We start from the raw sequence: 57,671 nt of genomic DNA, 5'->3' as shown, positions 1-57,671 counted from the left end.
TTTGTTGCGTATCGCTCTCCATTGACGCCCTCGAAGTCAGCTCATAGTCGAACATACGTGGTGTATACGAACCATGGGGCCGGAATTACGAAAACGCTCGAATCAGCGGCAATTGGAAACTCGCCTCTTGCCAGTCAAAAGCTTTTCCTGGCAGGATGGTCGGCAACTCGGAAGTTGAATTGCCAGACTAACGGTAAGTTCTGGTTAGCCCGTGATCCGTAAGCAAGAAAACGCCTCGTTGACCTACCCTTTCGGAAGAACTTATTGTCTTTTGCCTGTCATTGCGGTCCCGCTCAGATGAAGAACCAACGTCGAAACGTGGTCGGTCACAGTCGGTAGGAATTCGATTTGTGCGTCCATGGCACGCGTAAAGAACTGTGGGTGACCGTTGATCTCTCCTTCATAAGAGAATCGCAACGGCGGCTGTCCCGTTGCAAGTACGACCAAGCCCCCGTCTGATGCTGTTATGTTGAGCGATAACTGCGTCGAGATTTGGTAGTCTCCAACAAACTTTGGGAGTTCACCTTTCGCGATCGGCACCGCAACTCTCTGCTTGGCAAGTGTGACTGTTTTTCCCAGCGTCACGTCGAGTAGTTTGGCAGCCATTTTATCCGGCGCATCGCCGCTTACATTGGACAGGGCAATGACAGCGATATTGCGGGCCGGGACGTAAATCATGTAGCTGTTGAAACCTTCAATGCTGCCGCCGTGTTCAACTACCTTCATGTCGTCTTTACGACTCACAAAGACGCCGCAGCCATAGTTCCCTTTAGTGGCCGTAGTCATCTGCTTCAGTGATGAAGCAGACAGAACCTTTCCGCCAAAGAGGCCCCGTTCCCACCGCAGCAGATCCCCAGTTGTCGAGTACATGGAGCCAGTGGACCAGCCAACAGACATTGATTGGGAACGCACGGGAACGATGCCTTTCGAACCAGGCTGGTAACCCTCAGCTCTTTTGGGCAAGATCAGGTCGTCGTCGTCGAGCCCTGAATCCTTCATCCCAAGGGGTACAAGAATGCGCTCTTGTAAGAGATCCACAAAGCGTTGCCCGGTCACTTTTTCCAAGATGATACCGAGCAACGCATAGTTGGAATTGCTGTACTCCCACTGTGTTCCAGGTAAGAAGTTCAGAGGCTTGTCTTTGAAAAGCTCCATCTCCTCGGCTGGTGTGTGAGAAACCATCCTCCATTCAAAGAATCGTTTGTCGAAGATGAAGTTGGGAACACCCGAGGTGTGATGCAGCAGATCGGCAACTGTTATCTTGTCCCATGTGGCCGGAGAGTCAGGCAGGTATTTGCGGATAGGGTCGTCCACCGAAAGCTTGCCGTCTTCTTGCTCCAGGAGAACCAGCGCCGCGGTGAATTGTTTTGTCATCGAGCCGATCCTGAACTTCACGTTAGGAGAATCAGGAATATTCCACTCCATGACTGCTTTTCCGTAACCCTTATCGAGAAGTATGTCGGAGCCCTTTGCCACTACGACCGCACCCATGAATGCATCGTCCTTGGTGAACGAACCTGCTACCTCATCCAAACGCTGCTTGGTCGAGTTCGGCTCGACAGCATCGGCTTGGAACGGCGTAAAGACTCGGAGGCCACTTGAGGTCTCTTTGTGAATTTTGGATGCGGTTATGGCGCTGGTTTGAGCCAATGTTGTTGCATAGCACACAGCACAAATCGCTGCTAATAAGTAAGTACCCGGGCGCTTGAGACAAGCGCGGCCCTTTGAACTATTCATTCAGGTCCTTTCGCTGTACGTTTGTCCGCAACGCGGCCGCTGCGCACAATGACGATGCCCTTTAGATCGTGATGTGGCTCCCGGCCACCTCCGAGTACAGAGACTCTAGCGCAGCACCGTCGATGCCGGATTCGGCTGTTTTCTCCTGCGACCACTCAATTCACTCGGAGGCCTTTCTGATACGCCGCACTCACCGTCGCTTGGACAGACAAGGCAGGTAAACAGAAACAATCATCACAAGCTGCCCGAAACAAGCGGATGAGCATATCAACCACTATACGGCGAAGCAACAGGCTCGACTCGCCACGAGCCCATGGTATGGATTGTCAGTTAACCGGAACCAATTCACCAGCCATCGCGATTAGCGCAAAATCGCCAAGGTACGGATTACGGCGAGCAATCCTGGAAACGCGCTTTCGCCTGTTCTAACAGTTGAAAAACTAATTCCGATTGGCCCGCCACTCGCTCAGCATCATCCACGAGGCTACAAGTCGGACAACTCTTCCGCAGCGTGACTGTGAAATCGTGTAAAATAACGAAAGTCCCTCAAGCTTAAAGATTGCTTTCAGATCTGTCTGATCAATATTGATCATTTACTTGACCCTATTTGCGGCTTGAAACTCCCAACTGTCCTGGCACAACTATTCGGCATGAATGCACCTGATAACACACTGAGGTTAATTTATGCACGGATTTAAAGTAGTTGCGTTAGCTGCTGTTGCCGGCTTTTGCTTCGCAGCGAATACTCACAAATCACAAGCCCAGGTCGCCGTCGAAATTGGCGTGGCTCCGGAATGTCCTTACGGTTACTATGATGCCGCTCCCTACGGCTGCGCTCCCTACGGATACTATGGCCCTGAGTGGTTTACAGGAGGCGTCTTCGTTGGAGCAGGACCGTGGTTTCCACGGCCCTGCCAACTTCCAAGGCCATGTAGATAACCACTTCCATCCAGAGCATGGCTATACGGGAACAATGCCAGAGCGCGGCGAGAAAGCTACGCCTGAGCATGCAACCCCTCCCAAAAACTTCAAAGGCAACGAAGTGCGTGATGGGCACGGCCATGTAAGTGAAGGCAGAACTAAATAGCAGCGGATACGAAAAGTAGAAGGGCAGGTATTCATCAACGTGGTTACCTGCCTTTTTCCTGAGAGTCGTACTTTCGGCTACCTCATTAAATTTTCGGCCACATCGACGGAACCCCACATAGAATGTGATGCAGGCGATAGAGGCGCGCTCGACATGAAAGAGACAACAGACGCTGCATTCGATCCAGTTGTCTTCTTGACGAACGCGGGGTTGGGCCGAAGGATTGTCCGGTTGAAGGCGAAGGAGGATTTCTTTTCGCAGGCGGATGAGGCGAACTGTATTTTTTATCTTCAAACCGGGAGAGTCAAACTCACGGTCGTCTCGGAGAAAGGCAAAGAAGCCACCATCACGCTCCTGTCCGCGGGGGACTTTATTGGAGAGGAATCCATCGCTGCAGTTGCGGGATTGCGCATGGCGACAGCAACTGCCGTGATTGCGTGTACGGCCCTCAGAATAGAAAGAGCTGAGATGATCCGCGTCATGCACGAGGAACACACCTTCTCTGATCTCTTTCTATCATTTCTGTTAGCACGCAGTATGCGAATCCAGGCGGACCTTGTCGATCAGCTCTTCAACTCCAGTGAAAAACGTCTGGCAAGAATTCTTTTGCTGATGGCCGAATTCGGCAAACCGGGTGAACCGGAGATGCTGATCCCGCAGATTACACAGGAAACTCTTGCCGAGATGATTGGTACGACGCGATCCCGCGTAAGTTTTTTCATGAACCGCTTCCGAAAACTCGGTTTTATTGAATACAACGGACGCATACGAGTTCATAAGTCGCTACTAAATGTGGTGCTGCACGATCAGCTACCAGAGCATAACGCTGTAAGTGCATCTATCATGGTCAACAAGAAAGATCATTCCACGCAAATAAGAAAAAAGGCAGTGATTGTGAGCAAGATTGCTCACAATCAATAATTGGAAGACGCAAAAAGGAACGCTACAAATTATGCAGGGGACTTAGCGTCCGGAGAGAAAGGCATCTGTTTTGATGATTACTATGGATCCTTGTGTAGATAACGAACGACCACCAAACCAGAATGATGGCGTAGATTGGCCGCTTGGCCAAGGACGACAACTCCAAACACCCCCAATCACAAACAAAAACGACGACAGCGGCTCAGCTCAGCATGGCCCGGATGACTACAGCGTGTAAGTAGAGCAGACAAGGCTCGCATGCTGTACACCGTACATCTCTTTTCTAAAGTTCACACTTTCAATCTGAACAAGCATCGCACGTCCTGCAATTGGGACATCGAGAACATCGCCTACTTTAGGGGTGCGCTCGTCTCCCAGGACAAGGGTGCCTGAGTGCTCACTACTAAGGTGGCTGACAACGTACTCAGCGATATATCTCATGCGGACTTCCTTCTATCTTCGTGAGCGAGGTCAAATAGTCGCTGAGACAGAATGGAGGCATCGCAGACGTGATGCCTCTCGCTCTTTGCCAACTCGGTTTCGCTTCTCGTTGTAGCTATCGTGAGCAGGCATTTCAGGCAAATGGAATCGAAAGAACCATCTCTATTTCGTCTGTGAGGAAAAACGGTTGGAAGCGTGAAGACCATCGAGCGGCCTCTTTTCCGGGGAGAATTCCAACATACAAGGGTATTACGCGGATAGATGGTCAATTCAGCACACATTTTAGTCTAATAATTTTCACGACTTCGTCGCTGCAGAAGAATGCAGGAAGGTACTTCGGTGTAGCGACCATCGAATAGCTTTGTCCATAACGCAGGCCAACCGGAACCAGCACTCGAATGGCGATAACAGGCCGAGTCACTCATTGAAGGGTCGAACCCATGTGAGTTGTTCGGTCCGCAACTGAAAGCATAGCCGACTATACAGACAAGTGGGCTCCCTTCCCTGGTCGATGAGTGCATTGGCGATTTCTCACCAATTGAGATTCGCAACTTCCGGATTGCCGACCATCCGAGTTAAGTAATGAGAAGGGCGTTTATCGTTCCTGATCTGCGCAAACATTGGTCGTAACCGATGCGTGCGTTTATTCTTTTTGGCGGAACGTAGGGGTCAGGTGTACCCATCTTAATCGGCGGTATTTCTCCAGGCTTGACTCCCACTCAGCGAGGATCTTCGTCATTGGGACGGTTAAGAAGCCGGCCTTTACGCCTGCGTCACGCTCTTCCTTCAGATCGGTAAGAAGGTTGACGATGCGTGGAAGGGGTAGCGTGACGGGCGGGTCGTACATGTTGACCTGCCAGATAAGGTGCATCTTCCAGTTGTGCCATTTGACGGCCTAAAGGCGGTCGGCGACATATGCGGGGAAGCCTTCACGGTTGGAGTTCTCCTGCTTACCGAGAAAGAAGCCGAGCTGGTCGATGCCGTCAACCGGGCGATCGGTAGGCAGTTTCGCGCCGGCAACACGAGCGAGTGTCGGGTACATGTCGACGATGTGCACGATCTCGTTGGAGACGCGACCAGCAGGAATTTTCCCAGGCCAGCGAATGATGAAGGGGGCGCGGAGAGACGCCTCCATCGCCGTGAAGTAGGTTCCGCGCCATGGACCGGAGTCGCCTAGCCATGGATCGGTACCTTCGGGCCCGTTGTCGCTGCAGAAGACGACGATCGTGTTGTCATCGATACCGGCGTCGTGGATGGCGTCGAGAATTTGGCCGGTGCGATAGTCCATCTCGGCGAGCACGTCGGCCCAGTCACCGTTGCCGGTTTTACCGGCGAAGTCCGGATGAGGAAGCACGGGCATATGAACCATAGAGTAAGAGACGTAAGCGCAGAAGGGCTCCCAAGATCTCAAAGAAAGTAATGTAGAGTAGCGCTATCTCGATAGACTTGCCGAGCTTGACGCAGGCTTCGCTGGACGGGGAGGTGCACATAAAAGTCCGCGTCCGCAAATCGTCTCACTGGCAAAATCCCAAGGTCCAGGGCATTCGAGTAACCGTTTCCGACAACGGAGCGGGCATTGCTGCAGCCAACCTTTGTCGCATCTTTGAGCCATTCTTTACTACCAAGGGAGAGAATGGGACCGGGCTGGGACTCTGGGTGGCGAGCGGAATTGTGGATCGTTCCGGTGGTTCGATTCTGACTCGAAGCAACGTGGATCCAGGCAAGCACGGGACTTGCTTTTCGATCTTTCTGCCCGCTGAATCTTAGCTAGACCTGTTGCGAAAATCGCAAACCTCAACGTTTATTGGACGCGAATGGTCGGCATCCGGAAGTAAACTTTGCCCAATACCATACCCCTATCGTCGAACGTCCTGCAAAAGGGAGTTTTTGGATTTTGAAGGCGGTGAAAATGAGTATTCCCATCCCGACAGCTTCGTCGCCTGCGAGTCCAGATCTGTGCTCTTTGCGCCATTCAATGCGAGACCGGCTGGGAGAGCAGGCTTCGCCGCCATCTACCGACTCTCTAACCTTTTGGGGGTCAGCTGCCAATACGCAAATCCATTTGGCCGTTAAACTGCGCGAGGGGTTGCCAAGTATGGCAGCCGAAATGCCACTAAAGGCAGGATAAAGACCTTCCATTCGTCTTTGGTTCAAGGATACCGCAACCCGGTCTTGCCTCCTTCGCATCAACAGATAGATGAACATTGTGAAAGTTGCGGCATGCCTTTTCGTCATTTTCTCTACAGCCGCTATTCGAGCGGACGACAAAGCACGCTTCGACCTCGCTGGTCCTACGATCGACATTCGCGTTACGCGAGGAACTTCGACGCTCCCCATCGCCCAGGTTCCCAACCTTCAGCCGGGCGACAGGATATGGATCAAGGCTGACCTGCCGTCGAGCCAGTCCAACCACCTGATGCTAATCGTCGCGTTTCTTCGTGGCACGACAAATGAGCCTCCCGACAGTTGGTTCACCGAGATCGATACCTGGAACAAGAAAACAGCTGAAGGGACAACTGTTACCGTTCCCAATGAGGCTGAGGAAGCCCTTCTGTTTGTGGCACCTGAAACGGGCGGCGATTTCAGAACGCTTCGCTCCGCAGTCAAGGGCAAGCCCGGGTTGTTCATTCGCGCTGATGCCGATCTAAACGAAGCATCCTTCGAGCAGCAGCGCATCGAGCGCTATCTCTCCGCTATGAAGACCTTGTCGCAGGACGATCAGAAGGCCATTGAGGAACACTCCGCGAAGTTAGCTGCCACGCTCGCGCTTAAACCGAACGCTGACTGCTTCAAGCAGCCCGTCGATCAACAGGTTATTTGCCTCACCCAGTCCAGTGCCCCTGTGCTCCTAGATGATGGGCATGGGCAAAGCATCGCCGAAGCGATCTCCACTGGACCTTCCTCTGACTTTATCAATGCTGCTTCCTATACACAGCCAGTCGGGGCGGGCCTTTACTCGGCGTACGTCGGCGCAGTTGTTGATCTTGTTCACCTCGTCGGCATGCTGCGCACGGCGCAATACCAATACATCCCCGGTCTGACCTTTCCGCAGGGATCCGCGCTCAGTCTGAGGCTCAACGCGCCTCCTTCCTTTCACAAACCCGAATCGGTCATCGTCATCGGTTTGCCCGCCATTCAAAAGGCCAAGCTGCCACCGCTTCATCCGCATGATCCCAACCAGGTCGCTTGTTTACTGCAACCAAAGATGACTATCCCTCTGGAAGGCGCGCCACTGGTTTTCTCGAGCAGCTTCGCGCACGGTCTGGTTCTGCACCTCAACCGGACCGGTGCGCCTACGGATCTGCCATTGGCACCTGACGCGTTCGAAGGCGGACTCGTTATAACAAAAGAGGAGAAAAGTGATCCGCTGCACGACGCAAATCTTGGAGGCGATAAGGCGTTATCCACGAAGCCTGACACAAAGATCGGCGAGGCGACCGATTTGACCATTACCGGAACGATCCGCGGCTATTGGGGATTCGATTCCTTTGAAGGACCCACGATTACGATTCAGCAGACTAAAGGCAAGGATTGGAAGATAGTTGACAACGCCCAGTTGCTCGCCGGACAGGACAATCACCTAACGATTAAAGCTGACGGCAGCGCGTGCGTTGAGCACATCGCTTTGGCAAGCGATAAGGGTAAAGATGTAGAAGTCTCCTTCAAGCCTTCCGCAGGCAAGGATGCCAAAGACACGCTGGCGCTTGAGGTCTCGCTCAAAACCGTTCAACCCGGCGGTTACTCCCTTGCTATTCAACAGTACGGTGACTCGGATAGAGATACCGTTCCGCTCACGGCCTACACCGCCGGTATTCACCTCAATACCCTCCAAGTCCACAGTGGCGACAAGACAGCGGTACTCACTGGTGACGGTCTTAAGGACGTGGTCTCCGTCGAGATCGATAAACAGGTGTTCACTCCGGGCGGCGAAGGTAACGACGACAACACAATGCATCTTCAGGCGGACGCTGGTGTCTCGCCCGGCGACGGTTCCGACGCTAAAGCGAAGCTGAAAGACGGCCGTACGATGTCGGTCAAGATATCAACCGCAGCCGCGCGTCCGGAGCTGAAGCTGCTTTCATTCAAGGCCGCATCTGCTCCAAAGGATGGCACGTTGCCAATCATTTTTGGCAGTAAGGATGACATCCTGCTCGAGGGTACGCTCACCTTCGTGGTGCAAACCAATAGCACCTTTCCACGCACACAGACCATCGAAGTCGCTACCGTCGATGGCTCGGTTCACACTACGCTCTCCCTTGCAACGAACAATCTCATGCTCCAGGACGACCATACGGCCATTGCTACGCTAGAGCCCTTGAAAGCGTTCGGCCAATCAGCATTTGGCAAATTACAGATGCGTCCGGTCGCGCAAGACGGCACACCTGGGAACTGGACCCCTCTTGGCGTTCTCGTCCGCGTGCCGCACATCACAGCAATCCACTGCACCACGGATGCCCCAACCTGTACAGTTGACGGGAGTAACTTGTTCCTTGTGCAGTCCTTTGACGCGACAAAAGATTTTGCCAAGCCCACCGACGTACCCACTGGCTTCGCGGAAAGTAATCTCGCAGTTCCGACTCCGGCTGACGGAGCAACGCTTTACCTCAAACTGCGCGATGATCCAAACCCGGTCGCTAATGTCACGCTCCCCACACCCGTGCAGAAACCAACCTCTTCTATCACATCCCCTTCTCAGGCTGCGGTACCAGCATCTGAAGCACCCGCGGCTCAGGACGAAGCAACGAGACCTTCATCCGAACCTGCACCCGCGCCCAAACCTAATCCCTCGAGAACTCCTGAGCCAACAACTGGTCCGCCTCAAGATCACAATTGACACAACCATTATGCGAAACACTTCTGCCCTTGCTGACCTCAATGCAAGCTATACACCATTCATCGTTGGCATCACGACATCCGTCAGCAAGTTAGTCTGGTGCCTTCTGCTTGGCAGCCTGGAGCGTCAGTAGCGGGGTCTGAATATGGGATAGCGTTGAATAGGTTCATCTGTAATACGACCGCGAACATCTTGGCGATCTCCTCTTCGTCATCAACTACGAAGGCACAGGGCTGTTCTTCGAACGGATTTTCATGGACCCTACCAATAACCAATCAACAAAGACCTGTCGTCCCGGCGGGCGACGCTTCAACGGCTTCATATCAACACTCTTTCCCGCAGTCAAAAAGCAGATGTTCTTGAAGTCTCGTCTAAGCATTCTCTTAGATCACTCTGACCTTCCCCGCACAGCCTCTAACTGCGAGGGCGAGCGGCCATTTGGAACATCGTCCTGTATCGAATTAGGAATCTACTCCCGTCTGCATCAGTCGAATCGTCCAAGTTTCTTAGGTGTCTCAAGAACGGCGGACGTCGATGTTTCCCTTAACGAAGGCTCCATCCGCGATCGATATCCTCGATACGATTGCATCGCCGCTCATCGACCCCTCACTGCGGATGTCGAGGTGATCGCTTGCCTGACAATTTCCGCGAACCTGTCCAAGTACCACAATTTTACTTGATATCAGCATTGCTGCCGTTTGGCCGCTTCTCCCCACAGTAATCGTCTGACCAGGTAGTGCAACGGAACCTTCGACTCTGCCATCGATATGCATAGCCTCCAAGCCTGTGACCTCTCCCCTAATTACTAGAGACTTGCCTATCAAAGTCCGACTTACATTCGCTTCCATCATCACTATTGCCCCTCTGAGTTAGAATCCAGTTCCGGCGTCTGCACCGCTGGTGACCTTCACAGTATCCGGACTATCCTCAGCTAGACATAACACTTTCGTGCTCAGATGCGAGCCTCGTTCAATCATCCATGCGGCGACAAATCATCATCCTTGCCCAGTCATCATTACCCGCCCGGGTGAAGGACTTTGTGCTGACTGACATCGTCACCATCTCCGGTCTTCAAGCTGCGAAACACGATCGTCGAAGCAATCGTCAATATTCCAAGAGAGATGAGTGCTTTATGAATGCCCTCGATCATCTCTGTTTTGTTGCTGTGCGTGCTGGGGATAAAGAATGCAGTCGCCAACCCTGCGATAGCAACCCCGAAGCTGATTGACATCTGTTGCATAGTGCTCGCTATAGAGCTGGCGCTGCTGGTGTCCTGGTCTGCGATATCCGCGTAGACCAGGGTATTCATGCTCGTGTACTGCAACGATGTAAAGGCCCCATAGAGGAAGGCCTGCAGGATGATCACCCACACGGGCGTTCGGGGGCCTATCGTGGCAAACGCAATAAGAAGAAATCCGAGAATTAGAGTATTGGAGATCAGTACACCGCGATATCCTACCCGTCTCAAGAGTCGCGGCATAACGGTCTTCATACTCATAGCGGCGATTGCTTGTGGCATGACGAGGAGCCCGGATTCAATTGGAGTGAACCCCAGCCCGACTTGATAAAGCAGAGGCAGAAGGAACGGTACTCCACCAATTCCCAGCCGGGTAAAAAAGCTGCCGCTCACCGCGGCTCTAAATGTACGGATAGTGAATAGCTTAAGCTGTAACAGAGGAAATGTGAGTTTTTTGGCGTGAACTCCGTAACCGGCAAGCAGGAGTGCAGATAGCACCAGCAAGCCTGACATCTCTCGAGCGCTCAGCGTGTGCTCTCCAAAGATCTCCAGTATGTAGGAGAGCAGCGCGATTCCGGATCCAAAAAGAATAAGACCGACCACGTCGAGCCGATGAGAAATCTCTTCCCGATAGTCTGGCAAATGGATGTAAACGAGGATAAGTCCTACGACTCCAATCGGGATATTCAGGAAGAAGATGAATCTCCAGTGGAGATAACCAACGATTAGGCCTCCCGCAATAGGTCCCAGCATCGGAGCAACCAGGGCTGGGATGGAAACGAAACTCATCGTGCGCAAGAGGTCGGCCTTGGCAAAAGTTCGCACGAGTGTAAGCCTGCCCACAGGCACCATCATTGCGCCGCCGCAACCCTGCAGGATACGACAAGCAACGAGCAGATGAATGCTGCCGGATATGCCACAGAGGAAAGAGCCCACGGTAAAAAGACCGATTGCTGATGCAAACACGCGTCGAGTTCCGAACCGATCAGCCATCCACCCACTGATTGGGATAAATACGGCGAGACTAAGGGTATAGCTTGCCAGCACGGCTTTCATGCTGAGCGGGGCGACACCGAGGGCTGCGGAGATCGCCGGGACCGCAGTGTTTAGGATGGTGGTATCTAAGGACTCCATGAAAAATGCTACCGCCACGAGCCAGGGCAAGAGACGCTTAGACGATGCGGAGAGGTTCGCTACAGCAGATTGAGGTGCCATCGTATCTCCCATCGCTACGCTCTCCTCAGATCAGCTGCTAGTGTGATGCAAGAATGTCTCATCATCCTCTATCCTAAGGTTCGACGACCAGGTTGACTTGCCCCTCCAAACTCCCCAGACACTCCGTGAATCTCACACGTTTGAGATGTTCTGAGAGACTGTTCCGACTTGACTGTTCGCGTGATCAGAGCGGAAATGGGACTGCCGCAGAGAGGGCGGACTCATGGAGGAAGCATCACCACAGACCGACACCGCCGCTTTGATTCGTAGCCTCCCCACTCTTTCCGAAAGCTCGCTTGGTAGAACTATGGAGGGACAACTTTGGTAAACCGCCGGGGCTGGTTCGCCCGGAACTCCTGTTGCCCATTCTTGCGTACAGAGTCCAGGAAAGGGCTTACGGGGGTCTTTCCCCGAAAGCTAGTGCGAGGTCGCAGACAATCGCAACCTCGCTTAGACCTCAGAGTCGCTCTAGGGATGAAGCAAGGCAGCGGTTCAAATCAGGAACAAAACTAGTTCGGGAGTGGAGGGAAAAGACACAACGAGGTCACCCTCGGTGACGAGGGTTATCACTACATGGGAAAAATCTACAAGAGTCTTTCTCCGATCGCGTGTGAGATCACTGGGACGCGCTGGTCTGGTCCGGCCTTTTTCGGGACGAAGAAGGTGAAGGCTTCGTGACCTCGGCTAAAACCGCAATTCGTTGTGCCATTTACACCCGAAAATCTTCTGAAGAAGGGCTGGAACAGTCTTTCAACTCCCTCCATGCCCAGCGAGAGGCCTGCGAAGCTTACGTCTTGAGCCAGCGTCATGAGGGATGGCAGCTTCTGGCAAATCAATACGACGATGGCGGATTCTCTGGAGGCAACATGGAGCGGCCAGGACTCAAGAAGCTGATCGCCGACATCGCCTCCGGCAAGATCGACACTGTAGTCGTCTACAAGGTAGATCGCCTCACTCGCGCACTGTCCGACTTCGCCAAGATAGTGGATGCCTTTGATAAACAGGGCGTGAGCTTCGTCTCCGTCACTCAACAGTTCAATACGACAACCTCCATGGGTCGGCTTACTCTCAATGTACTGCTCTCCTTCGCACAATTCGAGCGTGAGGTCACCGGAGAAAGGATCAGGGACAAAGTTGCAGCCTCGAAGAAGAAGGGCATGTGGATGGGGGGCCATGTGCCAAAGGGGTACGACAGGGCGGAGGGAAAACCGATCGTCAACGCCGAGGAGGCGACAGCTGTCCGAAATATCTTCCTCGCATATCTTGAGTGTGGATGCGTGCGGAAGCTCGCAGAACATCTGAAACACTCTGGCATTCGCAGCAAAAGATGGACCAGTTCCACAGGCCGCCAACGAGGAGGTGCGGTCCTCTCACGCGGCTCCCTTTACCACACGCTCAACAATCCGATCTATATCGGGAAGATCGCTCATCAAGGAAAGCTTCACGACGGCCAACACGAGCCAATCTTAGATCTTCAGTTATGGAACCGGGTCGCGGCGATGCTTAAAGAAAATCGGGTTGCTCGACGAACACAAAGCAATCTTCCTTCGGGCCGGCTATTACATGGAAAATTAGTGAGTTCAGATGGCCAAAGATATACACCAACTCACGCAGCGAAGAAGGGGAGGCGCTATTTTTACTACATCCTCAACGGCTCCGGCCGCGGTTCATCGGCGAACATCATCAAACGACTGCCTGCGGACGAACTGGAGGGACGTGTTCTTTCCTCAATTGGCTCTTTCCTTGAAGATTCTCTGCGACTCTCAGGGTATTTTGAAACACTCGACGTGCGGGAACTGCGCTTGTTGACGTCAGCCGCGAAGCATCGTGCAGCTCAACTCGCGGAGACCGCTCATGCAGACACACGGGATTTCGTCTCTCGGATCGTCCAGAAGATCATCGTCGAAAAGAATGAGTTGTGTATCTTTTTGAGCGGAGAGCAGCTATTCAAGAGTTTTCTTGGGGACGTGCGTCCAGGCGATTCGCTCGTCGAAATTCAGCTGCGTGAACCGATATCGTTCGCACGGCGCGGAAGTGCAGTCAAATTGATCTTGTCGAACGGTGACGGCAAGAGCGACGCTCCAATCGCTTCCCTGGTACGCGCTGTCGTTCAGGCGAGAACATGGTCGGACTGGATCGTCTCCGGGAAGGTGAGGAACTTGGAGCAGCTTGCGGCCAAAGCCGGCCTCAACAAACGCTACGCCTCTCGAATTCTTCGATTAGCGGCCCTCTCTCCGACGCTCTACGAAGCGATTCTCACTGGAAACCACTCACCCTTACTGACCGTATCCGCTATTACTAAGGATCTTCCTCTTCAATGGGGGGCACAACGCATATCAAAACAGATGAAGCTGCACTCTGAGAACCCGACAACAGATCTTGACCAGCGGTAGAAGCGTACCCTTCCAGCCCCAAACTGACGTTGTCGAGTTCATCCGAGGAACCAAGTCCTCATGGGATACAGTCTCCTCTTTCGAGAGGACCTACTTATCCCATTTCTCGTCATTGATCGCTATGGGTGCTGATAGCGAAGGCTCAACAGAATCCACACTACCGAAGCCTTCTTGAAGACAATGCTCGACGCAAATTTGCTGCCTCTGCACAGTACTAAGGTGCGCAAATAGAAGATTGACTGAAATGCGTATTTCGGATGAAGCTGAACCAATACCCGCATCACTCCTACCGAGTATCGCCGCCACATCCTGCTGTAGCCCGAAGTCTATGAAAGGCAAAAAGCAAGCGGGCGGTGAATCACTCCGCAGCGTATCGATCCGTACCGTCGCCAGGTTATCGCATGAATGGACCTTAGGCGATAACGGTTTCGTGCCGTCATCAAGCTACCGATCGCAGTGCGCGGAGCGCTCACACACTTGCTTGCTGAACCGTTTACAATTGAACGATATCGTTTCGTCCCGAATGTTTCATAGTCCGAGGACCACGTGGGGTAGTTTCGACTGTGCGATGGTCGTGTATTAGTCGTGCGATGTCCAGAAGTTGATTCCGATCTCGTTCCTGTTGGGGTCGCCAGATCCAGTGCTTCCCCGATAACAGTTTCCTTCCGTCAATCGAACTGAAGCCTAAAGCTTCAGTCCACTGTCAGAACGAGAATGGTTGTGTCGTCGAACTGTTCGACACCCGCTGACCATTCGGCAAGATACTGAGATAGGTGTGCACAGATCTCTTGTGCCGTCGCCCTCTTCGGCAGGGATCTGCAGCGTTCCGCCAGCCTCTCTTCACCGAATTCCTCCCCTTTCGAATTCAGCGCGTCTATCAATCCGTCGCTGTACACAACGATGGTACAACCCTTAGAGACCGTGAGTTGAAACTCCTGATAAAGTGCGTCCGCGAATAGACCTATTGGCAAATCACCATTCAGGAGCGCAGTGACTTCGCCGGCCTCTGAGATGAAGATGGGTCGACAATGCCCGGCGTTGACATACCGTAACAGTCCACTGCAGGAGTCATATTCTCCGTAAAACATGGTGGCGTATCGGTTGTCGCCAAAACGTCCACAGAGATCACGATTGAGCAACGCAGCGAACGCGGAAGGTGAGGGCCGCTCGGTCGGTTGATCCAGCGTAAGCATTCTGCCGTGTGCGACCGCCTGAAGATGCGCCATCATCAATGCAGCCGACATTCCCTTGCCGCTGACATCAGCGCAGAGCAGCCCAACCGAGCTGGTGTTGCAGGAAAAGAAATCATAAAGATCACCGCTCACGATACGGGCGGGTGTGGTGCAGCCCCACACTGTCGCGCCTGATAGGACGGGCGCAGAGCGGGGATAAAGATATTGCTGTACCTCGCGGGCCAATGTCAGATCTCGCTCCAGAGCAATACGTTGATTCTCCTGCTCGTACTGAGTGTCAAGATGAGAGGTCATTGCATTGAACGAAGCTATTAGTGATCCAAGTTGGTCGTGTTCGGTGAGCGGAATCCTGATCGAAAAATCACCCATCCCGACGAGATGCGCAGCGTGGCTCAATGCGTCAATTACCGTGACGATGCGTTTGCTCAGGCGGAGAGAAAACCACATACCGCATGCATAGGCGAGACCCAGGGCGAAGGCGATTGTGATCATAGGAGAAACCCAAGATGCCCTACGCAAACCCATACGGCTCAGGTCCTCTATGGTCCGTGCATAGCTGGGCCGAATCTGGCAGATCACCCAGCTTTCTGATGCTCCGGTCTCCCAATTTCGCGCGACAACTACGACAGGAATCGGCCGCGACGAACCCGGCATAAAGTTGGCTTTGATCTCTCCAGCAATTCCCTCATCGCGCCGGTATGGACGCAGCAGCACGGGTGTGCTGTTTACGATCTCCAAGCCCGAGGCGTTTGCCAATTGATTTAAGAACGATTCACCAAGAGGAATTTTGACAAGAATCCTTACGAAACAATCCCTGCGTTTCGCCGTGCGCATGAAGCGGATTTCGGCACTGTCCCGATCTTCAACAACACCGGCGAAGGACGTTGCATTAAGCCACAGCGGACCCGCGTTATGGAGGGCTTTCGTCGACAGGGTGGTAAAGGTGCTTTGACTGCCCGGCCATATGGCATTCAACTGTTCGGTAAAAGCTGTAAGTGGAGCGGAATCGGAGACGTACTTGCATCCCTGCACCTTGTCGAGAACGGGATCCACCAGCCCCTTGCGGCTTTCGACGATAACCTTAATTCGTTCCTCAATCAGGTACGCGCTCTCTCGCCGTATCAGCACATTCAGGACTGCCATCGAAAAGCAGGTCACCATGATTACCGAGACCACGCTGGAGAGCGAAAAAAGGATCAGGATTTTCCAACGGACTGTGGTCCAAAAAGTTCCTAGCTTCAAAGATTTTTCACCTGTTGCCATGCGATGCTTTATTCGGCGCGCCAACACGCAAATCTCATGAGATTGAATCGTGATGGTGTTTCCGGTTTATGTTCGGAAGGAGCACCATCCCTTCGGAGTTCGCCTGCCGGCATTCGTCCGTCAAGTTCCTGCGGCTGAGCGACTGCAACTTCGCACCTCCCAGTTTTCATCCCTCTTCGGATCGCGAACGACGCCACGAACCGTTTGACCCTGCGCCAGCAGATGGCCCGCAAGTCGGCCTCCTATACGTCCAGTTATTCCTGTAATGGCAATCATCTTTTTCTCTTCTTTGAGGCTAAATAAGAGTCTGCGAATGAGATTTTGCAAAAACGCAATCTTTACAGGATCTCGCCCTAAAATCTCGACATTGAGTGATCGACAAGCTTGTCATGGGTTACCCCTTCCCGGCATGCGGGCCGCCATCAGATGAACGATTTCTCCATTTATAAAGGGCTCGCGTTCGAGTTAAACCAACAGTTCTGCAATCTCTCCCACGTTGCCAATCGCTTGAGAGGACTCAGCTCCTCCAGGAACTCATGCGTCTCCGGAAGATTCAGGGCGCTTAATGCCGGGAAGTTGGACTCGACAACTGAGACCTAGAGAACTCAGATCCGAGGAGATTCGAATTTAATGGCTTCAATATTTTCAATAAGCTGTACTTGGATTTCAACTCAGAAGCCGGGCTTGTCTGTTCATGTAGGACTCTAGAAACTCTGCTGACACTACGTTCGCTCCAGAATCAATACCTTCGAGGGCGCGTCAAAAGAAGAGCAACGACTTAAGGAAGCCTAGAGCTATTGGCCTTCAGGAAGCAAAGTGTAACCGAGCAATTGGTCTGGTTCGCACCCTAAAGGCCATTCGCGCTGTGCCGTATTCCGTTGTCCTGCCTTCCTGCAAGTCTATGAGGCAAACTCGCGACGATACTGACCAGGCGTAAGCCCTCGACGAGTTTTGAAAATTTGGGTGAAGTGAGCCTGGCTTGCAAACCCACACTCGCTCGCGATATCGATCAGACGGGGGCCCTTGTCGCGTAGCAGACCTTCCGCCTTCGCCACTCGCAGTTCGAGCAGGTACTGATGCGGGGTCATGCCAGTAGACGCACGGAAGGAGCGCAAAAGATGTGTCGAGCTGTAGTTTGCTTCGCGTGCCATGGCTGTCAGCGAAATGTCCCGATGTAAGTTGGATTCCATCCAATCACGAAGACGCCTCAGCAACCGGGGATGCATCACGCGAGGCGCGGGCGCCTCCGGGGAGAAGTCGCTGGATGCAAGGGCGAGATAACGGCTGACAAGGGCTTGTACAAGGGATTCCGCATACATCCGCCCCGCAGGGCCACCAGCTTCCATTTCCTCCGATAGCAGGTTGACAATGTGTCCGGTAGCGCGGTCACGAATACCGGTTTTGAAGAGCAACTCCAGCGTCTGTCCCTCGCGCTCTTCCATCGCGATCGTCTGTACGACGGCGTCTTCGACCGCACAGCTGATGAGCTCGGAAGATGAGCACAGCCGTATTGCCGGAATCATCCCGAGAGGAACCAACGTGAGCGCACCGGGCGGCTTTATGAACGACAGCACGCTGCCATGGGCGGTCTTGCCTTCAAAGAAGGCAGGACGCTTTCCTAACGCGGAGATTAGATGCCAGCGGCTGATGCCGAGCACCCGTTCTCCCGGCGTCATGGCATGCTTCTCTATGAAGAAGCCCTTCCAGGGGAGTGACTCGCTGGTCCCGAGCATCTGTGCGCCGGATGGGAGCAGGCCGTCAAGCTGCGAAGAAGTACGCTCTGCCATGTCCATGCAGCTTAGATGCGGTCGCATCTTGTTCGACTCAAGGGCGAGATTCTGTGGCGAGATCTTATAAAGATCGCAGTTTTGCAAAATATTATTTTGAAATTCTTGGCTACCTTCAAGTAGTGAAGAAACATGACTGCCGTCACGAGAACATTCTGAGTTCCCAAGCATTCAGGTTTCTAATTCACTCTGCTCATAATTAGCAGGCACATAATCAGGAAAATACTCATGAAGATTGGTTTTATAGCTTATCCCGCCTCAGGCCATCTCTATCCGATGACGGCCCTCGCCCGCAAACTACAATCACGTGGACACGAAGTGATATGCATCGGTGTTCCGGATACCGAACCTATCGTTCGGGCTGCAGGCTTGACCTTTGTCCCGTATTGCGAGGAAGAATTTCCTACGGGATCGCTCACCGAAGCCTATGCGCCTGTGGCGAAGATGCAAGGTATGGAGGTCGTGGCCTATACATCCGAAAAAATATTCGCGCCTCTCACTCGGGCAGCCTTAAAGCATCTTCCGCAAACATTGGAACAAACAGGCGTTGAGGCCCTGGTGATCGATACCATTCACTTTTTCCTTGAATTAGTTCCTATCAATATGGGCATTCCTTACGCCCAGGTTTGCTGTGCTATGCCCCTTGACTTATCGGGAACGACGCCGCCATTTATCTTCAACTGGCCACACGAGACAACCCCGGAGGCGTTGACCAGGAACATCGAGGGAGTGCACCAGGCCGTACAGACACTGTTGCCGGTACTAGCCGAGGCGACGCACTACGCCGACAGCACCGATCTCAGAAGCAATTGGCAGGAGCCCGGATCAACTCTGTCCAAGCTGGCTGTCATTACCCAGACTCCAAAGGAGTTCGACTTCCCCGGCATTCCCTGGCCTTCTCAATTTCACTATGCTGGTCCGCTTCACGATGGCGAAGGTCGCGAGCCGGTAGCTTTTCCCTGGGAAAAATTGAATGGCAAGCCTCTGATCTACGCCTCATTGGGAACCCTGGTCAACGGCTTGGACCATGCCTACACCGCGATACTTGAGGCTTCGAACGAACTTCCAGAGGTTCAGCTTGTCCTTTCAGTGGGACATTCCATCAATCCCGATGATCTGCGTCCAATTCCACCGCACGCAATCATCGTTCGCACAGCCCCCCAGCTCCAACTCTTGAAGCGTGCCGCACTTTGCATAACCCATGCAGGACTGAATACAACACTTGAAGCGTTGGCCCAGGGAGTGCCGATGGTCGCTCTTCCAATCGGCTATGACCAGCCCGGCGTGGCTGCAAGAATCGAACATCACGGAGTAGGGAGATGTCTGGAGGTTGCGGCGCTCACCGGCAAACAGATGTTAATGGCGATCCGGAAAGTGCTGGAGAATCCGAGTTACCGCGCAAGGGCCCAGTACTTCCAAAAGGTCATAAAACGAACCCGCGGATTGAAAGTTGCTGCCGACCGGATCGAGGAGGCATTTGAAAACGGAACAACCTTTCCGTGATGTCACGACTTACAAGATCACGCTCCACGCTACGGACACTCCTTGCTTCGCAAGTCAAACCCGCGCCCTGAGAACGATCTAAATCTAACAACTATGTCGTGAAGTCACAAAATCCGGGAAAATATAGTTGACATCGTCAAACAATTAATTGATATTAGCATATATCCTTTCACAAAGGAAGTTGCATGCTCCAAGCGACCACCCCCATCGCCGAATCCCAGATCGCAGCCGTCCGCGCCTTCAATCGGTTTTATACCCACATCATCGGGACGCTTCGCGAAGGACTCCTCAATAGCGAATACTCCTTAAGCGAAGCCCGCGTTCTCTATGAACTCGCCACCCGTCTCAAAAGCACTGCCAGGGAAATCGCCAGGGACCTTGAACTCGATCCTGGCTATCTGAGTCGCATCCTGCGCAAGTTTGAAGATGTGGGTCTGCTAAGCCGCAAGGCATCTGTTGAAGATGGCCGTCAGTCCATTCTCAAGCTCACAAGACAAGGCAAGGCCGCCTTCTCCGAACTCGACCAGCGATCGAACGACGAAGCCCAGCACCTGCTCGAGCGCCTTTCCGACAAAGAACGTATTGAATTTCTCCACGGTATGCGCTCCATCGAGAATGCATTGGACGCCAGGTCGTCACGCGCCCCCTACATCCTCCGCCAGCATCGTCCCGGAGACATGGGCTGGGTGGTGCACCGCCACGGCGTCATCTACACCCAGGAGTTGGGATGGACCCCGGACTTTGAGGCAGTAGTGGCACGCATCGTGGCCGATTTCATTGACAACTTTGACCCCAAACGCGAACGCTGCTGGATAGCCGAGCGCGACGGAGAGATCGCAGGCAGCGTCTTCCTGGTACGGCACCCTGAAGAAAAGGACACAGCCAAGCTGCGCTTGCTGCTCGTCGAGACGAGCGCCAGAGGTCTCGGCCTCGGCAAGGCCTTGGTAGACGAGTGCACATACTTCGCGCGCGCTGCAGGCTACAAGAAAATTACACTTTGGACACATGACGTACTCACCGCTGCGAGACACATCTATAGCGAGGCAGGTTACAAACTCGTTAAGGAGGAACCCCGCCACAGCTTCGGTGTCGACGTCATCAGCGAAACCTGGGATCTAACGCTCTAAAGGAAGAGCGGGAGTCGCTCTTCAACCGTGGCATATCCCAGGACGAGCGATACAAACCAGGTTCTTACTTCGAAATGGAATTGAGGTATCTGTCGGATGCAAAACCGCTCGGCTAGGATTGGCCGGACACAATGCGATTCGTCGAAGTTCTATAAACACCTAATTATTCATATCCCAAGTCATCCAGCTTATCCGCCAGCGCCCAATCCGTTCATAATCTCCGTGGGTAAGAGTCTGATGCCATTCCTCAGCACTAACCCGCGCTGGAGGCTAGGTTCGTAACTTCTGATGGACAACACAGCATTACTCGCTCTGGAACCACGAAGATATGCCGGCGTGCCCAGAAGGCATAGTGGCTTGTTCGAGAACCAAATTCCGATGTCGATGGCTATACCTTGACCTCTAAAGGAGAAAAAGAGTTTCTGAGACTTGGGGTCGATATGAAGGGACTGCGGGCGACGCGGAGACGGTTCGCCAGCCAATGCATCGACTGGAGCGAAAGACGTCCTCATCTGGGCGGGGCGGTGGGTGCTGCGATCTTTACCTTGGCTCTAAAGCGGAAATGGGTAAACCGAGACCAACTTTACGCGCGGGAGATCGCGGTCGAGGTCAACCGTCTAATAGAAGTGCGGGGCGAGAGATCCAAACTTAGCCCTGAGAAGGTGGGACATCGGCTGAGGAAGTTGGGTCTGCCCACTCGGCGGTTGAGTCAGGCCGGCAATGGCTTGGTCATGGACAAAGAGACTAGGACGCGACTTCAGATGCTGTCTGCGATGTACGTTAGAGAGGATCAGCTCGCCGTCACCGAAAACCTCCACAGCTTGCAAGCAACAGAAAATAAGGAAGTTGGGGAGGTTATGTAGGTTTTGTAGGTTTATAGCACCCACGTCGGAGAAGCTTTCCCTAAGTCATCTAAAATGAGTGGCTTTCACCTTATGAGGTTTTGACTTTCACATTAAACTTTCACATTATGCGTAAACCCACATTCGGCCAAGGCCTGTAGCTCTCTCGGATACTTCTCCCGAATAAATCTTTTCAGAAGCTGTTGCAATTCGCTTTTTATTCGCTACAATCTCCGCATGGCTATAACACGGCGGCAAAAAGAGGTTATCGACTTCCTCTCCAGCTTCACGCAGAAGAACGGCTACTCTCCTTCCTACGAGGAGATTGCCAGCGGCCTGGGCCTGAGCTCTCTTGCCACCGTGCACAAACACATCACCAATCTCCAGAACAAGGGCCTGCTCCAGCGCGCGCACAATCGCAGTCGCTCTATCGATGTGCTCCCGGTTCGCAGCGGCAAAAAAGGCTCCGACCGTCTCCCCCTGCTCGGCCGCATCGCCGCCGGCAAGCCCGTCGAAGCCATCGAGAGTGCCGAGAGCATCTCGCTCTCAGATATCATCGGCAATCGCGAAGTCTTCGCCCTCGAGGTTCGAGGCGACTCCATGCGCGACGAGCACATCGTCTCCGGCGACTACGTTTTGGTCGAGCGCACTCGCACCGCACGCGAAGGAGAGATTATCGTCGCTCTCATCGACGGATCCGACGCAACCCTCAAACGCTTCTACCGCGAAGGCAGCATGATCCGCCTGCAGCCTTCAAACACCGAAATGTCTCCCATCTACGCCCCTGCCGCAAACGTCAGCATCCAGGGCAAGGTCCTGGGTGTTCTCCGCAAATACGCATAGAATTCACAAATACCTCCCCTGCCGCACTGCTTTCTCCCTCCCAAGTCTTTACGTCTAAACGTCAATTCAGCAACTTCGCCACGTCTTTACCGTAAGCTTTTTCAGAGGCAACGGAACCGCACAGCGCTTTCCTGCGTAACCACACTTCGGAGACTCATTTCATCAGCACCAAGGGAGCAACCATTGGCCACGCAGCGTAAAAATAAACGGAAGACCTGGCTCTGGGCTGGCCTTACCGCCCTTGTCGTTGTCGTCGTTCTCGGCGTTGTCGCAGCCGCCCGCGGCAACACCACAAAGTTCGAGCCCTCGCAACTGGCCAAAGCAGAGCGAGGAGATATAGCCCGTTCTGTGGTTGCCACCGGCAAGGTCCAGCCCATCACCAAGGTCGAAGTCAAATCCAAAGCCTCGGGCATCGTCACACGTCTCGACACCGACATCAACGCCCAGGTAAAGCAAGGTCAGGTACTCGCCCAACTCGACCAACAGGAAATCCTCGATCAGGTTGCCGCTCAGAAAGCCCAGCTCGCCGCAGCCGAGTCCAACGCACGCGCCGCTGCGGCCTCCATCGACTACGACAAGGTCAACGCCGAAGCCCCCGATCTCCCCATGTACAAGCACACCTACGAGCGAAACCTCCAAATGTCCAAGGAGGGAGTCGTCTCCCAACAGGCGCTTGATGACGCCCAGCAGAAGTATCTCGCAGATCTCAACACACGCGACAAAGCCGTAGCCCAAATCACCGTGGATACCTCAAAGCTTCGCCAGGCCGAGGCCCAGGTAGCCCAGAACAAAGCCTCCCTCAAACAGCTTGAGGAGCAACTCGGCTACACCACAGTCACCTCCCCAATGGACGGCACCATCCTCTCCCGCGACGTGGAGATTGGGGACGCGGTCAGTTCCATTCTCGTCCTCGGCTCCACCGCCACCCTCGTCATGACCATCGGCGACACCAACCAGGTCTACGTGCAGGGTAAGGTCGACGAGTCTGACATCGGCAAGGTCTACCTCGGACAGGCAGCCCGCATCAAAGTCGAGTCCTTCAAAGACAAGACCTTCCAGGGTAAGGTCACCAAGATCGCCCCCCTCGGCGTCGAAAAAGATAACGTCACTACCTTCGAAGTCCGCGTCTCCATCGACAACCCGGGCGGCGAACTCAAAGCCAACATGACCGCGAACGCCGAGATCCTCCTCGAAGAGCACAAAAATGTCCTCACAGTTCCCGAACAGGCCGTCCTCTACGACAAGGACCGAAACGCCTCCGTCGAAGTCCCCGACCCCAAGCAGAAAACCGGCCGTCGAAAGATCGATATCAAGGCAGGCATCTCTAACGGCACAAAAACCGAGATTCTCGCTGGCCTCAATCCCGGGGACACCGTCATTCTTCAGCAATAGCAGGCAGGGCCAGTGACACCACCTAAAGTTCGCCGTTTGAGCGAACATAGATCGCAAGTAATATCTGTTGAGCTAACATCTAAACCGCAGTCACCAGAGTCGACATAAGGAACCATCATGACGATCAAATTACTCACCTCCACCGTCGCGATTCTCTCCCTGGCCGCAGCCTCCGCCTTTGCAGCAGACAGCAACTTCGAACGCACCCTTAGCGCCGGCGGCTCTCCCAACGTCTCGATCTCCACCGGCTCCGGCTACATCCGCCTCCATCCCGGCTCCGGAGATCAAATCCACATCATCGGTCACGTCCACTCCAGCCACGGTTGGATGAGCGGCGGCGGCGATGCCGATAGCCGCGTTCAACAGATCGTCAGCAATCCACCCATCGTCCAAAGCGGTAATGACGTCACCATCGGCGAGCGTCACAACAACGAACTCTTCCGCAACATCAGCATCGACTACGAGATCACCCTTCCCCGCGGCTCTGCCATCAACTCCACCACAGGCTCGGGCGACGTCGAAATTCAGGATGTCGGAGCCTCCGTCAAAGCTCAAAGCGGCTCCGGCAGCGTCCGCGTTCACGGAGTCCAGGGCATGACCAATCTCGGCACCGGCTCTGGAGACATCGAACTTGAGCAAAATGGTCCCGGTGACGTCAAAGCCGAAACCGGCAGTGGCAGTATCCGCCTCCACGGCATCGCCGGAGGCCTCAAGGCCAGCACCGGCTCCGGCGACATAGAAGCCGAAGGCCAACCCACCACCGACTGGAAAGTCTCAACCGGCAGCGGCAGCGTTCGCCTCTCCGTCGGCAACGCTCACTTCAACCTCGACGCCGACACTGGCTCCGGCAACATCAGCGTCGCCCAGCCCATGACCATGCAGGGCAGCCTCAATCGCCACCACGTCAGCGCCGTCGTAGGCGGCGGAGGCCCTACCATCCGCGTAGGCACCGGCTCCGGCGACATTCAAATTAAATAACTCTCCCCGGAATGAAAGAGCGGTGGCCGATTCAATCCGCGGCCACCGCTCTTATTTTTCGCCCACCAACCTAAGCAATAAGCGTCACCCTACCCACCCCAAGGTCATACACTCCACCAGCCACCTTCACGCCACTCTCCTTTATCGCCTTCGCGATCACCGTAGAGCTCTCCCGCACCAACCTCGTCTGAAACACCACATTCGCTTTCACAGCCTGAACCACATCTCCATGTGCATCGCGAACGCCCGGCATCAGATGCTGATACAGCACGCTAATCTGCCCCGGCACCTCTTTGCCCTCCACGGCCGCAGCGATCGCCCCGCAGTTCGTGTGTCCCAAGATCAGAACGGCCTTCAGACCCAGCGCAGCCACTCCATACTCAAGGGTCGCCATCACCTCCGGCGTCACAACATTCCCCGCCACGCGCGTCACAAACACATGCCCAATGCTCTGGTCGAACAGTATCTCCACCGGCACACGAGAATCAGCGCAAGCTAGCACTGCAGCAAACGGCTCCTGCTTCAACACCGTCTTCTCCTGCAAAATCTTGAGGTCCTCGGGAAACGAAGTAATCTTCCCAGCGATGTACCTTTCGTTTCCCGCAAGCAACTCCTGGATCGCGGTCTCACCCGTCATCCCCGTCTGCGCCCGCAGCAACCCACTACCGCCTGCCACCAGGCCAGCCGCCGCCGCTCCCGCAACAAACTGCCGCCGCGTCCACTCCCTCTCCATCGCTCGCCGCATAGTCTTCCTTTTTCGCCAGCAAGCTTATACCAACCGTATCGTTTACGCTTAAACCATGTCGCTTGCCTTCCCTCCCCGCCTCATCGTCTTCGATCTCGACGGCACCCTCATCGATTCCCGCGTTGACCTCTGCAACTCCGTCAACGCCACCCTCGCCCACCTCGGCAAGCCCACCCTACCCGAAGCCGTCATCTCCGGCTACATCGGCGACGGAGCCTCCATGCTCGTCCGTCGCGCCATCGGCGACCCCGAGGGCGACTCCACCGACGAGCAATATGTAACCGAAGCACTCACATTCTTCCTCGACTACTACCGCATCCACAAACTCGACTACACCTACGTTTACCCCGGCGTCCTCGAAGCCCTCGAGAACATCCGCGCCGACCATCCGCAAATCCTCATGGCCGTCCTCACCAACAAACCCGTTCACCCCTCCCGCGACATCTGCGCGCACTTCGGCCTCTCCCGCTTTTTCTTCCAGAACTACGGCGGCAACAGCTTCCACGCCAAAAAGCCTGACCCCCACGGCCTTGAAGCCCTTATTAAGGAGGCCTCCACCCTCGCCGATCGCACCATCACCCCTGCCGAAACCATCATGGTCGGCGACACCGACATTGACGTCCTCACCGCCCGCAACTGCGGCGCGCGCAGCATCGGCTGCGCCTTTGGCCTCAAACCCCACTCCCTCGCAGACGCCCCGCCTGACCACCTCGCCCACTCCCCAACCGACTGGCCCTCCCTCATCGCCGCCGATCCCCCCCAAATCTTTTGACGCGCTCCCGGCGGCTTGCTACCCTCATCCACACGGATGACCGCCACCCCCAACCCGCTCGCCACCACCTGTTGCATCATCGGCGGAGGCCCCGCAGGCATCATGCTGGGTTTTCTTCTCGCCCGCGCAGGAGTCCCGGTCACCGTCCTTGAAAAACACAAAGACTTCTTCCGCGACTTCCGCGGCGACACCATCCACCCCTCCACCCTCGATCTCCTTCACGAACTAGGGCTCCTGGAAAAATTCCTCACCATCCCGCACTCCCAGGTTGCGGCGCTCTCCGCTATCATAGGCGGCGAACGCTTCGCCATTGCCGACTTCTCGCACGTCCCCACCTACTGTAAGTTCATCGCCCTCATGCCCCAGTGGGACTTCCTCGACTTCCTCTCCTCCGAAGCCGCGCACTATCCGTCCTTCACCATCCGCATGGGCTGGGAGGCCACCGGCCTCATTAGCGAGAACGGAGTCACCACAGGAGTCCGCGCCAACACTCCCGACGGCCCCGTCGCGATCCCCGCCACCCTAACCATCGGCTGCGATGGTCGTCACGCCATCTCCCGCGATGCAGGCCACCTCCCGCTCAACGACGAAGGCGTCCCCGTAGACGTCCTCTGGCTCAAACTCGCCCGCCAATCATCCGATCCCGAGAACGCCCTCGGCTACATCAACTACGGCCGCCTCATCATCCTCATCAATCGCAACGACTACTTCCAGATCGGCTACATCATCGCCAAAGGCACCTTCCCCCAGATTCAGCAAGCCGGCATCCCCGCCTTCCAGCAGAGCATCGAGCGCATCGTCCCCTTCCTCGCCGGCCGTAGCACCGAAATCGACTCCTGGGACAAGGTCAAGCTTCTCACCATCCAGGTCAACCGCCTCCAGGAGTGGTCCTCCCCAGGCCTGCTCTGCATCGGAGACGCCGCCCACGCCATGTCTCCCGTCGGCGGCATCGGTATCAACATTGCCCTTCAGGACGCAGTAGCCACCGCCAACATCCTCACCGAAGCCCTGCTCTCAGACTCCCTCACCCAACATCATCTCCGCCAGGTGCAGGAATACCGCGAGCCCGCCGTTCGCAAGACCCAACGCGTTCAAGTCTTCGCCCACCGCATTCTCGACCGCGTCCTCCGCGACAACGGCCCCATCAAACCGCCCCTCGCCCTCCGCATCTTAACCCACATCCCCGGCTTCCAAAGCCTACCCGCACGCTTCGTAGGAGTGGGCCTCCAGCCACAGCACATCAAAAACTTCTAGCTCTACTCAAACCCGCGATTCCAGCTAGAAATCACGCGCGTCTCACGCTCCCACCCCATCACACTCACGCTCCCCGTTCCCAACGCCAGCAAACTACCGCCCGTCGCATCCAGTCCAATCCACCGCGCTGCCAATATCCGCAAAATATGAGCATGCGCAAACAGCGCAACCTTTCCTCCCTGCGGAGCAGCCGCCAGCGCACGAGCGATCACCCCATCCGCGCGCTCTCCAACATGCTCCACCGTCTCACCGTCAACAATCTCGTTCTTCCACACCGACCAACCCGGAATCGTCGCCTGAATCTCCTTGGTCGTCTTGCCTTCATAGACTCCGTAGTCCCACTCCTTCAACCCGTTCTCCACCACAGCCTGGTCTCCAAAACCCGCAATGGCACAGGTCTCCCGAGCCCGCTGCATCGGGCTTTCGAACACCGCATCAAACTTCGTGCCCTTCAAATAATCCCGCAGCTCTTCCGCCCGCTTTCGCCCATGATCGGTCAGCGGAATATCCGTCCGGCTCGTATGCGCCCCACTCAAACTCCACTCCGTCTCTCCATGCCGCACCAGCCACAACTCTGTTCCCACACTCATCCCAACCTCCTCCTCGAGTTCAACCATTTAAAAAATGCGGTCATCCTGACCCTGAGCGAAGTCGAAGGATCCCTGTATTTGCTTCTTCGCATCTACGCCACTCTTCGCAACCAACCCTCTCCATAAACTATCCTATAAAGATGGACTTTCAGCTCTCGACCACCTACAAGCCCCAGGGCGACCAGCCCCGCGCCATCGCCGAGCTCATCTCCGGCATTCACGCCGGCGAAAAAGATCAAGTCCTCCTCGGCGTCACCGGCTCCGGCAAAACCTTCACCATGGCTAAGGTCATCGAAGAGCTGCAACGCCCCGCCCTCATCCTCGCTCACAATAAAACCCTCGCCGCCCAGCTCTACCACGAGTTCAAAACCTTCTTCCCCAACAACGCCGTCGAATACTTCGTCTCCTACTACGACTACTACCAACCCGAAGCCTACATCCCCGCCGGCGATCTCTTCATTGAAAAGGAATCAACCATCAATGAAGAGTTGGATAAACTTCGTCTCGCCGCCACCCGCAGCCTCTTCGAGCGCCGCGACGCCATCATCGTCTCCTCTGTCTCCTGCATCTACGGCCTCGGCTCGCCCGAAGCCTACTACGGCATGCTGATGCTCCTCGAAAAAGGCCAGAAGATAAAGCGCGAAGACATCACCCGCCGACTCGTCGAGATCCTCTACGACCGCAACGACGTCGACTTCCGTCGCGGCACCTTCCGCGTCCGCGGCGACATCATCGAGGTCTACCCCACCTACGACGAGAACGCCTACCGTATAGAGCTCTTCGGCGACGAAATCGATTCACTCTCCCAAATCGACCCGCTCTTCGGCACCGTCAAACAAAAATACTCACGCCTCCCCATCTATCCCAAGTCCCACTACGTCGTCCAACCCGAGCGCAAAACCACCGCCATCGCCTCCATCCTCGAAGAGATGGAGTGGTGGGAAAAAGAATTGGAAAATCAAGGCCGCCTCGTCGAATCCCAACGCATCCACCAGCGCACCCGCTTCGACCTCGAGATGATCAAATCCGTAGGCTTCTGCCACGGCATCGAAAACTACTCTCGCCACTTCTCCGCGCGTCTCCCCGGCGAGCCCCCACCCACGCTCCTCGACTACTTCCCGCAGGACTATCTCCTCTTCATCGACGAGTCCCACGTCACCGTCCCTCAACTCCACGGCATGTGGCACGGCGATCGCAGCCGCAAGCAAAACCTAGTCGACTACGGCTTCCGCCTTCCCAGCGCGATGGACAACCGCCCCCTCCGCTTCGAAGAGTTCGAATCCCGCACCGGCCAGATCATCTACGTCTCCGCAACCCCCGGTGCCTACGAGCTGACAAAATCCGCCGGTGTAGTCGTCGAGCAAATCATCCGCCCCACCGGCCTCATCGATCCTCAGGTAGAAATCCGCCCAATCAAAGGCCAGATCGACGACCTCCTCGCCGAGATCCGCGACCGCACGCAAAAAAATCAACGCGTCCTCGTCACCACCCTCACCAAGCGCATGTCCGAAGACCTCGCCAGCTACTACACCGAAGTCGGCGTCCGCTGCCGCTACATGCACTCCGAGATCGAAACCCTCGAACGCATCAAGCTCCTGCGCGACCTCCGCAAAGGCGAGTACGACGTCCTCATCGGCATCAACCTCCTCCGCGAAGGCCTCGACCTCCCCGAAGTCTCACTCGTAGCCATCCTCGACGCCGACAAAGAAGGCTTCCTCCGCTCGCAAGGCTCTCTCATCCAAACCATCGGCCGAGCCGCCCGCCACATCGAAGGCCGCGCCATCCTCTACGCCGACAAGATGACCGACTCCATGCAGCGCGCCATCAACGAGACCGACCGCCGTCGCGAAAAACAAGTCGCCTACAACGAAGAAAACGGCATCACTCCCGCAAGCATCATTCGCCCAATAGAAATGGGCCTGGCCGGCATCCTCAAAGCCGACTACGCCGACCTCACCGACGAAGCCGAAGGCATGCCCGACTTCTCCACGCAACAAGAACTAGACGTCTACATCGGCAAACTAGAATCCGACATGCGCGAAGCCGCCAAAAAATTCGAATTCGAAAAAGCCGCCAAGCTCCGCGACACAGTAAAAGAACTCCGCACCAAAGAATTCCTCTTCAGCTGATGTTAATTGTCGGAGATAATAGTGTTGCTTCGAGGAGACATAATGGCTCAGTTATTTGCACGCGTAGAGCTGCGGGGTAATCCAAGCTTTGAAATCTATCAAAAACTTCACGCTTTGATGCTAAGTATGAGTTGGTACCCCACTATCACTGCACCTCCGTCTCCCCCGATTCTAGGACAACCGGTTTCAACTGCATCGTTGCCACACGCAACGTACCAAGCAATCGTGAATGCTGTTCCGGATTGCGCGGCACTCGCTCGAAGCTTGAAAACGAATATCGAATCTAAAGTTTGGACACAAACGCTTGTCCTCGTAATTGAAGCGAATACCTGGTTTCAGACTATAGGGTGACAGAACGATGGTGGAACCGACGCAAATAGTCATCACGCAGGCAACAAGCCACCTTCAACAATTTTTGGAGGTGACTCAACTTGCGGCAACGATCTTTCTGGCGATAGTCGCCGTATTACAGGCTAAGGCGGCAAACAGCCAAGCAGAAACAGCGCGGGAACAAGCAGAAGCTGCGAAGATACAAGCCCGGACAGCGAAGGCACAATTGGACGTCAGTCTTAGTCCTAAGCTATTACCTCTGACATGGGAAGTTATGCCGGGCGGCGGCTGCCTCACGCTTCTAAATCAGGGCCAAGGGACAGCCTATGCGGTGCAGTGGCACTTTGATCGCGAACATAATGGCGCAGATGGAGAGGATTCAGTTCCGAATGGTGCCAGCACTATCATCCGGCTAATAAACCCTAATCTGGATCGGGAGCTGATTGTTACTTATCACGACAAAAGCGGAGAAGAGTTTACAACTCGTCTGACGCCGACCGACCAAACCTTAAATTATGAATACAGGGAACCCGAAGGGCAGGAACTGATTAAACAACTGAGAGCTGCTCAACGAGGGCGCCGAATCGGTCGCTAACGTTCCGCTTTAGGGCGGGTAGGAATGTAGGATGTAAGCTCAAAAAAGTCGGCACAAAAATGAGCACACCCCCACAAAAACGCCGCACCCCTAAGCTAGTCCCAAGAACCTTCTACTCCCGCTCCCCCGACACCGTAGCCCGAGACCTCCTCGGCAAACTCCTCATCCGCGACCTCCAAGGCAAACGCCTCACCGCCCGCATCACCGAAGTCGAAGCCTACCTCGGCCTCATCGACCCGGCATCCCACGCAGCCCGCGGTCTCACTCCTAGCAACGCAATCCTCTTCGGCCCATCCGGACACATATATGTCTACTTCATCTACGGCATGTACTACTGCCTCAACGTCGCCGCGCATCTTCCCGGCGAAGCCGGAGGAGTCCTCATCCGAGCCCTCGATCCAATCGACGGCCTAGAAACCATGGCCGATCTCCGCGGCCTTCCCCACAACACAAAACCCAAGCTCCTCACCGGAGGCCCCGGCCGTCTCTGTCAGGCTCTCGACATCACCCGCACCAACTCCAACGGCCTCGACGTAACCTCACCCACCTCCGCCATCCAGATCGCCGACGACGGCCACCACCCCACCGAAATCCTAACCACCCCACGCATCGGCATCAGCAAAGCCGCCGACCTCCCTCTCCGCTTCCTCGTAGGCGGAAGCACGGCACCATAAGCAACTTCCTCTCTAAAATGGAGTCTAGGAATAGTGCACAAAGCGCTAAAGGAACGCAGGTATAACGAAGGTATGAAGACCATTCACAAAACGCTGTCAGCCTTGACTCTCGTGACTCTCAGCGGAATCTCCCTAGCCCAGGCCCCCATCGAACGCCAAGCACCCCCACCACCGCCACCCGACCAGCAACAAGCCCAGCCCTACCCGCAAAATCCACCAGCCTACCCACAGCAAGACCAGCCGCAGTACCAACAGCAACCAGGCGCGCCCGATCAGCAACAACAGGCACCCCCGCCGCCCCTGGCCCCTCAGCAGCTCGACCAGCTAGTCCAGCGCATCGCCCTCTACCCAGACCCGCTTCTAGCTCAGGTCCTCACCGCCTCCACCTTCTGGAACGAGATCCCCGACGCCGCCACCTGGGCCCAGCAGCACAGTTTCATGACGGGCGACCCCCTCGCCCAGGCCATCCAGTCCGACAACCTCCCCTGGGACCCTAGCGTCCTCGCCCTCCTACCCTTCCCCAATGTCCTCGACACGATGGCCCGCGACCCCCAATGGACCGGCACACTCGGCAACGCCGTCCTCAGCCAGCGCCCTGACGTCATGGACGCCGTCCAGCGCCAGCGCCGCCTCGCCCACGACTACGGCTACCTCGTCCCCAACGCCTACGACACCGTCACCGACAACGGCGGCTACCTCGAGGTCCAGCCCATCAACCCCGCCTACTTCTACGTCCCCGTCTACAGCCCCGCGGTCGTCTTCTACCGCCCTCGCCCCGGCTTCATCATCACCACAGGAATCCGCTTCGGCCCGGCCGTCACCATCGGCCCTGCCTTCGGCGTCTACGGATGGTACGGTGCAGGCTTCGGATGGGGTTCCCACGCCATCATGATCGACCATCACGCATGGGGCCGCACCTACTACAACCGCAACGTCTACGTTCACCCCTACGCACATCCCTACGTACACCCAGCGTCCCCACGCGTAGAGAGCCACGCCCACAACGAAGAACACGGTGGAGAACACGGCGGCGATCACCACCACTAAACTCCATCTGAAAAACAAACATGTCCGGCAGGCTCCTTCTGTCGGACATGCTCTTTAATCCCGATCAACAATTCCTTGCTACCCTTATCTTCACCAGGCCCGCGTGGGCGATCATAAAAGCCCAAAATCAAACCACAGTCCACCCGAGGAAATATGATCATCGTCAACGACGAGTACGTCACACTCGACACCCCCAACGGCCCCATGCGAACCCACATCGTCCGCCCCGCCGCCCCCGGCCGTTACCCCGGCATCGTCTTCTACTCCGAGATCTTCCAGATCACCGCGCCCATCCGCCGCACCGCCGCCATGCTCGCCGGCCACGGCTACATTGTCGCCATGCCCGAGATCTACCACGAGTTCGAACCCGCCGGCACCGTCTTCGCCTACGACCAGGCCGGTTCCGACCGCGGCAACGCCCTCAAGACCACCAAAGAGCTCTCCAGCTATGACGCCGACGCCCGCGCCGCACTAGATCACCTCAAATCCCGCTCCGACTGCACCGGCCACCTCGGAGCCATGGGCATCTGTATCGGCGGCCACCTCGCCTTCCGCGCCGCAATGAACCCCGACGTCCTCGCCACCGCCTGCTTCTACGCCACCGACATCCACAAAGGCTCTCTCAGCAAAGGCGGAGACAACTCCCTCGAACGCACAAAAGACATCAATGGCGAACTCCTCATGATCTGGGGTCGCCAGGACCCGCACATCCCCCTCGAAGGCCGCATGGCCGTCCTCGCCCGCCTCAACGAACTCGAAAAGAAGTTCAGCTGGCACGAGGTCAACGGAGCCCACGCCTTCATGCGCGACGAAGGCGTCCGCTACGACCCCGAACTCGCCCACACCCTCTACGACCTCGTCTTCAACTTCTTCCATCGCAAGCTAGGCGAAGGCGACCAGTCCGCGCAACCCACCGCCTCCACCGAAACTCGCCACTAGAAAAACCTACAGCCCGAACCTCTGCCGATACGCACTAGGAGAAACCCCCGTGTGCCTCTGGAATACTTCGCGGAAAAAAGCGGGATCCTGATACCCCACAGCATCGCTGATCTCGTGCATCGAGCGATGGCCGCCCTCAAGCAGGCGCTTTGCGGCGGCGATTCGCAGCTTCTGCAAGTAGATCAAAGGTGTATCTCCCGTAGCTTGCTTAAACCGGCGAACGAAGTTGCGCAAGCTCATCCCTACGCTCTTCGCCGGCTCCTCAAGCGGAAAATCCTTATTGAAGTTCTGATGAAACCACTCCTGTGCGCTGAAGATCATTCCATCGGAGTGCTCGGTCTTCAAATGAACGATTGCATATCCTGACTGCCACGCCCGTGGTGTCTCGATCAACATCGCCTTCGCGCTCTGCACCGCGACCTCATGTCCGCAGAATCGCTCAACTAGATAAAGGCTGAGATCAAGCGACGCATGCACTCCGCCGCCGCAGTAAAAGTTGTGATCTTCCGTGACCATCAATTCGGGCATCCATCGCACCTTGGGATACTTCACCCGAAACCGTTCCGCAAGGCTCCAGTGCGTCGTGGCCCGTCTATCATCGAGCAGCCCCGTCGCAGCCACCAAGCCCACACCTGAGCACACACTCGCAATTGCAGCTCCACGATTGGCCCAACGCTCCAGCCACGGCACCACCTCTGCATTGCGCTCAACTACGTCCTCTACGCTCAGTCCCGTCGACGGAATGAAGATGAGATCGGTCTTCCGGATCTGTTTGAGCGATGCAGCAGGCGTGATATGAATAGGCCCATCGCAACGCACCGCGCGTCCATCCACCGAAGCTGTCGTCACTCGAAAACGAGAGACAGGTTTTTGTCCCGCAAATGCATTCCACAACGTGCCCGCGTGGCGAAAGACTTCCATCGGACCTATAGCTGTGGAGGAGAAAGTTTCGTCGAGAAACAAAACCGTGACATCTTTGAGACCTGTCATTTGCAACCACCTCTCCGATGGCCGAATCGCCTACGTAGAATGGCATATATGCCGCCTTGTAGCAAGGCGTATTCCCCCGTACCTTGAGAACATCCAAAGCTACTCAATGCTGAGGACCCACGGAGGAGAGTATGAAACGTTACGTTATCGAACGCGAGATCCCGAAGGTTGGAACACTCGAGCGGCAACAACTGAAGGAAGCCGCCGCCAAATCAAACGACGCGCTGCGCAAGCTCGCTCCGGATATTCAATGGGTCGAATCCTTCGTCGCAGCGGACAAGACGTTCTGTATCTACCTCGCCAAAGATGAAGCCGTCATTCATCGCCACGCAGAGCTAAGTGGCTTCCCTGCTTCCACAATCACAGAGATTAGCAAGAAGATCGATCCCACAACTGCTTCGTAAGTGTTCGCAGGGGCTCTGAAACATTAAATGCAGAGCATCGCCACCTCGAAACATCTCTTTATGTAACTCGTATTTGAGTTTCGCATCACTGCCGCATTGGCATCGATCGCTTTGAAGTCCTGCAGCATTGCCCAGGGCCAAGGAGTCAAGTGACTAAGTCAAAGGATTGAAGAAATGAAACTCTATCAACCCATCAACGTCTTGCGGGTCCAGCTTGTTGAGATGTCACGCTTGTCACAACGCGCTCTCGATTACTCCATTAAAGGGTACCAGCTGGGATCTCCCGAGTTCAGCCGCTCCGTAGGCAGCACCGAGCAAGAACTCGAACAGCATCACCAGCGAATCAAAGATATCTGCCGCAAGCTCGCTGCACGCAAAGTAACCGATTCTGCCGACTGCCGCTTCGTTCTCATCGCGCTGCGTCTCAGCAGCGCTCTCCGCACTACCTCCCGTGCAGCAGTCCAGATCGCGCAAGACACGCCTTCGTCCTTTGAAGGCAGCCGCATGCCCAGACACGCGGCACTGTGCAATCTCGGAGATCTTGTGAACTCTCTGGTTCGTTTGTGTATCGTCGCCCTCTTCAAACAGGAAGCCCGGTACGCCGAGACAGTTCTTCAGAGTCAGGCGGTATGGCGGCGGTGCGAGTTCGTCTTCGCGAACGTGCACGAGTCCGAATATCAGTCCAGCGGCGAAGATACCTTCGAGCCAGCCATCGCACGCAGCCTTGGCACAGTTGCAAGACAAGCTCACGACATGGCCGATGCAATCCTCTTCTGGCTCAAAGAGAGCGATCGCGAACTCTTCCATGCCAATGGCCACGACACCCTGAACTTCCTCTTCGTTGGCAGCTGTGTCCCTGAGACTCTGCCGGGACTTCGACCCCTCTCGTTGGTCCACTAAAGGGTGGCGTGAAGTTGCGGTTGCCTTTCTTGTTGTCATCCCCGAATGGGGATCTGAACCTTGTCAAGCCCCTGAATCGCGAAACCCCGCGTCAATCCAGCACATTCGCGTGGCGTATGAGTTATGACTCAACCGCTATAATTGATACAGAACACAGCGAAAGCCCCGGTATCTACCGGGGCTTTCGATTTTAAACTCATAACCTCTTTAGAAAGACGGATTTGCTTCTAACCCGTTTGGAATGACGATTTTGCAGCCTGTTGAAATCGTATGTCCATGAAACGAAGGAGTTTACCTGGACCACCCCCCGGGGGGTGCCCCCCAAGCGAAAGGAGACCCACCCGAAACTACCGCCAACTCACCGCCAGATGCCAGCGCATCTTCCGGTCGAGCGTTTTCTCGAGTACGCACGCATACTCCAGCAACTCCGAGAGCACCTGCTCCCCCTCGCTCCCCAGTTGCTGCGGATCGGCCTCCAGCGTCCTCAGAAGCGAGCGCACCGTCTTCAGCCCCTCTGCTGGCGAGTACCACTGTGGCGGAGGCAGCCGGCGCATCAGCTCCTGGTTCCCCGCACCCTCTTCAATGAGAAGCGACATGGAGTTTTCATCTGCCGAGAAAAATTCAATCAGCGGACGCACCCCGAGCCTCAGAGCCAGACGCTCCAGCGCATCTTCATGCCGCGCCAGGAAGCGTCCATTCACAAAAATATCGAATCCAGGGTCCTCGCCCTCGACCACAATGTACATGGAAGCAGCCATTAACCGCAGTGTACCCTGCAAAATCGTCGCAGAAAAGTATCACCGAAGAGACAGCACTGTCTCTTCTTCACTAGCCTTCAAAAACAAAAGCATTCCTGCACCGGCCGCAAGTAGCACCATTCCGCTGATGACCCGCACCTTGAGCTCAGGCCGCATCAGCCCATAACCCTCGAATAAAGTCAGTAACGGAATAACCAGATATCGCGAGGCAAAGCGGACAGGCATCATCTCCCGCAACAGCCACACCAGCAAAACCACCTCAGCCAGATCCACCAACGACGAAAGCGACACCACCGAAGCCAACTCGCTCCACTGCCAAACCAACTCGCTCCGAACCGCGCTGCAAACCAGCAGAAACACGGCATTACTCAAACACACAACCGCCAACGCCTCCGCAAGAGTCCATCCACGCAGCAGCCGATAAAGCCACACGCTCGACAACCCAACCACAACCACCGCTAGACACACCGCAGCCTGCATCAAGCGTCCGCGAACCGACCCCGAGAACTGAAGCGGCAGCAACAGCAGTAACCCACCAAGTCCCACCAAAGCCGGAACCAGGAACCGCCGAACCCCACGCTCCTCATCTCCAGCAGCAACCACCATCACCACCACCACAGGAACCATCGCAAACAGAGCCGATCTGCTGATCTCAGGCACACCAAACCGCGCCCACTCCCCAACCGCCATCGGCACCCCAAAGAACCCCACCCCGGCCGCCGCCACCCGCAGCCCCACACTCCCAAGTCGCACCCGCCCCCGAGCCTCCAAAAAAGCAAACACCCCAATCACCCCATAACGAATCCCCTGCAACTCCAACGCAGGCAATCCCTCCGAGCGCGGAACAATCCACGACGTAGCCGACAAGACACAAACCGCCGCAAACGCAATCCACACCGCGCGTCTCATCATCACGACTCACCCCAGAGACAGAAAGACCGCGCAAAGTGCGCGGTCTTTCTGGACATCAAGTACCTTACCGATTGCCGCCGCCCGAAGGCGCACCGGAACCCGAACCCGGCCGACGACCACCGCGACGACGCCTTCCGCCACCCGGCCGCCTCTGCCCACCAGGTCCATTCGACCCTGGAGCTCCGCCCGCCTGGACAGGAACAGCGCCCTCCGCACGGTTGAAGTTAGGCTCGTCTGCAGCCTCGTCACCATCATCCTCGAAGTCCTCAGCGTCATCATCGCCTCCGGCAACATCACCAGCAACAGCATCCTGGCGAGCCTGGCCGCCAGCTGCACCAGCCGCAACGGCGCCCCCATCCGTACCAACCTGACCTGGCTCCGGAAGACCGAGTTTAGCGCGTTGTTCACGCAAAACAGCTTTTCTCGAAAGCTTGATGCGATTACCTTCAATCGCAAGAACCTTCACCAGAATCTGATCACCCTCGCGAAGTTCGTCCTTCACTTCCTTCACACGATGTTCTGCAATCTCTGAAACATGCAGAAGTCCATCAGTTCCGGGGAAGATTTCGACAAACGCACCGAACTCAGCAAGCCGAACGACTTTGCCAAGATAGGTCTTCCCAATCTCAGGAACAGCAGTCAAATCGCTGATCATCTGTATCGCGCGAGCAAGACCATCAGCATCGCTCGAAGCAACATTGACGCGCCCTGAATCGTCGACGTCAATCTTCACACCGGTAGCATCGATGATTCCGCGAATGACTTTGCCTCCTGGTCCGATCAGATCGCGGATCTTATCCGTAGGAATCTGCAGCGTATGAATGCGCGGAGCGAACTGCGACTTCTCCTGGTTTGCACCCGAGATCACGCCGTCCATCGTATCAAGCAGGAAGAGCCGACCCTTGCGCGCCTGCTCCAGAGCCTCTCGCATGATCTGCGGAGTGATACCCATGATCTTGATATCCATCTGCAGCGCTGTGATTCCGTTACGCGTACCTGCAACCTTGAAGTCCATATCGCCGTAGTGGTCCTCAGCGCCTGCGATATCAGTCAAGATGGCATAGTTATCGCCCTCTTTCACCAGACCCATCGCAACACCTGCGACCGATCCCTTGATGGCAATGCCAGCCTGCATCAAAGCAAGCGAAGCACCACACACTGTTGCCATCGACGACGATCCGTTCGATTCGAGAATGTCCGAGACCACCCGCAAAGTGTACGGCGACTCATCTTCAGCAGGCAGCACAGCTTCGATCGCCCGAAAAGCGAGTGCGCCGTGACCGATCTCTCGCCGCCCCACGCCCGACATACGTCCAACCTCACCAACCGAGAACGGCGGGAAATTGTAGTGCAGCATAAAGCGCCGCTTTTGCTCTCCCTCATAACTCTCAAGCCGCTGAGCATCATCCGTTGTGCCCAGAGTTGCACTCACCAGCGCCTGGGTCTCACCACGCGTGAACAGAGCCGAACCGTGAACACGCGGAAGCACGCCAACCTCGATGCTCAGGTCGCGAATCTTGTCGAAAGCACGATGATCTGGACGGATCCGGTCGTTCAAAACCTGATCGCGGAAGATTTTCTCGCGTAAAAGCTCATAGTATTTGCTGAGCTTCTTCGCTGCTGCTCCCTCGTCCTCAGGCAAACCCTTCTTCAGTTCATCCTTGATGGACTTCACCAGCGCATAGCTTTCAAACTTCGGGTGCTTCTCGGTGTCGAGAGCATCTTTCAACTGCGAACCGATCTTTGCATTCAGTTCATTCAGATACTCATGATCGATCTCAACAGCATTGACGGCACGCTTCGCTTTACCCGCGCGAGCAACCAGATCGTCAATTGCCGAGCAAATTTTCTTGATCTGCTCGTGAGCAAACTCAATTGCGTCAACCACACGGTTCTCCGCAACTTCCTTCGCGCCAGACTCGATCATTACGATGCCGTCTTTCGTCCCTACGACCATGATGTTCAACTTGCTCTGCGCCCGCTCAGCATAAGTAGGGTTCACGACAAACTGATCGTCAATCAACCCAATTCGAACGGCACCAACTGGTCCATGAAAAGGAATATCGCTCAAAGCCAAAGCGCAACTGGCACCATTGATTCCGAGCACATCCGGATCATTTTCCTTGTCCGCAGAGTAGACAAACGCAACGACCTGGGTCTCATTCCGAAACGCCTCCGGAAACAGCGGGCGAATAGGACGGTCGATCTGACGACTTGTAAGAATCTCCTTCTCACTCGGACGTCCTTCACGCTTGATGAATCCACCGGGAATACGGCCACCAGCATAAGTAAACTCACGATATTCGACGGTAAGAGGGAAAAAATCGATCCCTTCTTTCGGATCAGGCGAAGAAGTTGCCGTAGCCAAAACTACGTTGTCGCCGCTTGAGGTGAGTGCCGCACCGGGGGCCTGCTTCGCCATGCGTCCGGTCTCGAATTTAATTTGCTTGCCGCCGGCAAGCTCAACTATCACATCTTGTTTCATGTTGCCTCTCTTCTCTCGTCTTCTGTCGTTTTAAGCTTGAATCGCGTCATCCGTTGATTGGGCGCGAAAAAGCGCAGCTCGGCGCTGGCGGTTATTGAGCCGCCAGCGAGCTGCGCTGGAATGTCTTCTCGATGAACCGGCCTTCGCCGGAGCTAGAAACCAAGGAGACCACGCCTCGGGCTCCCACTGTCAGCAACCTCGACGACAAGGTCTTCGGACCTTGCACGAAGTTAGCAGCCGACTGAGAACAGGCCGTGTGTACTCCCATAGTTTGTACGGTTTCTCCGGGATGGTGCGGTTACTTGCGGATTCCGAGTTTGCCGATGACCTCGCGATATCGGTCTGCGTCACACTTCTTCAAATAATCAAGCAAACGACGACGCTTGCTCACGAGCATTAGAAGCCCGCGGCGCGATCCGTGGTCCTTCTTATGTGCTTTGAAGTGTTCCGTTAACTCGCCAATACGCTCGCTCAAAATAGCGATCTGAACTTCTGGACTCCCGGTATCTGAGTCGTGCGTGCGGAACTTCTCAATAATGTCTGTCTTTTTAGCGGATGCCAACACAGCTGTTTCTACTCCTAATGTTCTTTCTAGTTCACTCTTAGTGTCTCAATAAGGATAGCACCGCTGGCCAAACCCGGCAATCGCGGGAGGCCAGCGGCGCTAAGGATTTAGGACATTTTTTAGGCGAGATGCTTCTTCAAAAACCCCAGCGAACGCTCCCGCGCCAGCTTCGCCGAAGCAGTATGGAAGCTGTTTGGGTCTATATCGCGGTTGAAGGCATGTCCCGCCCCTTCATAGACGAAGATTTCCACCTCTGGATGGGCGGACCGAACCGCTTCAACCTGGTCCTGTCCGATATGGCTATCATTCGCCCCAAAGTGCAACATAACCGGGCAGCTCGGATTCTCCTTCGCCACCGACCCGATCCCGCCCGCATAGTAGCCAATGCAGCAGGAAGGGTGCATCTTGTATTTTTCCCCGCGGGTCGCAACCAGCCAGCTCGTCAAACCGCCGTAGCAGTAGCCGATCACGCCGATCTTCTTCCCAGCCTTACTCGCCCACTCATACGCTGCAGCAACATCCAACAGCGTAGTCTCGGGCTTCAGCATGCCGTAGAACGTGTACGCCCTCTTCATATCGTCCGGCTGGTACGCTAGCTGCACGCCAGGTTCGAACCGGTCGAAGATCGCGGGAGCGACCACCAAAAATCCGTCTTTGGCATATCCATCCGCCACGCTGCGGATATGGGCATTGACGCCAAAGATCTCCTGCACCAGAACCAACACACCAATTGCTTCGCCATGAGGCCGTGCAACATACGCACTTAGCTCATGACCGTCGTTTGCCTTCAGCTTGATCCACTCACTCATAGCTCAATCATATCCAGACATCGAAGGACTTTCCTGTAGCCAGGTGTCAAATAAAAGTAAAATCGCTCGTCGAGCGTTGAAGACATGCACGCAAACCAACCTATGCCCAGTCTCTATTTATCTCCGGACCCAGAGTAGCTTTTGATCTCCCGCGCCCATCGAAGAAACCGAACCAGTTGCCTCTTCTCTCTCCAAAACAAATTCCAGAAGTCGCGCGCCTGCACAGTTTCGGCACGTTGACCGGAATAAGTCTCGAGTCTCCATCGCAAATAAGGGCTACGCCACGGACGCAACCTGTTCCCGCGCGTCGCATTCCAGAGAAACCCGATCTCGTCCCCCAGAGGAACCTTCATCACTCAAGTATAGGCACTCAGGACAAAGGTTCTCGCCACATTCGTTTTAGCCGCATCGCCCACAACGCTTAAAAACATTTAAGCTGGAAGCAATGTCCTCCATATCAAGCACGCGGACAATCCGTCCCGCCCGAACTCTGCAAGGCTCGCTCGTTCTCCCCGGCGACAAATCCATCTCGCACCGTTACGCGATGCTGGCTGGCCTCGCCGAGGGCACTACCCGCCTCTCCAACTTCTCAACCGGCGCCGACCCCCACTCCTCTCTCGCCTGCATGGAAGCCCTCGGCGCAACCGTCGTCCACAAAGCAGACAAGACCATCGAGATCACTGGCACCGCCGGCCAATTTCAGCAATCCTCTGCGCCCCTCGACTGTGGCAACTCCGGCTCCACCATGCGCATGCTCGCCGGCCTCATCGCCCCTCATCCTCATACCTTCACTCTCATCGGCGACCACTCCCTCACCCTCCGCCCCATGGAGCGCATTCGCAAACCGCTCAGCCTGATGGGCGCAAAGATTGACCTGGTCGAAGGCCACGCCCCAATCACCATTCAAGGGACGCCGCTCCGAGCGATCGACTTCGACACCCCAATCCCCAGCGCTCAAGTCAAAACCGCCGTCCTCTTCGCCGGCCTCCAGGCCAACGGCACCACCAGCCTGACCGAAGCCATTCGCACCCGCGACCACTCCGAACAAGCCCTTAGAGCCTTCGGCGCCACACTCAACCGCACAACCGCCGCCTCAGGTGACGTCACAAAACTCAGCATCCCGGGCGGCCAAACCCTCAAAGCAATCGACGCCACCATCCCAGGCGACATCTCCTCCGCAGCCTTCTTCCTCTGCGCCGCACTACTCTTCCCCGACTCCAACCTCATCCTTGACGGCGTAGGCATGAACCCCACCCGCGCCGCCCTTCTCGACGTCATCACCGCGCTCGGTGGCAAAATCAAAGTTCTCAACGTCGAAGAACACCACGGCGAACTTGTCGGCACCGTTCAGGTCAAGGTCTCCCCCAACGGCCTACGCGGCATGCACATCGGCGGAGCCCTCGCCGCGCAGATCATCGACGAGTTGCCGGTCCTAGCCGCCATCGCTCCCTACACCAGCGACGGCATCACCATCCGCGACGCCCGCGAACTCCGCGTCAAAGAGTCCGACCGCATCGCACTGGTCGCCAAAAACCTCCGCGCCATGGGAGCCGAACTCACCGAACACGAAGACGGCCTAGTCATCCCGGGCAATCAAAAACTTCACGGAGCGCAGATCGACTCGGGCACCGACCATCGCATCGCCATGGCCTTCTCCATCGCAGCTCTTCGCGCCACCGGCGACACCGAGATCCACGGCGCCGAATCCGCCGCCATCAGTTTTCCCGAGTTCTTCACTCATCTCGACGATCTCTGCCAACGCTAATCTCAATCCTCCAAGCCGCCTTTGCTAAGCTGACTCCGAACATCTCAACTGGTCAATGCATACACCCTTAGGCGACTCACGCCCCATCATCATCACGGAGATAGAGCAGTTCGGAGGTGCCGAGCGCAGCATCGTCGCGCTTTCTCGCTGGCTCTATCAACACAACCTGCCGAATCACGTCGTCACCTACTTCGACCGCTGCAATCTAGCTCAATGCGCCACCCACCCTCTGCAGGTTGTCGAACTAAAGCCCGGAGCTGGAGCACAGAAAAAGATCGCGTCGCTCCGCGCATACTTCAACCAACAGCCTGCCAACTCTCCCAAACTGCTTGCCTCCGGCTACCAACCCGCACTGCACGCAGTCCTTGCCGGACAGCGTGGCTTTCACACCCTCATGCATGACACGCCCTCGCTGTTCGGCGATCAGGAAGCCCGCAGCCTCTCTACTAAGCTGCGTATCGCTATCTCGAATCGCATCATTGGCTATGGTCTCCGCTCAGGTGGCAACACCATCGTTACCAGCGAATATCTCCGCAGCGAATGCCGCAAAGACTTCAACATCGACGCCACAATCGCCCGTATGGGCGGCCTCGGATCCACTCTATTGATCCCTTCTGCTCACGCAGTAAACGACCAGCTCCGAATGTTCTCCGTCTGCCGTATCGAGCCAAACAAGCGAATCGACTGGATCATCCGTGCCCTCGCCAAACTCGAACGCGCCGACAAATCCCTCTCCTCCACCATCGATTGGAGACTCGATCTCGCCGGCAAGGGTTCTCTCATCCCCTCACTGCGCGGCATGGCTCAGAACCTCGGCATCGGCGAACGGATTCACTTCCACGGCTTTGTCCCCGACGAAGATCTCGAGCAGCTCTTCGCGCAAGCCCACCTGTTCCTTATGCCCGCCGTTCAGGGCTACGGAATTCCCGCAATCGAATCGCTTCAGCGCGGCATCCCTGTCCTGCTCCATCGTGAATCAGGCGTCAGCGACATCCTGCTCGACAGCCCATGGGCGACCGTTCTCACTGGCGGAGAAGAGAACATGGCTCCCGCGCTCAGATCGGCGATCGAAAGCATCCTCCAGGGCAGGCATCACGCCGTCGCACAGCCCCACCTTCCCACAGAAGATCAATGGGCCGAACGTGTTGCGACACTTTGCAATTGGTTGTAACTACCACAGTTACATCTTGTAGCGGCCCATATCATCGTCATTCAGATTTTCGAGCCACCGCCGCATCTCCTCAGCGTTCACATTCGGCGAACTGCTGGTAGCTTGTTTCGAGCTCTCGAGTACCTCGCGATTGACGTAGATCGGGCAATCCCAGCGCAGCGCCAGCGCGATCGCGTCGGACGGCCGTGCATCCATCGTCACAATCTCCCCCGCATGATCCAGCCAGATTACTGCGTAAAACGTATCATCGCGCAGCTCGGACACCACAACTTTGCGCACCACCGCATTCAGCCCACGAGCCATGTTTTGCAACAGATCGTGCGTCATCGGCCGCGGCGTAGCCGTCTTCTCCAACTCCAGCGCAATTGCATTCGCCTCAAATATTCCGACCCAGATCGGCAACACCAGGTCGCTCTCCACGTCTTTCAACACGATGATCGGCATATTCGTGACCGGGTCCATCATGAGCCCGCGAATCTGCATCTCCACTTCATCAGGAGCCTGGACGACGGGTTGAACCGAAGAGGGATTCATCAGTTGAGCACCACAAAATCAGAAGCACGTTGCACAGAAGCCACCGGCAACGCCTCTGCATCTTCTATCGCCTCGCCTACCAGGCAATTGGGCAATGTCTGCGTGATCCGAACCGGCAGGTAACTACCAATCGGCGGCCGAGCCTGCACAATCTGCGCAGTCGAAAAGTTCACCGTCTTGTTCTGAGTGCTACGGCCAACAACCTGATTGCGTGAAGGATTGTAGCTCTCCACCATCACCTCCTGCACCTCACCCAGGTGACGTCCGTAGTGCTTCCGCTGAATCTCCCGCTGCCTGTCCATCAAAATTCGTAGCCGCTCCGTCTTCACCTCGTCCGGAATACTATCCGCCATCGTCACTGCAGGCGTATTAGGTCGCGGCGAAAACTTGAATGCGAACACGGCATCATACTTCACCTCGCCAACCAGCGTGATGGTCTCCTCAAAGTCTGCATCAGTCTCGCCGGGAAAGCCAACGATCATGTCGCTCGTAATGCTGATGTCACGCTTTGCCGCCTTAATCCAGTTCATCCGCTCCAGATACCACTCCCGCGTATACTCTCGCGCCATTGCCTGCAGCACAGCCGTAGAACCCGACTGCACCGGCAGATGGATGTGGTCGCAAAGCGTCGGCGTATCATCAATCGCCTGCACAATATCCCGCGTAAAGTCGCGCGGATGTGACGTCGTAAACCGCACACGCCTGATTCCCGGCAGCTCTCCTACCGCAACCAGCAGCTCCGCAAATGACATCCGTCCCGAAGGATCACGATAGGAGTTCACGTTCTGCCCAAGAAACTGAATCTCAGTGAACCCAAGATCCACCATCTTGCGAGCCTCCACTAGCACCGAAGCAGCAGTCCGGCTACGCTCCTTGCCACGCGTATACGGCACCACACAATAAGCGCAGAACTTGTCGCAGCCCTCGATGATCGTGATGTAGCCACGATGTGGATTCGACCGTGCCGTAAACTCCGTCTCAAACGTCAGCTCCGTCTGCCGGTCATCAAGCCCGGTAATCCGTTCCTCCCCAGCCTCGAGCCTCCGCAGCATCTCCGGCAGGTTCCGATACGACGCCGACCCCGCCACCATCGACACATAAGGAGCCTTCTCGAAGATCTTCTGGCCCTCCTGCTGCGCAACACAGCCCAGCACGGCGAACTTCTTTCCCTCACCCTGCAACTTCTTGTACTCATTCAGCCGATGAAACACCTTCTGCTCCGCCTTATCGCGAATCGAGCAGGTGTTATACAAAATCAACCCGGCCGCATCCTCGTCCTGCACACGCGCATAGCCCTGCTGCTCCAGCGTCCCGATGACCTTCTCCGAGTCATGGGCGTTCATCTGGCAGCCAAACGTCTCAATATAAAAAGTCTTACTCACACAAACTAGTATATCGCCCATGGTCCAGTGGTTTTCATTAAACTGCGATCTGTGCAAGCTGATTCGCGCGGGCACCTGCGTACTCGCTATAAGCCGAAACCGAATTCTGCCAACGTCTATGTTGACATGGTGTACAACCCATGGCCATTCTGATTGTTAAGACCCTCTCACTTGCAGCGAACGTCGCCGATTTTGCAGCCAATGCACAAGGCAATGTGTTCTGGGTTTGACATGCCCACACAAGGTGGTGATTTCGGCCCGGTCCGGAACTGGTTTCTTTGAAGATCTGCCGTATTCAGCTGCGAGGCGCGTCGTGTGGCTCCCTGCAAATTCTGCATCGTTGGCTGCATATCGATTTCGATGCAGCGCGGGTTGCGCGATGCTGAAGCTGAGGTGCTGCCACCATGCGCAGAGAGTGTATATGGGCAACTTTGTGCACGCTGCTCACTTTGCCGCTCGCATCGTGCTCACGCGTGGTAGCGCACGCGAACACGACGCCTTCTGAAGGCGTGCCAGTACGTACGGCGCGGGCTGTGCTTGAAGATGTACCCCTTGAAATCGCAGCCGTTGGGAACGTGGAGGCAATCGAGAGGGTGGAGGTGAAGTCGCGTATCGGCGGCCAGATTAGGAGGGTTGTCTTCACCGAAGGACAGCAGGTCACGAAGGGACAGCTTCTGTTCACAGTCGATCGCGACACGCTCTATCGTCAGCAGGCGCAGCAGCAGGCGGAGTTGGATCGTGACGCGTCGATGGAGCAGCAGGCGGAAGCGGTGGCGGCGCGGGATGCGGCTTCAGAGAAGCAGCGCAGGTCCGAGGCAGAAACTGCGAAGAAGCTGGGCGACCTAGGCGTCCTCTCGGGCCAGAGTGTCAGTCAGGCTGTTTCGACAAGCGATTCGGCGAGCGCGGGTCTGCACGCAGACAAGGCGGCGATGGCGGCCGCAGCGGGTGCCGTCAAGGCTGATCACGCGCGGCTGGCCCAGACTCAGTTGCTGTTGAACTTTGCCGATGTGGTGGCGCCGATCTCCGGCCGTGCTGGTGCCGCGATGGTAAAGGCTGGCAACGTAGTCCGGGAGAACGACACAACGCTGGTGACGCTCCTGCAGCTTGCCCCGATTCACGTGACGTTTGGGATTCCAGAGCAGGCACTGGTAGATGTCCAACGCTTGAGCGCGCAGGGACCGCTCGAGGTGGAAGCGGGTACGAGTACGGGGGCAATGGCGAAGGGTCGTCTCGACTTTATCGACAACGAAGTGGATGCGGCAACCGGGACAATTCGGATCAAAGCGAGCTTCGCGAACGCCGACGGTGCGTTGTGGCCCGGGGAGTTCGCAAACGTGCGGCTGCGGCTTCGAGTTGAGAACGGAAAACTTGTCGTGCCGGAGTCGGCGGTGCAGCAGGGTATCGATGGACGATATGCGTGGCGAGTGAAGGCGAACCTCGCGACGATGGTGCCCGTAACGGTAGAACGAAGCTACAAGCAGCAGGCGCCAAACGGGAGTGTAACCTCACTTGCCGTGCTGGGAGGCGGCGGTCTGCAACCAGACGACGCGGTCGTAACGGAAGGCCAACTTCGTCTCACGCCGGGCGCACGAGTAACCACGATTGGAGACAGACGATGACCTCTCTCCGTGACGAATCGGGCCGCCGCGCGCCTATTTTCTCTTAGTCGTTCAACGAGGGATAACATGCGATGTTCCGAATTCTTCATCCGGCGCGCAACAACGACGACACTCCTTATCACCGCAATCGCGGGTTTCGGTCTGCTAAGTTATCTGTCATTGCCGGTCAGCAATCTGCCGGAGGTGGAATATCCGACGATCTACGTCTCGGCGGAGCTACCGGGAGCTAATCCAGATGCGATGGCCGCGACGGTGGCGACCCCTCTCGAGAGTGAGCTTTCTCGTATACCCGGTATCGAAGGGATGACCTCGTCGAGCACCGTTGGAAGCACGAACATCACGGTACATTTTGCGCTAAACCGCAGCATCGATGCAGCTGCACAAGACGTGCAGGCGGCAATCTCACGCGCAGGCGGAACTCTTCCCACGGGAATGCCGGCGCCACCGTCGTACTCCAAGGTCAACCCGACAGACAACCCAATCGTTTGGCTTGAACTCCACTCGCAGACGATGTCCTACGAGGAGTTTTCGCGTTATGCAACGCAGATCGTCTCGAAGCAGATCTCGATGGTCAACGGCGTATCGCAGGTAGAGGTATATGGGCCTGAGCGGCCCGCGATTCGAGTTCAAGTCGATCCCGCTCGGCTTGCCGCTTATGGACTTGATCTTGAACAGGTTCGCGTAGCGCTGACATCAAACAGCGCAAGTCTGCCGACGGGCACACTGTACGGCGCTACTCGCGACTACTCGCTCGAAGCCAAGAGCCCGATGACGACTGCGAGCGAGTTTTCCGATCTGGTCGTCGCGTATAGGCAAGGCATGCCACTGCGGCTGAATCAGGTGGCGATGGTCTTCAACAGCACAAGTAATGACAAGCGCACCTTCTGGATCAACGGACAGCGCAGCGTGATTCTGGCGGTCCGTAAGCAGCCAGGCGCTAATACAGTGGAGGTGGCGGATGCGGTCAAGGCCGCGGTGCGTGGGTTGATTGATACCCTCCCGCCGGGAGTAGTTTTTGGACGCGTCTCAGATGACTCAAGGATTGTGCGCGATTCGATCGCCGAGGTGGACCGCACCCTCCTATTGACCGTCTTACTGGTAGTCCTGGTGATCTTTACCTTCCTCGGCACGCTCTCGTCTACCCTGATCGCGAGCGCGACGATCCCGGTCTCGATTCTCGGATCCTTCATTGTGATGCGGCTATTGAACTACACGGTCGACATGTTCTCAATGATGGCGGTGACCTTGTCAGTAGGTTTTATCGTTGATGACGCGATCGTGATGATCGAGAACATCGTGCGGCATCGCGAGATGGGCAAGTCGAAGATGGTGGCTGCGCTCGACGGTGCGAATGAGGTAGGGTTCACCGTCCTGTCGATGACTGTGTCTCTAGTCGCCGTATTTCTCCCAATTCTCTTTTTGAACGGTGTGCTTGGGCGCCTGCTCCGCGAGTTTGCAGTGACAATTTCCGTGTCGGTTCTATTGTCCGGAGTCTCAGCGCTAACGCTGACGCCGATGCTTTGCAGCCGCTTTCTAAATACGGAAAAGAAGGATGACCACTGGTTTCATCGCTGGTCGGAACGCAACTATGTAGCCTTCGAGACTGGCTATCGGCGCTCGCTCGACTGTGTGCTGAAGCATGCGAGAGCAGTGCTGGTCGTAAGTCTCGTAATGACAGCGATGACTGTATGGCTATTCTTCATAGTACCGAAAAGCTTCATGCCTGCGGTGGATATCGGAGGGTTCTCGGGAACGATGGAGTCAGCCGATGACAACTCGTTTGCTCAGATGATCGCGTATGGAGAACAAGTGAATCGCGAATTGGCCAAAACGCCGTGGATGGATAGCAATCTATCCGGAGTCTTCGCTCAAAACCAGGGATGGTTGTGGGTGAACCTGAAGAACGATCCACACCGTCCAAACGTGAAGACGATCATTGCGGATCTGCAGAACAGACTTGATCGAATACCGGGGCTGAAAGTGTATCTGCAGCCGGCGGATCTTGTTGACCTCGGCGAGAACGAGACGCGATCGCAGTACTCTGCAGCGCTCTCGGGGCCAAATGCAGAAGATATCTATCGCTGGGCTCCGCGGCTAAAGCAGACGCTGGAAGGGGTGAAAGAGCTGACGAATATCTCGACGGATCTGCAGATGAGCGCGCCACGCGTAAACGTAGATATCCGTCGCGACCTCGCCATGTCACTGAATGTAGATCCTGAGAAGATCGCAAATACGTTGTATGACGCTTATGGGAACCGGCGTGCGAATACGATCACCGTAGCCTCACAGCAGTACGATGTCGTGCTGGAGGTGGCGCCGGAGTATCAACGCGATCCTGCGTCGCTTGGGAGCATCTATGTGGCGTCCAATACAGGGCGACTGGTGCCATTGTCGACAATAACCACTCTGAATCAGACGGTGGCTCCGCTAACCGTGAACCACCTCGGACAGTTCCCTTCGGTCACGTTTCACTTTGATCTGCGCCCGGGCGTGTCCCTCGGTGCAGGAACAGATGCGGCAAGGCGAGCGGCGGCCCGGTCGGGACTCCCCGCGTCGATGAACTTTACATTTCGTGGGACGGCTGCGCAGTTTCAGAGCTCCCTGAAGGGTCTGGGACTTCTTTTGGTGATCGCAGTGATGGTGATCTACATTGTGTTGGGCGTGTTGTACGAGAGCTTCATCCACCCCATCACGATTTTATCGGGGCTGCCGCCCGCAGCGATTGGCGCGTTGCTGACGCTCCTTGCATTCGGGCAAGACCTGAATCTCTACTCGTTCCTGGGGATCATTCTGCTAATCGGCATCGTGAAGAAGAACGCGATCATAATAGTTGACTTTGCGCTGGCTGCCGAGCGCGAAGGAGGAATGCTACCCGAGGAGGCAATTTATAAAGGCTGCCTGCAGCGCTTCCGTCCGATCATGATGACGACCATGGCCGCTCTACTGGGCGCTGCTCCAATTGCATGGGGCCACGGCGTCGGGGGAGAGGCGCGGCGTCCCTTAGGAATCGCAGTCGTTGCCGGTTTACTGCTCTCTCAGTCCCTCACTCTCTACGTAACGCCGGTGGTGTACCTATACCTCGATCGCTTTCAGCGGCGTAGAGAGCACGCACCTAAAGAACCTGAATTGGCAGCCGCCGAAAGGTGAGGTGGGGAAGGTTTGGTGGCACCAACCGGGATCGAACCCGTACTCTTCGCCATGAAAGGGCACTTTCGGAGCTTTTCTAAGCCTTTATCGCATTGTGACTTCCGCCTGTGTTCAGAGCAAGCATAAGTACGTAAGTAAGGATGCTGCGCGATCGACCGCCCGACACCCCCGCAGAGATCGGCAAGTCGGAATTCTGGCGGGTGCGGCAAATTGCCCTCGAAGCGAAAACACGAGGCGGTAGGATCTTGCCGGTGACGGCGGAGGTGCATTGTTGCTTGCGATCAACTTGGCTGCGGTGGAGCAAAACAATGACACCTAACGCGTCAGAAAGGTCAGAGCCTGTCATCAGATGTTCCGGTGTCCTTCAACACAACCATTGCAGCGTTACGTCCGTTAATTCCGATGACGCTGCCGCCTGGGTGTGTGCACGCTCCGCAGAGGTAGACGCCTTGCATCGGCGTCCGCACGGACAGTCGATTAGACCACATGTACGGAGGTAGACATTCGCCTTGGAATATATGACCGCCCGTAAGGCCCACCTTGCGTTCTATATCAGGAGGGCCGAGGACCTGAGAGTCCAGCACCGCATCGTTGATATTGGAGCAGAAGCGTGAGAGCGACCCAAGTGCAAGTTGGCGAACTTCTTCGCGTCTTTCATCCCACGTACCGCACGAAAATGCATAGGGAACGTATTGGGCAAAGATGCTCATGGTGTGCAGCCCCTCCGGGGTAACCGTTGCATCGTGAATGCTCTGAAAGTACAACTCGCACCATAAGTAGTCTGGTAGCTCCCCTAGCTGTGAGGCGACAAAGCCGGCCTTCCATTCAGCTTTGGTAAGTGGCGCATTTATCTGCCCGTAATGATGCGGTTGATTCTTTCCTGGACGGGCTGTAAAGTCAGGCAGCTCACGCAGCAGGACGTTCAGTTTCACAGTGCAACCCTCAATTGGAATCTTCTCGACACACTTGCTCCACGCAGTATCTGCCGCGGTTCCGAGCAGCTTCTGCGTTCGTCGCGGATCAGCATTCGAGATCACAATTGGAGAAAAGATGCGCTCACCGCCCTCGAGGATTACACCTTGTCCAGGAATGATCTGCCCGACTGGAACACCAGTCGCGACGATTGCTCCTGCTTCACGTGCGGCATCGCAGAAGTAAAACGAGACCATGCCCATGCCGCCTTTGACATAGCCCCACATACCAGGCATTCCGCCAAGCCGGCCTGAAGAATGATGAAATCGGATTGAAGCAGTGCCAGGAGTGAATGGGCTCGCATTCGTACCAATAACTCCTTGACCCAGGTACGCAGTCTGTAGGCGTTCATCATTCAGATAGCGTTCGATAAACTCAGCCATTGACCAATCGAAGAGGACATGCCTCGCCTCCCGATCGGTATTGAGCCGCTCTTCAATCTGTTCGCGAGTAGGAGGTTCACCGATCCACAAGTCTCTGTCACCTACAGGCCGCAAAGCGTCACGCAATCTGCGGATGACATCATTCATTGCACGCCAACCTTCTACATCTCCAGGAGCGAAGCTGCGAATCTCGGCCTCGCATCGCTGATCATCGTCCCATAGCTGAATGCTGGAGCCGTCGAGGAACGGAACAAAGAGCCCATTGACCGCAGGAGTCCACTGAAAACCCCGTCCGGGCAGGTCCAACTCTGAGACGACGAGTGGATGCAGCAGACCGGCGAGATAGGCGCATGGAGACATGCGTACCCCGGGAAAAGGTTCTTCAATAGTGCAAGCACCGCCTACTCGGTTTTGGCTCTCAAGCACGAGGACGCTCTTGCCTGCCTTCGACAGATAGGTTGCGCAGGCAAGCCCGTTGTGGCCTGCTCCAACTACGATTGCGTCCCACCTGCGCAAGGCAAGTTCGCGTATCGGTGCGGGCAAGCCTATTTCCCCGAGTTTAGCTGCTGTTGGTGATCGCATCCTGACAGTATCCACGTTGAAGTAGGGGTGTGGGAAGCTCGGCTCAGAAAAGTTCGCATTGCTCCAGAATGTGACGGGAAGCACGTCATCTTATATCCGTCGCTGAAGCTTATCCTTAAGGTTGGCTTAAGCATCTATCGGCGATACTCTCTCCATGCGTATTCTTCTCGTCGAAGATGAGGTCAGGTTAGCGGAGAACGTGGCGGCAGCTCTTCGCGAGATTCCAGGTTACGCTGTTGACTGTGCCTCGGATGGTCAGATAGGTGCGTCGTTGGCGAGTAATCGTTGTTATGACCTCATCATTCTGGATTTGATGCTTCCTCTGCTAGACGGTCAGGGAGTTCTCAGGAAGCTTCGTGCCGACAGCGACCTAACGCCGGTGCTGATCCTGACTGCGCGCGGAGAAGCAACCTCGATCATCGAACTCCTGAATACAGGTGCCGACGACTACTTGGCTAAGCCCTTTGACCTCGGAGAGCTAATTGCGCGTTCCAAGGCTCTGATTCGACGAGGCAAAGGTGTTGCGCATCCTCTACTGAGACTCTCGGACGTTGAACTCGACACGCTTCAGCAATCTGTCACTCGAGCCGGGCACCTGATTGACCTAACACCGATGGAATACCACATCCTCGAATATCTGATGCATCGACCGAAGGTGATCGTTTCCAAGCGGGAGCTCCTTGAGCATCTCTACGACTACAACTGGGAGCATCACTCGAACGTGATTGAGGCACACGTTTCCAATCTGCGCCGGAAACTGGACTGGGGGGCCACAGAGCCAAGCATTGAAACCCTTCGAGGCCGTGGTTACCGACTATCTCTAAGGGAGCAGCCACGCGGATGAGACTTCGGTCCATAAAAACGCAGCTCATCGTTTCGGTCCTTCTCGTCGAGCTAGCTTCGGCAGTTTTAGGAACCACTCTTGTAGTTCTGTACGAACGACACGCCCGATTTCGCGCTTTCGATATCATGCTGCGCGGTCGCGCTGATTCGCTTCTTGGGGCTGTTCAGGATGCCGAGGACGCTCAAGATAGCGTTATGCTCGACGGCAGCGAGATCAATCTGCCGCATGACGACATCTATGAAGTCTGGGATGAAAACGGACGCGTTCTGGGGCATTCGCCCGCGTGGAAGATTCCAGGCGGTTCCAATGTCTTGGCCACATCGTCAAAGCAGTTTGACAAGATCCGCGTGAATGGCACGCGATATCGAACAATTCAAATGGACGGAGTACGGGTAGTCGATCCAGGAGATAAAAACGGAGGAGTACGGCGGCGCGTGACGATCGTTTATGGTTCTCCGACAAGACCCGCATGGAAAGCAGTGTGGAATGCTGTTTTATTTTATGGAGCGACGAGCTTGATTCTTGTCATTCTTACAGGAGTGGTCATGTTCTGGTTGCTCCGGAGGGGGCTCGCACCTCTCGACGAGCTTGCGGCACAGGCATCCGGCCTTTCTGTTAACTCGTGGCTTTTTGCACCGTCCGATCGAATTCGCGAAACAACAGAGTTGGCTCCGCTCGCGACGGCGCTAGAGACTGCGATGCAGGGACTTGAACGATCCTTCAAACAGCAACATCAATTTGTCAGCGATGCCACGCACGAGTTGAAGACGGCAGTCGCAGTGATTAAGTCGTCTCTTCAACTGCTCTCGATGAAACCAAGAGCCCCGAGTGAGTATCAGACCGGACTCGAACGGTGTCAGATCGACTGTCGACGTATCGAGGAGATCGTTGTAAAGATGCTCACCCTTGCCCGCGTTGAAAGCAACATGACAGGCACAGCAGATCATTCAAGCGTCCTCTCGACGAACCTCGGCCAGATCGTAAAGAGCGTGGTGACGCAGCTCGAGACGTTCGCCGAACTCAACAGGATTTGTATTGAGGTTTTGGTTTCCGACGCTTTTACATTGGACATTGAGGAAGATGAGTTGGAATTACTCTGCTCCAATCTGCTAATGAACGCGCTACAGCACAGCAAAGCAGGAGATGTTGTACGCGTGATAGGAAGATCGGTCGGCGGCTGGCTGGAGTTGGTTATCTCCGATCAGGGTGGTGGCATAGAAAAAGAATTTCTTCCCTACATCTTCGACCGCTTTTACCGGAATGATTTCTCGCGCAGTCGACGAACTGGTGGTACCGGTCTTGGACTCGCCATTTGCAGAGCTATTACAAATAAAGCCAACGGCACAATCGAACTTCGAAGCACACCGGGCTCAGGAACTACGGTAGTTGTCCGATTACATCTCGATCGCAATTCTTGTACTCCGACCGGGATCACTGCGGAACAAATTCCGTCAAACGAGACCAAATCCTCTAGTTGTTAGATAAAGGTCCTTCACTTCCCTATTCTTCAGGCTGTCTTAAGGTTTACCTGCGATAGTGAGCGTACTGGCAGCGAACTAGTCGCAGAGCAAGGACGGAGATCTATGATCACAAAGAAAACCTGTGCAGCTTTTGGAAAGCTGGTCCTAGCCACAGCAACCTTAATCTCGTTAAATAACGAACAGGCAATAGCTCAAAAGCCGTTCCAGCTTCAAGCTAAATGGGCCGTCGGAGGGGAAGGAGGTTGGGACTACCTTGCTGTGGATCCAGCCATGCCCCGCCTTTATCTCACGCACGGTACTCGCGTCGAGGTTCTAGATACAGATACCGGAAAGCTCGTTAGCAACATCTCCGGCCTAAAAGGGACTCACGGCGTTACATTTGACGACACTGGTAAATTTGGCTATATCTCCGATGGTGGCGCGAATGCTGTCGTTGTCTTTGACCGTGCATCTTTTGAAAAAGTGGCATCAATTCCCGCCGGCACGAATCCGGATGGCATAGTTTTCGAACCCCGTTCTAAGACGGTGTGGGCTTTCAACGGTCGCAGTAAAAATGCAACTGTCATAAATACAACTCAACGTACCGTTGTCGCCACAATTCCTCTTCCCGGGAAACCTGAATTTCCTACTGTCGATGGTGATGGCACAGTTTTTGTAAATATCGAGGACAAGAACGAGATCGTTCGGCTGGACGCTGCTACAACTACGGCAACAGGGACTTGGCAACTTACCGGCTGTGATTCCCCATCAGGTATGGCAATTGATGTCGCCGGACATCGTCTGTTTTCGGTCTGCGATGGTAGGAAGATGGCCGTAACCGATTCGAAATCTGGTAAGAGCCTTGCTACACCGGCCATCGGAGAGGGTCCGGACGCGGCTGGCTACGATGCCGCTCACAAGCTAGCGTTCTCATCGAACGGAGATGGATCTCTGACTATAGTTGACGCCGCTAAGAGCGACTACCCAATACTGCAATCGCTCGCGACAATGAGGGGCGCGCGCACCATGGCGTTTGATCCGAGAAGCGGGCGAATCTATCTTGTCAGCGCAGAGTTCGGCCCCAAGCCCGCCGCAACCCCGGAAAACCTACACCCACGTCCCTCTGTTGTACCGGAGTCCTTTATCGTGCTGGTGGTCGGGCGCAATTAGTTATGATCAATCGTTTAGAGGCGGATCGTCGACCTAAAAGAGATCGTAGTAACAAGAACAGGCCACTAATAGTAGCAACTTTGTTACTATTTCATGTCCCTGTCCTGCTCCGCGGGCAAGAGACGGTGGCTGAATCAACGCAGTCGCCCACAGCTGCACCAGAGGGAATCGTATCGGTGCATATCACGCTTGACGAGGCGATCTTGCGTGCTCGAAACAATGAACCCGCGTTTGCCGCAGCGGTTGCCGCGAGTCGGGTCAGTAGTCTCGACCGTTCAATTGCGCGTGCGACCTTGCTTCCGAATGTTACTTACCATAACCAGTTCATATATACGCAGGCCGCCAACGGAGCAACCGGATCAAACAATGCTAGTACTAACTCTCTTTCTATAGGTTCTGCGCCACGTTTTATCGCCAATAACGCTGTGCACGAATACACAAGCCAAGGAATCATCTCTGAGACCGTCGGCCTTCAGCAAGTTACGGCAGTATCCCGCGCCGCGGCTGCAGCAGCAGTAGCGTCGGCCGAATTGGAGATAGCTCGACGAGGTTTAGTGTCTGCAGTAGTTGGGCTCTTTTATAGCTCTCTGGCAGCCGACCGCAAATTGATCGTCGCTCAACGCTCGTCACAAGAGGCCTCAAGCTTTACCGCGCTCACGGAATTAAGGGAGAGCGCTCGGGAAGCAGCTCATGCGGACGTCGTCAAAGCGCAACTGCAACAGCAGCAGCGCGTAAGAGATCTCGCCGACGCAGCGCTGCAGGTTCAGAAGACAAGGCTTGAGTTGGGGGTTTTGCTTTTCCCGAATCCGCTATCACCATTCACCCTTACGGTATCTCCTGTCCCGGCGCCTCTCGCCAGCTGGACCGAAGTTGAGACGGCCGCCACTCGATCTAACCCGGAGCTCCAAAGCGCTATGAGTTCTCTCCGCGTCAGCAATCTTGATGTGAGCT

General features: G+C 55.6%; 49 protein-coding genes and 1 pseudogene (2 of these 50 running past the window's edge). 30 read left to right on the top strand and 20 right to left on the bottom strand.

Annotation, left to right across the window (positions count from 1 at the left end; all coding sequences use genetic code 11):
* Both RBB77_RS13365 and RBB77_RS13360 read right to left on the bottom strand, forming a co-directional pair.
* Positions 1 to 22, bottom strand: partial view of an RNA polymerase sigma factor gene (locus RBB77_RS13365; protein ID WP_353062245.1) — the 5' portion only. It extends 533 nt beyond the left edge of the window; only the first 22 of its 555 coding nucleotides appear in the window; it begins with the start codon at positions 20 to 22; its stop codon lies beyond the left edge, outside the window.
* A 239-nt stretch (positions 23 to 261) separates the two neighbouring features.
* A complete protein-coding gene (locus RBB77_RS13360; protein ID WP_353062244.1) occupies positions 262 to 1,737 on the bottom strand; it encodes a serine hydrolase in 1,476 nt (491 codons plus the stop codon).
* 811 nt (positions 1,738 to 2,548) lie between these two features.
* On the opposite strand from RBB77_RS13360, the gene RBB77_RS13355 reads away from it, so the two are divergent.
* Together RBB77_RS13355 and RBB77_RS13350 are read left to right on the top strand one after the other, a co-directional pair.
* Positions 2,549 to 2,824, top strand: a complete 276-nt coding sequence (locus tag RBB77_RS13355) for a hypothetical protein (protein ID WP_353062243.1) — start codon at positions 2,549 to 2,551, stop codon at positions 2,822 to 2,824.
* A gap of 231 nt (positions 2,825 to 3,055) precedes the next feature.
* Positions 3,056 to 3,745, top strand: coding sequence for a Crp/Fnr family transcriptional regulator (locus tag RBB77_RS13350; protein ID WP_353062242.1), 690 nt, complete (start codon positions 3,056 to 3,058; stop codon positions 3,743 to 3,745).
* Between the two features lie 225 nt (positions 3,746 to 3,970).
* Here the strand turns inward: RBB77_RS13350 and RBB77_RS13345 are convergent, their stop codons facing one another.
* The 3 genes from RBB77_RS13345 to RBB77_RS13335 all read right to left on the bottom strand — a co-directional run bounded on the left by RBB77_RS13345 (position 3,971) and on the right by RBB77_RS13335 (position 5,597).
* Positions 3,971 to 4,186, bottom strand: coding sequence for a hypothetical protein (locus RBB77_RS13345; RefSeq protein WP_353062241.1), 216 nt, complete (start codon positions 4,184 to 4,186; stop codon positions 3,971 to 3,973).
* A 643-nt stretch (positions 4,187 to 4,829) separates the two neighbouring features.
* A complete protein-coding gene (locus tag RBB77_RS13340; protein ID WP_353062240.1) occupies positions 4,830 to 5,057 on the bottom strand; it encodes a hypothetical protein in 228 nt (75 codons plus the stop codon).
* 24 nt (positions 5,058 to 5,081) lie between these two features.
* Complete coding sequence (locus tag RBB77_RS13335; protein ID WP_353062239.1) at positions 5,082 to 5,597, bottom strand: sulfatase-like hydrolase/transferase; 516 nt, start codon at positions 5,595 to 5,597, stop codon at positions 5,082 to 5,084.
* Between the two features lie 71 nt (positions 5,598 to 5,668).
* On the opposite strand from RBB77_RS13335, the gene RBB77_RS13330 reads away from it, so the two are divergent.
* Positions 5,669 to 5,953, top strand: a complete 285-nt coding sequence (locus RBB77_RS13330) for a sensor histidine kinase (RefSeq protein WP_353067626.1) — start codon at positions 5,669 to 5,671, stop codon at positions 5,951 to 5,953.
* A 430-nt stretch (positions 5,954 to 6,383) separates the two neighbouring features.
* Complete coding sequence (locus RBB77_RS13325; RefSeq protein WP_353062238.1) at positions 6,384 to 9,020, top strand: hypothetical protein; 2,637 nt, start codon at positions 6,384 to 6,386, stop codon at positions 9,018 to 9,020.
* A gap of 515 nt (positions 9,021 to 9,535) precedes the next feature.
* On the opposite strand, the gene RBB77_RS13320 is transcribed toward RBB77_RS13325, so the two are convergent.
* Positions 9,536 to 9,868 carry a bactofilin family protein gene (locus RBB77_RS13320; protein WP_353067625.1) on the bottom strand — a complete coding sequence of 111 codons (333 nt, stop codon included), beginning with the start codon at positions 9,866 to 9,868 and terminating at the stop codon, positions 9,536 to 9,538.
* 167 nt (positions 9,869 to 10,035) lie between these two features.
* Positions 10,036 to 11,484, bottom strand: a complete 1,449-nt coding sequence (locus RBB77_RS13315) for a DHA2 family efflux MFS transporter permease subunit (RefSeq protein ID WP_353062237.1) — start codon at positions 11,482 to 11,484, stop codon at positions 10,036 to 10,038.
* A 284-nt stretch (positions 11,485 to 11,768) separates the two neighbouring features.
* Here RBB77_RS13315 and RBB77_RS13310 point away from each other — a divergent pair, with 284 nt between their 5' ends.
* The 3 genes and pseudogenes from RBB77_RS13310 (at position 11,769) to RBB77_RS13300 (ending at position 13,865) form a co-directional block, all read left to right on the top strand.
* Complete coding sequence (locus RBB77_RS13310; RefSeq protein WP_353062236.1) at positions 11,769 to 12,029, top strand: DUF2924 domain-containing protein; 261 nt, start codon at positions 11,769 to 11,771, stop codon at positions 12,027 to 12,029.
* A pseudogene (locus tag RBB77_RS13305) lies at positions 12,022 to 12,150 on the top strand (DUF2924 domain-containing protein); the annotation flags it as partial. The gene RBB77_RS13310 and the pseudogene RBB77_RS13305, both read left to right, overlap by 8 nt.
* On the top strand, positions 12,147 to 13,865 hold the full coding sequence (locus RBB77_RS13300; protein ID WP_353062235.1) for a recombinase family protein: 1,719 nt from the start codon (positions 12,147 to 12,149) through the stop codon (positions 13,863 to 13,865). The pseudogene RBB77_RS13305 and the gene RBB77_RS13300, both read left to right, overlap by 4 nt.
* 692 nt (positions 13,866 to 14,557) lie before the next feature.
* On the opposite strand, the gene RBB77_RS13295 is transcribed toward RBB77_RS13300, so the two are convergent.
* Positions 14,558 to 16,321, bottom strand: coding sequence for a PP2C family protein-serine/threonine phosphatase (locus RBB77_RS13295; protein ID WP_353062234.1), 1,764 nt, complete (start codon positions 16,319 to 16,321; stop codon positions 14,558 to 14,560).
* Between the two features lie 899 nt (positions 16,322 to 17,220).
* Positions 17,221 to 18,108 carry an AraC family transcriptional regulator gene (locus tag RBB77_RS13285; protein ID WP_353062232.1) on the bottom strand — a complete coding sequence of 296 codons (888 nt, stop codon included), beginning with the start codon at positions 18,106 to 18,108 and terminating at the stop codon, positions 17,221 to 17,223.
* A 276-nt stretch (positions 18,109 to 18,384) separates the two neighbouring features.
* Here RBB77_RS13285 and RBB77_RS13280 point away from each other — a divergent pair, with 276 nt between their 5' ends.
* The 6 genes from RBB77_RS13280 (at position 18,385) to RBB77_RS13255 (ending at position 24,793) form a co-directional block, all read left to right on the top strand.
* On the top strand, positions 18,385 to 19,611 hold the full coding sequence (locus RBB77_RS13280; protein WP_353062231.1) for a nucleotide disphospho-sugar-binding domain-containing protein: 1,227 nt from the start codon (positions 18,385 to 18,387) through the stop codon (positions 19,609 to 19,611).
* A gap of 185 nt (positions 19,612 to 19,796) precedes the next feature.
* A complete protein-coding gene (locus RBB77_RS13275; RefSeq protein ID WP_353062230.1) occupies positions 19,797 to 20,738 on the top strand; it encodes a bifunctional helix-turn-helix transcriptional regulator/GNAT family N-acetyltransferase in 942 nt (313 codons plus the stop codon).
* Between the two features lie 395 nt (positions 20,739 to 21,133).
* Positions 21,134 to 21,601 (top strand): hypothetical protein, encoded by a 468-nt coding sequence (locus tag RBB77_RS13270; RefSeq protein ID WP_353062229.1) that lies wholly within the window; start codon positions 21,134 to 21,136, stop codon positions 21,599 to 21,601.
* Between the two features lie 216 nt (positions 21,602 to 21,817).
* Entirely contained in the window at positions 21,818 to 22,423 is a 606-nt protein-coding gene (lexA, locus tag RBB77_RS13265; RefSeq protein WP_183980682.1) for a transcriptional repressor LexA, read from the top strand.
* 183 nt (positions 22,424 to 22,606) lie between these two features.
* Positions 22,607 to 23,815 carry an efflux RND transporter periplasmic adaptor subunit gene (locus RBB77_RS13260; protein ID WP_353062228.1) on the top strand — a complete coding sequence of 403 codons (1,209 nt, stop codon included), beginning with the start codon at positions 22,607 to 22,609 and terminating at the stop codon, positions 23,813 to 23,815.
* A gap of 117 nt (positions 23,816 to 23,932) precedes the next feature.
* A complete protein-coding gene (locus RBB77_RS13255) occupies positions 23,933 to 24,793 on the top strand; it encodes a DUF4097 family beta strand repeat-containing protein (RefSeq protein ID WP_353062227.1) in 861 nt (286 codons plus the stop codon).
* Between the two features lie 70 nt (positions 24,794 to 24,863).
* On the opposite strand, the gene RBB77_RS13250 is transcribed toward RBB77_RS13255, so the two are convergent.
* Positions 24,864 to 25,538 carry a carbonic anhydrase gene (locus RBB77_RS13250; RefSeq protein ID WP_353062226.1) on the bottom strand — a complete coding sequence of 225 codons (675 nt, stop codon included), beginning with the start codon at positions 25,536 to 25,538 and terminating at the stop codon, positions 24,864 to 24,866.
* A 55-nt stretch (positions 25,539 to 25,593) separates the two neighbouring features.
* Between RBB77_RS13250 and RBB77_RS13245 the strand changes: the two genes are divergently transcribed.
* Entirely contained in the window at positions 25,594 to 26,310 is a 717-nt protein-coding gene (locus RBB77_RS13245; RefSeq protein ID WP_353062225.1) for an HAD family hydrolase, read from the top strand.
* Between the two features lie 15 nt (positions 26,311 to 26,325).
* The gene (locus RBB77_RS13240) at positions 26,326 to 27,564 is read left to right on the top strand and encodes an FAD-dependent oxidoreductase (protein WP_353062224.1); all 1,239 of its coding nucleotides are present in this window, start codon (positions 26,326 to 26,328) and stop codon (positions 27,562 to 27,564) included.
* 2 nt (positions 27,565 to 27,566) lie between these two features.
* On the opposite strand, the gene RBB77_RS13235 is transcribed toward RBB77_RS13240, so the two are convergent.
* Entirely contained in the window at positions 27,567 to 28,181 is a 615-nt protein-coding gene (locus RBB77_RS13235) for a histidine phosphatase family protein (protein ID WP_353062223.1), read from the bottom strand.
* Positions 28,182 to 28,294: 113 nt separating this feature from the next.
* Here RBB77_RS13235 and uvrB point away from each other — a divergent pair, with 113 nt between their 5' ends.
* The 5 genes from uvrB (at position 28,295) to RBB77_RS13210 (ending at position 33,868) form a co-directional block, all read left to right on the top strand.
* A complete protein-coding gene (gene uvrB / locus RBB77_RS13230; protein WP_353062222.1) occupies positions 28,295 to 30,283 on the top strand; it encodes an excinuclease ABC subunit UvrB in 1,989 nt (662 codons plus the stop codon).
* A gap of 358 nt (positions 30,284 to 30,641) precedes the next feature.
* On the top strand, positions 30,642 to 31,208 hold the full coding sequence (locus tag RBB77_RS13225; protein ID WP_353062221.1) for a hypothetical protein: 567 nt from the start codon (positions 30,642 to 30,644) through the stop codon (positions 31,206 to 31,208).
* 59 nt (positions 31,209 to 31,267) lie between these two features.
* Positions 31,268 to 31,882, top strand: coding sequence for a DNA-3-methyladenine glycosylase (locus RBB77_RS13220; RefSeq protein WP_353062220.1), 615 nt, complete (start codon positions 31,268 to 31,270; stop codon positions 31,880 to 31,882).
* A gap of 72 nt (positions 31,883 to 31,954) precedes the next feature.
* Complete coding sequence (locus RBB77_RS13215) at positions 31,955 to 32,929, top strand: DUF3300 domain-containing protein (RefSeq protein WP_353062219.1); 975 nt, start codon at positions 31,955 to 31,957, stop codon at positions 32,927 to 32,929.
* Positions 32,930 to 33,082: 153 nt separating this feature from the next.
* Complete coding sequence (locus RBB77_RS13210) at positions 33,083 to 33,868, top strand: dienelactone hydrolase family protein (protein WP_353062218.1); 786 nt, start codon at positions 33,083 to 33,085, stop codon at positions 33,866 to 33,868.
* A gap of 6 nt (positions 33,869 to 33,874) precedes the next feature.
* Here the strand turns inward: RBB77_RS13210 and RBB77_RS13205 are convergent, their stop codons facing one another.
* Entirely contained in the window at positions 33,875 to 34,858 is a 984-nt protein-coding gene (locus RBB77_RS13205) for a GlxA family transcriptional regulator (protein WP_353062217.1), read from the bottom strand.
* Between the two features lie 131 nt (positions 34,859 to 34,989).
* Here RBB77_RS13205 and RBB77_RS13200 point away from each other — a divergent pair, with 131 nt between their 5' ends.
* Together RBB77_RS13200 and RBB77_RS13195 are read left to right on the top strand one after the other, a co-directional pair.
* Positions 34,990 to 35,262, top strand: a complete 273-nt coding sequence (locus tag RBB77_RS13200; RefSeq protein ID WP_353062216.1) for a DUF4242 domain-containing protein — start codon at positions 34,990 to 34,992, stop codon at positions 35,260 to 35,262.
* A gap of 174 nt (positions 35,263 to 35,436) precedes the next feature.
* Positions 35,437 to 36,162: a PhoU domain-containing protein gene (locus RBB77_RS13195; RefSeq protein WP_353062215.1), complete on the top strand. Its 726-nt coding sequence runs from the start codon at positions 35,437 to 35,439 to the stop codon at positions 36,160 to 36,162.
* A 347-nt stretch (positions 36,163 to 36,509) separates the two neighbouring features.
* Here the strand turns inward: RBB77_RS13195 and RBB77_RS13190 are convergent, their stop codons facing one another.
* The 5 genes from RBB77_RS13190 to RBB77_RS13170 form a co-directional block, all read right to left on the bottom strand.
* The gene (locus RBB77_RS13190) at positions 36,510 to 36,920 is read right to left on the bottom strand and encodes a hypothetical protein (RefSeq protein ID WP_353062214.1); all 411 of its coding nucleotides are present in this window, start codon (positions 36,918 to 36,920) and stop codon (positions 36,510 to 36,512) included.
* Between the two features lie 39 nt (positions 36,921 to 36,959).
* Positions 36,960 to 37,832: a hypothetical protein gene (locus tag RBB77_RS13185; RefSeq protein WP_353062213.1), complete on the bottom strand. Its 873-nt coding sequence runs from the start codon at positions 37,830 to 37,832 to the stop codon at positions 36,960 to 36,962.
* Positions 37,833 to 37,896: 64 nt separating this feature from the next.
* The gene (gene pnp, locus RBB77_RS13180; RefSeq protein WP_353062212.1) at positions 37,897 to 40,317 is read right to left on the bottom strand and encodes a polyribonucleotide nucleotidyltransferase; all 2,421 of its coding nucleotides are present in this window, start codon (positions 40,315 to 40,317) and stop codon (positions 37,897 to 37,899) included.
* A gap of 298 nt (positions 40,318 to 40,615) precedes the next feature.
* Positions 40,616 to 40,882: a 30S ribosomal protein S15 gene (rpsO, locus tag RBB77_RS13175; RefSeq protein WP_158944128.1), complete on the bottom strand. Its 267-nt coding sequence runs from the start codon at positions 40,880 to 40,882 to the stop codon at positions 40,616 to 40,618.
* Positions 40,883 to 41,001: 119 nt separating this feature from the next.
* A complete protein-coding gene (locus tag RBB77_RS13170) occupies positions 41,002 to 41,691 on the bottom strand; it encodes a dienelactone hydrolase family protein (protein WP_353062211.1) in 690 nt (229 codons plus the stop codon).
* Positions 41,692 to 42,136: 445 nt separating this feature from the next.
* On the opposite strand from RBB77_RS13170, the gene aroA reads away from it, so the two are divergent.
* Both aroA and RBB77_RS13160 read left to right on the top strand, forming a co-directional pair.
* Positions 42,137 to 43,456, top strand: a complete 1,320-nt coding sequence (gene aroA / locus RBB77_RS13165; RefSeq protein WP_353062210.1) for a 3-phosphoshikimate 1-carboxyvinyltransferase — start codon at positions 42,137 to 42,139, stop codon at positions 43,454 to 43,456.
* A 55-nt stretch (positions 43,457 to 43,511) separates the two neighbouring features.
* Entirely contained in the window at positions 43,512 to 44,627 is a 1,116-nt protein-coding gene (locus tag RBB77_RS13160; RefSeq protein ID WP_353062209.1) for a glycosyltransferase, read from the top strand.
* Between the two features lie 9 nt (positions 44,628 to 44,636).
* On the opposite strand, the gene RBB77_RS13155 is transcribed toward RBB77_RS13160, so the two are convergent.
* The gene (locus RBB77_RS13155) at positions 44,637 to 45,161 is read right to left on the bottom strand and encodes a bifunctional nuclease family protein (protein ID WP_353062208.1); all 525 of its coding nucleotides are present in this window, start codon (positions 45,159 to 45,161) and stop codon (positions 44,637 to 44,639) included.
* Positions 45,161 to 46,543: a tRNA (N6-isopentenyl adenosine(37)-C2)-methylthiotransferase MiaB gene (gene miaB, locus RBB77_RS13150; protein WP_434557063.1), complete on the bottom strand. Its 1,383-nt coding sequence runs from the start codon at positions 46,541 to 46,543 to the stop codon at positions 45,161 to 45,163. The genes RBB77_RS13155 and miaB overlap by 1 nt, the downstream gene beginning before the upstream one ends.
* 509 nt (positions 46,544 to 47,052) lie before the next feature.
* On the opposite strand from miaB, the gene RBB77_RS13145 reads away from it, so the two are divergent.
* Both RBB77_RS13145 and RBB77_RS13140 read left to right on the top strand, forming a co-directional pair.
* Entirely contained in the window at positions 47,053 to 48,162 is a 1,110-nt protein-coding gene (locus RBB77_RS13145) for an efflux RND transporter periplasmic adaptor subunit (RefSeq protein ID WP_353062206.1), read from the top strand.
* A gap of 66 nt (positions 48,163 to 48,228) precedes the next feature.
* Positions 48,229 to 51,309, top strand: a complete 3,081-nt coding sequence (locus tag RBB77_RS13140; RefSeq protein ID WP_353062205.1) for an efflux RND transporter permease subunit — start codon at positions 48,229 to 48,231, stop codon at positions 51,307 to 51,309.
* Between the two features lie 332 nt (positions 51,310 to 51,641).
* Here the strand turns inward: RBB77_RS13140 and RBB77_RS13135 are convergent, their stop codons facing one another.
* Positions 51,642 to 53,207 (bottom strand): phytoene desaturase family protein, encoded by a 1,566-nt coding sequence (locus RBB77_RS13135; RefSeq protein WP_353062204.1) that lies wholly within the window; start codon positions 53,205 to 53,207, stop codon positions 51,642 to 51,644.
* Positions 53,208 to 53,400: 193 nt separating this feature from the next.
* On the opposite strand from RBB77_RS13135, the gene RBB77_RS13130 reads away from it, so the two are divergent.
* The 4 genes from RBB77_RS13130 to RBB77_RS13115 all read left to right on the top strand — a co-directional run.
* On the top strand, positions 53,401 to 54,090 hold the full coding sequence (locus RBB77_RS13130; RefSeq protein ID WP_353062203.1) for a response regulator transcription factor: 690 nt from the start codon (positions 53,401 to 53,403) through the stop codon (positions 54,088 to 54,090).
* Positions 54,087 to 55,571: a sensor histidine kinase gene (locus RBB77_RS13125; protein ID WP_353062202.1), complete on the top strand. Its 1,485-nt coding sequence runs from the start codon at positions 54,087 to 54,089 to the stop codon at positions 55,569 to 55,571. The genes RBB77_RS13130 and RBB77_RS13125 overlap by 4 nt, the downstream gene beginning before the upstream one ends.
* A 102-nt stretch (positions 55,572 to 55,673) precedes the next feature.
* Positions 55,674 to 56,720: a YncE family protein gene (locus RBB77_RS13120; RefSeq protein WP_353062201.1), complete on the top strand. Its 1,047-nt coding sequence runs from the start codon at positions 55,674 to 55,676 to the stop codon at positions 56,718 to 56,720.
* Between the two features lie 2 nt (positions 56,721 to 56,722).
* Positions 56,723 to 57,671: the 5' portion of a TolC family protein gene (locus RBB77_RS13115; protein WP_353062200.1), read on the top strand. 485 nt of this gene lie beyond the right edge of the window; only the first 949 of its 1,434 coding nucleotides appear in the window; the start codon lies at positions 56,723 to 56,725; its stop codon lies off the right edge, out of view.

It is taken from the genome of Tunturibacter psychrotolerans, from assembly GCF_040359615.1.
Lineage (GTDB): Bacteria > Acidobacteriota > Terriglobia > Terriglobales > Acidobacteriaceae > Edaphobacter > Edaphobacter psychrotolerans.
This window is presented reverse-complemented; position numbering and strand designations above follow the sequence as displayed.

Coding starts and splice junctions, on each gene's coding strand:
- RBB77_RS13360 (WP_353062244.1), bottom strand. CDS start 1,737: ATGAATAGTTCAAAGGGCCGCGCTTGTCTCAAGCGCCCGGGTACTTAC.
- RBB77_RS13355 (WP_353062243.1), top strand. CDS start 2,549: ATGATGCCGCTCCCTACGGCTGCGCTCCCTACGGATACTATGGCCCTG.
- RBB77_RS13345 (WP_353062241.1), bottom strand. CDS start 4,186: ATGAGATATATCGCTGAGTACGTTGTCAGCCACCTTAGTAGTGAGCAC.
- RBB77_RS13340 (WP_353062240.1), bottom strand. CDS start 5,057: ATGCACCTTATCTGGCAGGTCAACATGTACGACCCGCCCGTCACGCTA.
- RBB77_RS13325 (WP_353062238.1), top strand. CDS start 6,384: ATGAACATTGTGAAAGTTGCGGCATGCCTTTTCGTCATTTTCTCTACA.
- RBB77_RS13320 (WP_353067625.1), bottom strand. CDS start 9,868: ATGGAAGCGAATGTAAGTCGGACTTTGATAGGCAAGTCTCTAGTAATT.
- RBB77_RS13315 (WP_353062237.1), bottom strand. CDS start 11,484: ATGGGAGATACGATGGCACCTCAATCTGCTGTAGCGAACCTCTCCGCA.
- RBB77_RS13295 (WP_353062234.1), bottom strand. CDS start 16,321: ATGGCAACAGGTGAAAAATCTTTGAAGCTAGGAACTTTTTGGACCACA.
- RBB77_RS13285 (WP_353062232.1), bottom strand. CDS start 18,108: ATGGCAGAGCGTACTTCTTCGCAGCTTGACGGCCTGCTCCCATCCGGC.
- RBB77_RS13280 (WP_353062231.1), top strand. CDS start 18,385: ATGACGGCCCTCGCCCGCAAACTACAATCACGTGGACACGAAGTGATA.
- RBB77_RS13275 (WP_353062230.1), top strand. CDS start 19,797: ATGCTCCAAGCGACCACCCCCATCGCCGAATCCCAGATCGCAGCCGTC.
- lexA (WP_183980682.1), top strand. CDS start 21,818: ATGGCTATAACACGGCGGCAAAAAGAGGTTATCGACTTCCTCTCCAGC.
- RBB77_RS13255 (WP_353062227.1), top strand. CDS start 23,933: ATGACGATCAAATTACTCACCTCCACCGTCGCGATTCTCTCCCTGGCC.
- RBB77_RS13250 (WP_353062226.1), bottom strand. CDS start 25,538: ATGCGGCGAGCGATGGAGAGGGAGTGGACGCGGCGGCAGTTTGTTGCG.
- RBB77_RS13245 (WP_353062225.1), top strand. CDS start 25,594: ATGTCGCTTGCCTTCCCTCCCCGCCTCATCGTCTTCGATCTCGACGGC.
- RBB77_RS13235 (WP_353062223.1), bottom strand. CDS start 28,181: ATGGTTGAACTCGAGGAGGAGGTTGGGATGAGTGTGGGAACAGAGTTG.
- uvrB (WP_353062222.1), top strand. CDS start 28,295: ATGGACTTTCAGCTCTCGACCACCTACAAGCCCCAGGGCGACCAGCCC.
- RBB77_RS13225 (WP_353062221.1), top strand. CDS start 30,642: ATGGTGGAACCGACGCAAATAGTCATCACGCAGGCAACAAGCCACCTT.
- RBB77_RS13220 (WP_353062220.1), top strand. CDS start 31,268: ATGAGCACACCCCCACAAAAACGCCGCACCCCTAAGCTAGTCCCAAGA.
- RBB77_RS13215 (WP_353062219.1), top strand. CDS start 31,955: ATGAAGACCATTCACAAAACGCTGTCAGCCTTGACTCTCGTGACTCTC.
- RBB77_RS13210 (WP_353062218.1), top strand. CDS start 33,083: ATGATCATCGTCAACGACGAGTACGTCACACTCGACACCCCCAACGGC.
- RBB77_RS13205 (WP_353062217.1), bottom strand. CDS start 34,858: ATGACAGGTCTCAAAGATGTCACGGTTTTGTTTCTCGACGAAACTTTC.
- RBB77_RS13200 (WP_353062216.1), top strand. CDS start 34,990: ATGAAACGTTACGTTATCGAACGCGAGATCCCGAAGGTTGGAACACTC.
- RBB77_RS13195 (WP_353062215.1), top strand. CDS start 35,437: ATGAAACTCTATCAACCCATCAACGTCTTGCGGGTCCAGCTTGTTGAG.
- RBB77_RS13190 (WP_353062214.1), bottom strand. CDS start 36,920: ATGGCTGCTTCCATGTACATTGTGGTCGAGGGCGAGGACCCTGGATTC.
- RBB77_RS13185 (WP_353062213.1), bottom strand. CDS start 37,832: ATGATGAGACGCGCGGTGTGGATTGCGTTTGCGGCGGTTTGTGTCTTG.
- pnp (WP_353062212.1), bottom strand. CDS start 40,317: ATGAAACAAGATGTGATAGTTGAGCTTGCCGGCGGCAAGCAAATTAAA.
- RBB77_RS13170 (WP_353062211.1), bottom strand. CDS start 41,691: ATGAGTGAGTGGATCAAGCTGAAGGCAAACGACGGTCATGAGCTAAGT.
- aroA (WP_353062210.1), top strand. CDS start 42,137: ATGTCCTCCATATCAAGCACGCGGACAATCCGTCCCGCCCGAACTCTG.
- RBB77_RS13160 (WP_353062209.1), top strand. CDS start 43,512: ATGCATACACCCTTAGGCGACTCACGCCCCATCATCATCACGGAGATA.
- RBB77_RS13155 (WP_353062208.1), bottom strand. CDS start 45,161: ATGAATCCCTCTTCGGTTCAACCCGTCGTCCAGGCTCCTGATGAAGTG.
- RBB77_RS13140 (WP_353062205.1), top strand. CDS start 48,229: ATGCGATGTTCCGAATTCTTCATCCGGCGCGCAACAACGACGACACTC.
- RBB77_RS13130 (WP_353062203.1), top strand. CDS start 53,401: ATGCGTATTCTTCTCGTCGAAGATGAGGTCAGGTTAGCGGAGAACGTG.
- RBB77_RS13125 (WP_353062202.1), top strand. CDS start 54,087: ATGAGACTTCGGTCCATAAAAACGCAGCTCATCGTTTCGGTCCTTCTC.
- RBB77_RS13120 (WP_353062201.1), top strand. CDS start 55,674: ATGATCACAAAGAAAACCTGTGCAGCTTTTGGAAAGCTGGTCCTAGCC.